Origin of the sequence: Streptomyces sp. 4N509B (assembly GCF_052245655.1) — a bacterium.
Taxonomy (GTDB): Bacteria; Actinomycetota; Actinomycetes; order Streptomycetales; family Streptomycetaceae; genus Streptomyces.
This window is the reverse complement of sequence record NZ_JBQQBZ010000050.1, coordinates 1-47,596: the sequence shown is the minus strand read 5'-3', so window position 1 is coordinate 47,596 and position 47,596 is coordinate 1. Positions and strand designations below refer to the sequence as shown.

Annotated in this window: 40 protein-coding genes and 2 pseudogenes; 13 read left to right on the top strand and 29 right to left on the bottom strand. The window is 71.9% G+C overall.

Features of this window, described 5'->3' with window-relative positions; all coding sequences use genetic code 11:
- Window positions 1-276: 276 nt before the first annotated feature.
- From ACTWP5_RS29520 to ACTWP5_RS29470, 11 genes and pseudogenes are all read left to right on the top strand, one after another.
- Window positions 277-408: pseudogene (locus ACTWP5_RS29520) on the top strand (IS5/IS1182 family transposase); the annotation flags it as partial.
- Between the two features lie 433 nt (window positions 409-841).
- Window positions 842-1,633, top strand: a complete 792-nt coding sequence (locus tag ACTWP5_RS29515) for a hypothetical protein (protein ID WP_443224223.1) — start codon at window positions 842-844, stop codon at window positions 1,631-1,633.
- Between the two features lie 384 nt (window positions 1,634-2,017).
- Window positions 2,018-2,374, top strand: coding sequence for a pilin (locus tag ACTWP5_RS29510; protein WP_443224222.1), 357 nt, complete (start codon window positions 2,018-2,020; stop codon window positions 2,372-2,374).
- Complete coding sequence (locus ACTWP5_RS29505; protein WP_443224221.1) at window positions 2,374-4,356, top strand: hypothetical protein; 1,983 nt, start codon at window positions 2,374-2,376, stop codon at window positions 4,354-4,356. Before ACTWP5_RS29510 ends, ACTWP5_RS29505 begins: the two co-directional genes overlap by 1 nt.
- On the top strand, window positions 4,356-5,279 hold the full coding sequence (locus tag ACTWP5_RS29500) for a PrgI family protein (RefSeq protein WP_443224225.1): 924 nt from the start codon (window positions 4,356-4,358) through the stop codon (window positions 5,277-5,279). Before ACTWP5_RS29505 ends, ACTWP5_RS29500 begins: the two co-directional genes overlap by 1 nt.
- 11 nt (window positions 5,280-5,290) lie before the next feature.
- Window positions 5,291-7,126, top strand: a complete 1,836-nt coding sequence (locus ACTWP5_RS29495) for a VirB4 family type IV secretion system protein (RefSeq protein WP_443224220.1) — start codon at window positions 5,291-5,293, stop codon at window positions 7,124-7,126.
- A complete protein-coding gene (locus ACTWP5_RS29490; protein WP_443224219.1) occupies window positions 7,117-9,555 on the top strand; it encodes a type IV secretory system conjugative DNA transfer family protein in 2,439 nt (812 codons plus the stop codon). Before ACTWP5_RS29495 ends, ACTWP5_RS29490 begins: the two co-directional genes overlap by 10 nt.
- Window positions 9,556-9,613: 58 nt before the next feature.
- Complete coding sequence (locus ACTWP5_RS29485; protein ID WP_443224218.1) at window positions 9,614-10,627, top strand: replication-relaxation family protein; 1,014 nt, start codon at window positions 9,614-9,616, stop codon at window positions 10,625-10,627.
- A gap of 6 nt (window positions 10,628-10,633) precedes the next feature.
- The gene (locus ACTWP5_RS29480) at window positions 10,634-11,590 is read left to right on the top strand and encodes a C40 family peptidase (RefSeq protein ID WP_443224217.1); all 957 of its coding nucleotides are present in this window, start codon (window positions 10,634-10,636) and stop codon (window positions 11,588-11,590) included.
- The gene (locus ACTWP5_RS29475; RefSeq protein WP_443224216.1) at window positions 11,587-12,558 is read left to right on the top strand and encodes an extensin; all 972 of its coding nucleotides are present in this window, start codon (window positions 11,587-11,589) and stop codon (window positions 12,556-12,558) included. The genes ACTWP5_RS29480 and ACTWP5_RS29475 overlap by 4 nt, the downstream gene beginning before the upstream one ends.
- A 171-nt stretch (window positions 12,559-12,729) precedes the next feature.
- The gene (locus tag ACTWP5_RS29470) at window positions 12,730-13,596 is read left to right on the top strand and encodes a hypothetical protein (RefSeq protein WP_443224215.1); all 867 of its coding nucleotides are present in this window, start codon (window positions 12,730-12,732) and stop codon (window positions 13,594-13,596) included.
- A gap of 230 nt (window positions 13,597-13,826) precedes the next feature.
- On the opposite strand, the gene ACTWP5_RS29465 is transcribed toward ACTWP5_RS29470, so the two are convergent.
- From ACTWP5_RS29465 to ACTWP5_RS29380, 18 genes and pseudogenes are all read right to left on the bottom strand, one after another.
- Window positions 13,827-15,899, bottom strand: coding sequence for a BTAD domain-containing putative transcriptional regulator (locus ACTWP5_RS29465; RefSeq protein WP_443224214.1), 2,073 nt, complete (start codon window positions 15,897-15,899; stop codon window positions 13,827-13,829).
- A 33-nt stretch (window positions 15,900-15,932) separates the two neighbouring features.
- A complete protein-coding gene (locus ACTWP5_RS29460) occupies window positions 15,933-16,280 on the bottom strand; it encodes a hypothetical protein (RefSeq protein ID WP_443224213.1) in 348 nt (115 codons plus the stop codon).
- A gap of 491 nt (window positions 16,281-16,771) precedes the next feature.
- Entirely contained in the window at window positions 16,772-18,559 is a 1,788-nt protein-coding gene (locus ACTWP5_RS29455; protein ID WP_443224212.1) for a hypothetical protein, read from the bottom strand.
- A 106-nt stretch (window positions 18,560-18,665) separates the two neighbouring features.
- Window positions 18,666-19,769, bottom strand: coding sequence for an AAA family ATPase (locus tag ACTWP5_RS29450; protein ID WP_443224224.1), 1,104 nt, complete (start codon window positions 19,767-19,769; stop codon window positions 18,666-18,668).
- Window positions 19,770-20,008: 239 nt separating this feature from the next.
- Window positions 20,009-20,338, bottom strand: coding sequence for a hypothetical protein (locus ACTWP5_RS29445; RefSeq protein WP_443224211.1), 330 nt, complete (start codon window positions 20,336-20,338; stop codon window positions 20,009-20,011).
- A gap of 781 nt (window positions 20,339-21,119) precedes the next feature.
- Window positions 21,120-24,029: a BTAD domain-containing putative transcriptional regulator gene (locus tag ACTWP5_RS29440; RefSeq protein WP_443224210.1), complete on the bottom strand. Its 2,910-nt coding sequence runs from the start codon at window positions 24,027-24,029 to the stop codon at window positions 21,120-21,122.
- Window positions 24,026-24,466 (bottom strand): pilus assembly protein TadG-related protein, encoded by a 441-nt coding sequence (locus ACTWP5_RS29435; protein ID WP_443224209.1) that lies wholly within the window; start codon window positions 24,464-24,466, stop codon window positions 24,026-24,028. The genes ACTWP5_RS29440 and ACTWP5_RS29435 overlap by 4 nt, the downstream gene beginning before the upstream one ends.
- The gene (locus ACTWP5_RS29430) at window positions 24,463-24,888 is read right to left on the bottom strand and encodes a TadE/TadG family type IV pilus assembly protein (protein WP_443224208.1); all 426 of its coding nucleotides are present in this window, start codon (window positions 24,886-24,888) and stop codon (window positions 24,463-24,465) included. Before ACTWP5_RS29430 ends, ACTWP5_RS29435 begins: the two co-directional genes overlap by 4 nt.
- Window positions 24,885-25,295, bottom strand: a complete 411-nt coding sequence (locus ACTWP5_RS29425; RefSeq protein WP_443224207.1) for a TadE/TadG family type IV pilus assembly protein — start codon at window positions 25,293-25,295, stop codon at window positions 24,885-24,887. The genes ACTWP5_RS29430 and ACTWP5_RS29425 overlap by 4 nt, the downstream gene beginning before the upstream one ends.
- Complete coding sequence (locus ACTWP5_RS29420; RefSeq protein ID WP_443224206.1) at window positions 25,282-25,500, bottom strand: hypothetical protein; 219 nt, start codon at window positions 25,498-25,500, stop codon at window positions 25,282-25,284. The genes ACTWP5_RS29425 and ACTWP5_RS29420 overlap by 14 nt, the downstream gene beginning before the upstream one ends.
- A 36-nt stretch (window positions 25,501-25,536) precedes the next feature.
- Window positions 25,537-26,439: a type II secretion system F family protein gene (locus ACTWP5_RS29415; RefSeq protein ID WP_443224205.1), complete on the bottom strand. Its 903-nt coding sequence runs from the start codon at window positions 26,437-26,439 to the stop codon at window positions 25,537-25,539.
- The gene (locus tag ACTWP5_RS29410; protein WP_443224204.1) at window positions 26,439-27,362 is read right to left on the bottom strand and encodes a type II secretion system F family protein; all 924 of its coding nucleotides are present in this window, start codon (window positions 27,360-27,362) and stop codon (window positions 26,439-26,441) included. Before ACTWP5_RS29410 ends, ACTWP5_RS29415 begins: the two co-directional genes overlap by 1 nt.
- Window positions 27,359-28,683 (bottom strand): annotated as a pseudogene (locus ACTWP5_RS29405) (CpaF family protein). Before ACTWP5_RS29405 ends, ACTWP5_RS29410 begins: the two are co-directional and overlap by 4 nt.
- 62 nt (window positions 28,684-28,745) lie before the next feature.
- On the bottom strand, window positions 28,746-29,588 hold the full coding sequence (locus tag ACTWP5_RS29400) for a hypothetical protein (RefSeq protein ID WP_443224203.1): 843 nt from the start codon (window positions 29,586-29,588) through the stop codon (window positions 28,746-28,748).
- Between the two features lie 5 nt (window positions 29,589-29,593).
- Window positions 29,594-30,151 carry an SAF domain-containing protein gene (locus ACTWP5_RS29395; RefSeq protein ID WP_443224202.1) on the bottom strand — a complete coding sequence of 186 codons (558 nt, stop codon included), beginning with the start codon at window positions 30,149-30,151 and terminating at the stop codon, window positions 29,594-29,596.
- Window positions 30,152-30,379: 228 nt separating this feature from the next.
- Window positions 30,380-31,261 (bottom strand): hypothetical protein, encoded by an 882-nt coding sequence (locus tag ACTWP5_RS29390; RefSeq protein ID WP_443224201.1) that lies wholly within the window; start codon window positions 31,259-31,261, stop codon window positions 30,380-30,382.
- A complete protein-coding gene (locus ACTWP5_RS29385; RefSeq protein ID WP_443224200.1) occupies window positions 31,255-31,629 on the bottom strand; it encodes a hypothetical protein in 375 nt (124 codons plus the stop codon). The genes ACTWP5_RS29390 and ACTWP5_RS29385 overlap by 7 nt, the downstream gene beginning before the upstream one ends.
- A gap of 396 nt (window positions 31,630-32,025) precedes the next feature.
- On the bottom strand, window positions 32,026-32,463 hold the full coding sequence (locus tag ACTWP5_RS29380; protein ID WP_443224199.1) for an ATP-binding protein: 438 nt from the start codon (window positions 32,461-32,463) through the stop codon (window positions 32,026-32,028).
- A gap of 900 nt (window positions 32,464-33,363) precedes the next feature.
- On the opposite strand from ACTWP5_RS29380, the gene ACTWP5_RS29375 reads away from it, so the two are divergent.
- Window positions 33,364-35,136, top strand: coding sequence for a hypothetical protein (locus ACTWP5_RS29375; RefSeq protein ID WP_443224198.1), 1,773 nt, complete (start codon window positions 33,364-33,366; stop codon window positions 35,134-35,136).
- A gap of 241 nt (window positions 35,137-35,377) precedes the next feature.
- Here ACTWP5_RS29375 and ACTWP5_RS29370 read toward each other — a convergent pair whose 3' ends face one another.
- The 9 genes from ACTWP5_RS29370 to ACTWP5_RS29330 all read right to left on the bottom strand — a co-directional run bounded on the left by ACTWP5_RS29370 (window position 35,378) and on the right by ACTWP5_RS29330 (window position 45,079).
- Entirely contained in the window at window positions 35,378-36,361 is a 984-nt protein-coding gene (locus ACTWP5_RS29370) for a hypothetical protein (RefSeq protein ID WP_443224197.1), read from the bottom strand.
- Between the two features lie 293 nt (window positions 36,362-36,654).
- Window positions 36,655-37,614: an NAD-dependent epimerase/dehydratase family protein gene (locus tag ACTWP5_RS29365; protein WP_443224196.1), complete on the bottom strand. Its 960-nt coding sequence runs from the start codon at window positions 37,612-37,614 to the stop codon at window positions 36,655-36,657.
- A gap of 4 nt (window positions 37,615-37,618) precedes the next feature.
- Window positions 37,619-38,359, bottom strand: a complete 741-nt coding sequence (locus tag ACTWP5_RS29360) for a phosphotransferase (RefSeq protein ID WP_443224195.1) — start codon at window positions 38,357-38,359, stop codon at window positions 37,619-37,621.
- The gene (locus ACTWP5_RS29355; RefSeq protein WP_443224194.1) at window positions 38,356-39,141 is read right to left on the bottom strand and encodes a class I SAM-dependent methyltransferase; all 786 of its coding nucleotides are present in this window, start codon (window positions 39,139-39,141) and stop codon (window positions 38,356-38,358) included. Before ACTWP5_RS29355 ends, ACTWP5_RS29360 begins: the two co-directional genes overlap by 4 nt.
- A 19-nt stretch (window positions 39,142-39,160) precedes the next feature.
- On the bottom strand, window positions 39,161-39,673 hold the full coding sequence (locus ACTWP5_RS29350) for a topology modulation protein (protein WP_443224193.1): 513 nt from the start codon (window positions 39,671-39,673) through the stop codon (window positions 39,161-39,163).
- A gap of 30 nt (window positions 39,674-39,703) precedes the next feature.
- Window positions 39,704-40,744, bottom strand: a complete 1,041-nt coding sequence (locus ACTWP5_RS29345) for a glycosyltransferase family protein (protein ID WP_443224192.1) — start codon at window positions 40,742-40,744, stop codon at window positions 39,704-39,706.
- Entirely contained in the window at window positions 40,741-42,450 is a 1,710-nt protein-coding gene (locus ACTWP5_RS29340; RefSeq protein WP_443224191.1) for a carbamoyltransferase family protein, read from the bottom strand. Before ACTWP5_RS29340 ends, ACTWP5_RS29345 begins: the two co-directional genes overlap by 4 nt.
- Window positions 42,447-43,418, bottom strand: a complete 972-nt coding sequence (locus ACTWP5_RS29335; RefSeq protein ID WP_443224190.1) for a thymidylate synthase — start codon at window positions 43,416-43,418, stop codon at window positions 42,447-42,449. Before ACTWP5_RS29335 ends, ACTWP5_RS29340 begins: the two co-directional genes overlap by 4 nt.
- Window positions 43,415-45,079 (bottom strand): hypothetical protein, encoded by a 1,665-nt coding sequence (locus ACTWP5_RS29330; RefSeq protein WP_443224189.1) that lies wholly within the window; start codon window positions 45,077-45,079, stop codon window positions 43,415-43,417. The genes ACTWP5_RS29335 and ACTWP5_RS29330 overlap by 4 nt, the downstream gene beginning before the upstream one ends.
- A gap of 334 nt (window positions 45,080-45,413) precedes the next feature.
- Here ACTWP5_RS29330 and ACTWP5_RS29325 point away from each other — a divergent pair, with 334 nt between their 5' ends.
- Window positions 45,414-45,911 carry an ATP-binding protein gene (locus tag ACTWP5_RS29325; RefSeq protein WP_443224188.1) on the top strand — a complete coding sequence of 166 codons (498 nt, stop codon included), beginning with the start codon at window positions 45,414-45,416 and terminating at the stop codon, window positions 45,909-45,911.
- Here the strand turns inward: ACTWP5_RS29325 and ACTWP5_RS29320 are convergent.
- Together ACTWP5_RS29320 and ACTWP5_RS29315 are read right to left on the bottom strand one after the other, a co-directional pair.
- Window positions 45,802-46,536 (bottom strand): 2'-5' RNA ligase family protein, encoded by a 735-nt coding sequence (locus ACTWP5_RS29320; protein WP_443224187.1) that lies wholly within the window; start codon window positions 46,534-46,536, stop codon window positions 45,802-45,804. The genes ACTWP5_RS29325 and ACTWP5_RS29320 overlap by 110 nt on opposite strands.
- Window positions 46,537-46,565: 29 nt before the next feature.
- Window positions 46,566-47,596 (bottom strand): hypothetical protein (locus ACTWP5_RS29315; protein WP_443224186.1); only part of this gene is annotated, 1,031 nt, incomplete at its 5' end.

Here is a 47,596-nt window from a genome sequence, read left to right as displayed (position 1 = left end):
CGGTCTGGGCGATCCCGTCGAGATCCAGCAGCTTGAGCGCGACCTCACGGCGGAGCTCGCGATCCCGCGCGGCCCACACCTCGCCCATGCCACCCCGGCCCAGACGGCTGATCAGCTCGTAACGGTCAGCGATCAGCTTTCCCCGCTCCACGGGGCCAGCATAGGAGACGCCTCCACACCCGCGAAGACGGCCGGTGCGGCGGCCGCCACACCGTCTCTCCAACCTCCGCGGCGCACACACGGGTTAGTCCTGGTGACGATGCCGGTGAGACCTCAGCCGACCAGACCGCCCACCGCAGGCGGCGCGGTAGCCGGGGCGGCAGACCACCCGCCTTCGACCGCGAGGCCTACAAGCAGCGCAACACCGTCGAACGATGCATCAACCGCATCAAGCACACCGCCGCCATAATCAGCGCCCCAGCGAGCGCCACACGTCCTGCGCCCCGTGCACCTTCCTCGACGGCCGCACGGGCATCGGTCGTGCGGCCGTACGCCTCGCGCGCCGATGACGACGAACACCAGGTAGTCGATGCTCAGGCCGAACAGCAGGCGTCAGCGTCAGCGCGACGACAGCGCGGGGTCGCCGGCTGCCGCTGATGGGGAGAGCTCCGGTCGGGTGACTTCTTCCGGCGTCTTCCGAGGACAGGCCTCTCGCCCGTGGCGGACGCGTTGTCGCTGGTGGGGGGCGGATTCGTCACGGGGGCGTGGGTGGGTGGCTCGGTGGTGGCGAGGTCGTGGCGGGGGTGTGGCGCGGTGGTTGTCGCGGGGTGGTTCGGGGGTGGCGGGGTGGGTTGGGAGGTGTGGCGGCGTTCGTTGTCGTCGATGCGCCCAAGGAGGCGTCGTGCGTCACACCGCTGCTGTCCGTTGTTCGACCCGCCGGTCTGGGAGCGGGGAGTTCTCGCCGCTCGATGAGTTGGACCGCGCGTTCCTCGCCGTGGCGGCGACCGACCGGCTGTCGCTGCCGGGGGAGCTCGTAGGCGTCGGGGAGGCGGAAGGGCACCGGGGGGATGGGGTGCCGGTGGATCGGGTGCGGGTGGCGTTGGCGCACCCGGGCACGAGGCCGGAGGTCCGCACCCGGATCTGGCGGGAGGTGGTGGTCCGGGCTCAGCGGGAGGGGGAGCCGTGGGGGTTGGTGGCCGCCGGGTTCGGTGTGCCGGTGCTCCGGCGGGTGCTGTCCCGGCTGCCGCGCGGGAACGCGATCGAGGCGGTGGAGGTGGAGCAGGAGGCCCTGGCCACGTTCGTCGTCGCGCTGCACGCGGCCGACCCGGAGGATGCGGCGCTGGACCAGGCGTTGGTCAGGGCGGCTGACCGGGCGGCGCACCGGCACGTTTACGCGGCGTGTCGCCGGGCTCGGCTGGCCGCGCACCGCTCGGGCCGCGATGCCGCCGAGCGTGGCCTGCGGCTGCCGGACGGGGCAGGCCGGTGGGGCGATGAGTATCAGGTGTTGCGGGATGCGGTCCGGGCGGGGGTCATCACCTGTCCGGAGGCGCAGGTCATCGCCCGGTCGCGGCTGGGTGGGGAGTTGATGGCGGCGTTGGCGATGGAGCGTGGGATGAGCCCCAGCCGGGTCTGTCGGTATCGGGCGGCTGCCGAGGCGCGGCTGGCCGCGTTCCTGCGCGACGGGTCGGCGTGAGGCGTCGGCGTGACGAGAGGACCCGCTGAGCTGGGGCGATGACGCCCACGTGCTGATCGTGTGAGGCGTTCGGGTGATTGGTGCCCGCGTCGTGCACGGCGGGGCCTGCCAAATCTCTATAGGCGGTGAGCACCCGCTCTGGGCGACGGCACTCGTGTCGTCTCCGGGAGCAGCGTCGCCGGCCCGCGCGCGGGTTCGGGGCGTGGTGCTCACCCCTGGTCGGTGGTCGGGCCCCTTGTTGTGGCTCGTGCTGACACCCGAGTCCCACTGTTCCGTCTCCCGATGAGGAGGTGAGCGCGCGACAGAGGTTCGGGCCCGGCCACCAGCCAGGGACTCTCCCCCCCCCGTTCTGCCCCCTGCTTGTGCCGTTGGAGGTGCTTGTTGATGGCGTTGCGCATCACGCCGAACCGTGTCCCGGACCGGGGTTGCCGGTGGCGGATCCGGCTGGTCACGGCCGTGGTGTTCACCGTGTGCTGGTTCGGGTCCGGTGTGGCGTGGGCGGCGGAGCGGTCGGTGGATGCGGTGATCGACAACCTGACGCTCTGGATCGTCGGGGTCTCCGGCGGGCTGGCCACCCTGTTCCTGACCGTCGGGGGCCTGCGCTACATGACGGCCGGTGGCGACCCGGGAGAGGTGGAGGCGGCGAAACGGGCGTTGAGGTCCGCCGCGCTCGGATACTCCCTCGTCATCCTGGCCCCGGTGCTCCTGACGGTCCTCAAGGGCATTGTGGGGACCGACTGATGCCAGGACGCGCTCGCCGCCCGGCCATGGCGTCGCTACTCAAGATCGCGACGGCCGTGCTCGTGGTCAACCTGGTGTTCGCCGCGCCGTGTGCCGGGGCGGCGCCGGGCCAGCCCGAGCCACAGCCCGTTCCCGGCCCCAGCCCTGCGGCGCCGCAGGCGGAGTCGGATGGGGGTGAGCCGTCGCCCAGCCCTGGCGTGAGCCCGGACCCCGACGACCCACCAAAGCCAGAGCCGAACGCTGAGGCGGAGGCGGAGCCGGCCTCGCCCGGGCCCTCCCCCCCAGCGCACGAGGTGGAGGAGTGGATCGAAACCGAGCCGGGCGGCGGTGGCCTCTTCGGCTTCTTCGGGGGATTGTTCGACATCCCGGGGGCGATCGCGGACGCGCTCGTCGAGGCCGTCACCGGGTTCCTCGGTTCGCTGATCCAGGCAGCGATGGAGCCGTTCCTGGAACTCCTGGGCCAGACACTGCTGGCCACCCCGCAGGTCACCGACAATCAGACCCTGGTGGAGATGTGGCGCGCCAGCCTGGGGCTGACGATGGCGGCGTACGTGCTGCTGGTCATGGCCGGCGGGCTGACACTGATGGGCTATGAGACGGTCCAAACCCGCTACGCCCTGAAGCAGATCGCCCCCCGCCTCGTGGTGGGGGTGGTCGCCGCCGCTCTCTCGCTCCCGTTGATGGAGCGGGCGATCGACATGGCCAACGCCCTGTCAGCAGCCATCATGGACCAGAAGCTCGACGACACCGGGCGGGGAATCGCCGAGATGCTGCTCGGCGGAGCACTGTCCGACCTCCTACTCAGCGCGGCGCCGCTGGGCGGCATGCTCCACCTGGCGATCCTCACCCTGGTGCTGCTGGTACTGGTCGCCGGCGTCCTCGTCGGCTACCTCGCCCGCGCGGCCATGGTCGCCCTGCTCGCCGTCTCCGCTCCCCTCGCCCTGGCCTGCCACGGGCTGCCGCAGACCGAGGGCGTGGCGAAGCTCTGGTGGCGGGCGCTGGGCGGATGCCTGGCGATCCAGCTCGCGCAGGCGGTCACGCTGGCTGTGGCGGTGCGGCTGTACTTCGCGCCGGGCAACACCATCCTCGGCCACCCCCACCCCGGCCAGTTGGAGACGCTGCTGTCGGGGCTGTGCCTGTTCTGGGTGCTGTGGAAGATCCCGGGCTGGACCGTGCAGGTCATCCTCCGTGGAACCCCCGCTACGCCACCCCACGCCCCGGCGCCGCTCCGCATTCTGCGAAGCGCTGCCATCGCCATGCTGATCCACCGTTACCTCCCGCCCGGACGGGGCGCGGCAGCGGGGCGGCGTGGTGCTCCGCCCGCGCGCTCGGGCCCCACTCCCCCCGGGCCGTCGGCGCCTCCCGCTTCTCCGACACCGTCAGGTTCTCCCGGACCCTCTGGCGCTCCCGGTGGAGCGGGCGCGCGGCGGCCCGCACCTCCCGGTCGAGGGCCACGCGCTCAGAGACCAGACCCGTCGACCCCGAGGGCAGGGCCTGGAACCCCTCCGGTCCGGAGCCAGGCGGCCGGAGGCAGTGGTGACCGATCGTGCAACACCGGCGAGTTGATGTCCCCGTCGCGTCAGACGGGCACCACCGGTCCCCGCGCGCTGCCGGCCGAGGGACACGGCCGGCCGAGGGCGCTGCGGCGTGCACCGCGAGGCAGCGCCCCACGTGCGGGCACGAAGGCTCCAGCCGGCCAGTCAGGCTCCGGCTCCGGCTCCTCACAGCACACCACCCGAGCGGGCTCTGCCCGTGGGCCTGTTGAGTCCCCCGCGTCGTCGGGCCGTTCCTCTGCCTCGGTGCGGCAGGGGCCATCCCTCGCCGCGCCATCGGCGGCCTCGCGCACGCCGGTCACCGCGGCGAGTAGGGCGAGCGGTGGCTGCCGGTTTACCACTGCCCGGCCGATCCATCTGCGGCTGCCGCTGGAAGGGCCCCGGCCCTCGCGGTCCGCGCGGCTGCGAACCCGAGGAGGTAGAAGGTGATGATCGACTCTCCCCTCGACGAAGCTCCCGTTCCGGCGCGGATCCCGGCGGACATCGAGCGCGAGGACCAGGTGCTCGGGCCGTTCACCGCGCGGCAGACGGCGTGGCTGGTAACGGGCGGGCTGCTGCTCTACGGCGCCTACTGGCTGGTGCGGACGTGGATCAGCCCGGTGGCCTATCTCGCCCTCGTCACCCCGGTCGCCGGCGTCCTGATCGGCCTGGCCATGGGCCGGCGCGAGGGCGTCACGATGGATCGCTACGCCGCCGCAGCCCTGGCGCACCATCGCGCCCCCAAGCGGATGGTACACACGTCCGAGGACCTGCCCGAGTTGCCTGCCTTCCTGGACCCCGCCCTGGTCCGGCAGGCCGGGCCCGCGCCCGTCCGGGCCGGGCTGCCCTGTCGGGGTGTCGACGGAGCCGGCCTGCTGGATCTCGGGCGCGAGGGCCGCGCTGCCCTGGCGCGTTGTTCGACGGTGTCGTTCGCGCTGCGCAGCGGAGCAGAGCAGCAGGCGCTGGTCGCGGGGTTCGGGCGATGGCTGGACTCGTTGACCAGCCCAGTTCAGGTCCTCGTCCGCAGCGATTCGATCGACCTGGCGCCCACGGCCCGACGCCTTCACGACGAGGCGGGATCGCTGCCGCACCCGGCCCTGGTGCGGGCGGCCCGCGCCCACGCTGACCATCTCGCGGGTCTTGCGCCTGACCGGGAGTTGTTGGGTCGTCAGGTGCTGGTAGTCGCCCGGGAATCCGGCGGCGCGGTAGCCGGTGTCCGCGCGGGACAACGCGTCGCCGACGCCGTTACGGCGCTCGCGGCGGCTGACGTCGAGGCCCGCCCGCTGACCGCGGCCGAGGCCGTCGAGGCGCTTCACGCGGCGTGTAACCCCGAACCACCCGGCCCACGCGACGACGAGGCGGAAGAAGAGTGAGGAGACGAGGAATGCTGACCGGAGGCGTTCGGCGTTCTCGCCGCAGGCACGACACCAGAACCGGCACCGGCGCGGAGCCGAGGGTTGTCGACGTCCGGCGGGTGCTGGAGCCAGTAGGTCCGGAGGCCGTGGAGGTCCACGCTCGGTGCGTGGCCGTCGGCGGTCACCTGGCAGCGACGCTGGTGGTCACCGGGTATCCGGCGGAGGTGAACCCGGGGTGGCTGGGGCCGTTGCTGTCCTACCCGGGCCGTCTGGATGTCGCGTTGCACGTCGAGCCGGTGCCGTCCGTGGTGGCCGCCGAGCGGCTCCGCAGGCAGCGGGCACGGCTGGAGTCCTCGCGGCGCAGCCGCATGATGCGGGGGCGGCTGGACGAACCGGAAGGTGAGGCGGCGGCCGAGGACGCGGCCGAGTTGGCGTACCGGATCGCCAGGGGCGAGGGGCGTCTGTTCCGCGTGGGTCTGTACCTGACCGTCCACGCCGCTACCGAGGCCGCCCTCGCGGAGGAGGTCGCTGCCGTCCGTGCTGTGGCCTCGTCCCTGCTGGTCACCGTGCAGCCGACCACCTACCGGGCACTCGCCGGATGGCTGGCCACCCTCCCCCTCGGCCTGGACACGCTCAAGGTGCGGCGGACGATGGACACGGCGGCGCTCGCGGCGTGCTTCCCCTTCACCAGCCCCGACCTGCCGACGCCCACCGACGAGACGGGCGCTCCGGGTGGGGTGCTGCTCGGGCTCAACGCGTCCTCCGGGGCACCGGTGTTCTTCGACCGGTTCGCCCAGGACAACTACAACTCGATCGTCCTGGCCCGGTCCGGCGCGGGAAAGTCCTATCTCGCCAAGCTGGAGTTGCTGCGGCTGCTGTTCACCGGCGTCGAGGCGGCCGTCATCGACCCGGAGGACGAGTACGTGTCGCTGGCCGAGGCGACCGGCGGGCAGGTGATCCGGCTCGGCGAGCCCGGCGTGTGCCTGAATCCCTTCGACCTTCCCGCCCGCCCCTGCTCGCAGGAACCGCGGGACGAGTTGACACGCCAGGCGCTGTTCCTGCACACCTTCCTCGCTGTACTGCTCGGGACGGAGCTCGACTCGGGTCAGCGAGCGGTGTTGGACGCGGCGCTGCTGGCCACGTACGCCCGAGCGGGGATCACCGCCGACCCCGCGACGTGGACCCTTCCCCCGCCGGTCCTGGCCGACCTCCACCAGGTGCTGACCGAGGAGGAAGGAGAAGCGGCCGGCGAGCTGGCCGCGCGGCTCGCCCCCTACGTCTCCGGCTCCCACGCCGGACTGTTCAACGGTGCCACCACGACCTCGCACGCTCGCACCCACCTGGTGGTGTTCGCGCTACGGCGTCTGGCGGACGAGGTCCGGGCCCCGGCGATACTGCTCGCGTTGGAGGCGATCTGGCGCCGGGTCACCACCGGCCCCGTCCGGCGTCGGCTGGTCGTCGTGGACGAGGCGTGGACGCTGATGCGGCAGAGCGACGGCGCCAGGTTCCTCTTCCGCATGGCGAAGTCCGGCCGGCGGCACTGGTGCGGGCTCGCCGTTGTCACCCAGGACGCGGACGACGTCCTCGGCTCCCCGTTGGGCCGCGCGGTCGTCGCCAACTCCGCCACCCAGGTGCTGCTCCGGCAGGCACCGCAGGCCATCGACCAGATCGCCGACGCCTTCCACCTCTCACGAGGCGAGCGCGACGTGCTGCTCACCGCCCGCCGCGGCGAGGCCCTCCTCCTGAACGGTCGACGCCACAAGGCCCTGTTGACCGCCGTCGCATCCCCCGAGGAGCACGTCCTGATCACCACCGACCCCACCGAACGACCCGACCAGAACGAAAGGGAGCCAGCGTGGGCGTGACGACGGGCCCTGGCGGGCCCCTGGCCGACTTGCTCACCAGTCCCGGCGAGTTCCTGCCCGGCGTGGCTGGCGGCCTGGAGCGTTTCCTCGCCGCCCACGCCACGCTCCTCGTTCCCGCCCTGGCTTCGGCCGTGGTCGCGGCCGGACTCGGCCGGTGGCGGCTCCTGCGATGGCGCGACGCGCGGTTCGCGAACGGCGCCCGGTGCGTGACGATCATGGCCCCTCCCCAGGTGCCCGAGCGCGGCGGCGAGGTCCTGTGGGCGCAGCTGACCGGGCTGCTGCGCCCGTGGTGGCGCCGGCTGGCGGAGGGGCAGCCGCATGTGGCCTTCGAGTACGCCTGGTCCGCGGACGGCATGGCGATCCGGTTGTGGGTACCGGTCGGGGTGCCACTGGGGTTGGTGCGCAGGGCAGTCGAGGCGGCCTGGCCCGGCGCCCACACCACCGTCACCGACCCGCCGACGCCCGTCCCCTCGGAGGGCCAAGTGGTGACGGCCGGACGTCTGCGGCTGGCGCGCCCCGACACCGCACCCCTGCGCACCGGCCACCCCGCCGACCCGCTCCGCCCGTTGGTACAGGCCGCCACCGGCCTCGGCGACGGCGACACCGGACTGGTGCAGGTACTCGCCCGCCCGGCCACCGGGCTGCGACGCCAGCGGGCCCGCCGCGCCGCCCGTCGTCTCAAGACGGGAGCCGCGAGCTCGGGCCGGCTCCCGGCGGTGGTGGCGGTGATCGCGCACCGACCACAGCAGGGGCTGGAGGCCAAAACCGACGCGGCGCACTCCCTGGCCGTGCGGCAGGCGGCCGAGAAGCTCGCCGGCCCCCTCTGGGCGGTCTCGGTCGCCTACGCCGCCACGACCACCGCCACCGCCACCGCCGACGACGAGGCCGAGGCCGAGGCCCGACAGCTGGCGCGGGGCCGGGCGCACGCGATCGCCTCGGCGTTCGGACTGTTCGCTGGGGCCAACTGGCTCGCCCGCACCCGGCTCCCCCGCCCGCACCGCGTGCTCGCCGAACGGCGCTTCCCCCGCCGCGCGGGCCTGCTGTCGGTGGCGGAGCTGGCCGGACTGGCCCACCTGCCGTTCGACCCGGACACCCCCGGCCTCGCCCGTGCCGGCGCCCGCTCCGTCCTGCCAACCCCGACCGTTCCCATCCCCGGCCCCCGGGCGAAACCACTCGGCTTCGCGGACCTCGGCCCTCGCCGCCCGGTCGGCCTGCACGTCGCCGACGCCCGGCACCACGTGCACCTGATGGGTGCGACCGGCTCCGGCAAGTCGACCCTCATCGCGCGGATGGCCCTCGACGACATCCGAGCCCGGCGCGGCGTGGCGGTGGTCGACCCCAAGGGCGACCTGATCACCGAACTCCTCGACCGGCTCCCCGAGGACTGCGGCGACCGACTGGTGGTCATCGACCCCGACGACCCGCACCGTCCGCCGTGTCTGAACGTCCTCGAAGGCGACGGTGATGACGTCGACATCGTGGTGGACAACATCACCGGCATCTTCCGCCGCATCTTCGCCGCCTTCTGGGGACCGCGCAGCGACGACCTCATGCGCGCCGCCTGCCTGACCCTGCTGCGCCACCACACCACCGCCCACCAACTGGTCACGCTGGCGGACATCCCGCGGCTGCTCACCGAACCCGCCTTCCGGCTACGGATGATCCCCGGACTGAAAGATCCGGTGCTCAAGGGGTTCTGGGCCTGGTACGAGGCGCTGTCCGACCCGGCGCAGGCGGCCGTCAACGGCCCTGTCCTGAACAAGCTGCGGGCGTTCCTCCTGCGCGACTTCGCCCGCCGCGCCATCGCACAGGGCCACTCCACGTTCCACCTCGCCGACGTCCTTGACGGCGGCATCCTGCTGGCCCGCCTGCCGAAGGGAGCGCTGGGCGAGGAGACCGCACGGCTGCTCGGCTCGTTCATCGTCGCCAAGCTCTGGCAGTCCGCCTCCGCCCGCGTCCGCACCCCCGAAGCCGAGCGCATCGACGCCGCGCTCTACCTCGACGAGTGCCACAACTTCCTCACCCTCCCCTACCCCCTGGAGGACATGCTCGCCGAGGCCCGCGGCTACCGCCTCTCCCTCAACCTCGCCCACCAACACCTCGCCCAGCTCACCGCTGACCTACGCGAGGGCATCTCCGCCAACGCCCGAAGCAAGATCTTCTTCACCGTCTCCCCCGACGACGCCCGCACCCTCGAACGCCACACCGCGCCCCTCCTCACCGCACACGACCTGGCCCACCTCGGCCGCTACCAGGCCGCCGCCCGCCTTCTCGTCGGTGGCACCGACACCCCCGCCTTCACCCTCACCACCCGCCCCCTCCCACCAGCGATTCCGGGCCGGGCGAGGCGACTGCGCGCCCAGGCCGCAGCCCGCGTCTCCGCCACCCCCGGTCCGCGCACCCCACTCACCCCACCGACCCGCCGCTGACACCCGACCCGACCTGACCTGACCTGACCTGCAACGACACCACGAGGCTCCTCCACTCATGCCTGACCGCGCCCTGGCCCCCGCCCGCCCCGTCTACGTGCCGCGCGCCGCCACCTGCCGCAGCCGGCCCCCGTTGCCCCGGTACCGCTCCGATATCTCCGCCCTCGCCACCCGCGTCACCGCCCGCGACCTGTGGCTGCTGCGCATGCTCCACGAACACCGGGTGCTGACCACGCACCACATCACCGCCCTGTGGAACGTCAGCCGCCGAGTGGCCAACCGACGCCTCCGCGCGCTGCACCACCTGCACGCCGTCGACGCCTTCCGGCCCCTCGTCCTGCGCGGCTCGGCCCCCGAGCACTACACCCTCGGCGCGACCGGAGTCCACCTGCTGGCCGCCCACCACGCCGTCGAGCCCTCGGCCCTGGCGTGGCGCAAGGACACCTGCGCCCGCACGGCGTTCTCCCCCACCCTGGACCACGACCTCGCCGTGAACAGCCACCTCACCACCCTCGCCGCCTCCCACCACCACGACCGCGACAGCGAGCTGACCGTGTGGATCTCCGCCCGCTCCGCCGCGCGGCTATGGGGTGACTGGGCCCGCCCCGACGCCTACGCCCACCACCGTCACCGCGAGCGCCTGTTGCCGTTCTTCCTCGAACACGACACCGGTACCCAGCCCCTCGCCCGCGTCGAGGGCAAGCTCGCCGGCTACGCCCAACTCGTCGCCACCACCGGCACCGCGACGCCCATCCTTTTCCACACCTCAAGCCCGGCCCGTGAGGCGAGCCTCCGCCGCCGCCTCGCCCCGACAGCCGCGGACCACGGCCTCCTCGTGGCCACCACCCACGCCGACCACCCCGCCGCACCCGGCGGCGGCTGGCTCCCCCTGCACCCTCCCGCCGGCGAACGCCTCCCCCTCGCCGAACTGGCCCAGCACTGGCCCCACAGCGTTCCCGCGCTCACCGAACAACTCCTCGACGGGGCCGCCACGCCCGCCGCCTCCGCGGGTCACAACGCCTTCCCCTGGCAACCGGTGCCGCCCCTCCCACCCGCCTCCGCCCGTTGGTGACCGTCCGTGGGCAAGATCCTGGGCGGCCTTCTCATCGGCCTCGCAGCCCTGTTCCTCATCGCGGCAGCCGGGGCCACCGCCGTCCTCGGCGGACTCTCCAGCAATCCCTCCGCCGTCGGCGCTGCCGGCGCTGCCGGCGCCGGGACGGTGACGGCCAGCCGGGAGGCGCTCACGGACATCCCGCCGCGCATGCTCGCCCTCTACCAGCAGGCCGCCCCCGAATGCCCCGGGCTGTCCTGGACGGTGCTGGCGGCGATCGGCAAGGTCGAAACCGACCACGCCCGGCACCCGACGATGATCTCCTCGGCAGGGGCGGTCGGGCCGATACAGTTCCTGCCCGCCACCTTCGCCGCCTATGACCGGCCCGTTCCGCCGGGCGGATCCGATCCACCCACCCCATGGGACCCCGTCAACGCCGTCCACGCGGCGGCCCGCCTCCTCTGCGAGCACGGCGCCCCTGAGGACGTCGAAGGCGCGCTGTGGCACTACAACCACGACGACGCGTACGTACACCGGGTACTGGAACAGGCCTCCCGCTACACCACCCCACCCGGCCTCACCGTCGCCGCCCCCACGCCGCAGGCCGCCGAGGCGGTGCGCTACGCGCGGCAACACCTCGGCCAGCCGTACCTGTGGGGTGGCGACGGCCCCGCAGAAGGCGGCTTCGACTGCTCCGGTCTCACTCGCGCCGCCTACGAGACAGCCGGCATCCACCTGCCCCGCGTCGCCCAGGACCAGTACCACGCCGGGCCACGCCTCGGCCCGGACGAACCGCTACTCCCCGGCGATCTCGTCTTCTACGGCACGCCCGGCAACATCCACCACGTCGGTCTCCACACCGGTAACGGAACCATGATCCACGCACCACACCCCGGCGCCCGCGTCCGCGAAGACCCCGTCCGTTACCCGGGCGACGACTATCTCGGCGCCACCCGCCTTTCGCTTCTCGGGGAGGACACGTGACCGCGCCCGCGCGGGAGGAGGCGGAGCTGCTCCTCACCCGACTGAGCCGGGCCCTAGCCGCCATCGCCGTCCTGGCGCTGCTGTTCACCGCCGTCAACGTCACCCTGTTCGCCGTCAGTCGGGGCGTACCGTGGCCCATCGCGCTGCTGCTCGACCCCATGGTCGCCCTCGCCCTGGCCACCGTGCTCTACGCCGACGCACGTCTGACCTCCTGGGGCATCCGACCTCCCGCCTGGTCCACCACGCTGCGCTGGTTCACCGGCCTGGCCGCCACCCTGATGAACTGCTGGGATTCGCTCTGGCCAGACGGTGACCCCGGCTGGCCACGCCACGCCGACCCTGCGGCTGTGTTCCTTCACGCCGTGCCCCCGCTGCTGCTCATCCTGCTGACCGAGACCGTCGCGTCCTATCGCCGCCACCTCACCCCCACCGGGCCGGAACCGGACCACTGCCGCACCCGTACCGACCCCTGCGCCGGTACGGGCCACGATCGGCTTTCGTCACCCGGGACACCTCCGCACCTCACCACCCCAGCCGGTCCGCGAACACCCCCGAGATCGGAGCCCGGCGGCCCGCCACACGCCATCACAGGGCCCGCTCCTGCTGACGGCCACAGCGGCCCGTCCCGCCCCGGCCTCGTGGCCGACACCAGTTGGGACGGAAACGGCCCGGTGACACCGACCCGTGAGAGCACCGCATCGTGCGGGCCGAACGCGGACCCGGACGCCGACCTGCTGGCCCGCGCCACCGTCCTGAACAGTGCCGCACACGCCCTCACCGGGCGTCCCGTCAGCATCCGCCGCCTGCGCACCGAACTGGGCATCGGCACCGACCGCGCCCGCCGCATCCACCACCGCCTGTCCACCCGACAACCGACGGGCACGGAACCGCACCCGCACCCGCACCCGCACCCGCACCCGGTACACGATCCACAATCGCACCCAGGCGCACCGCCAAAAGACTCTTGACCTGCCCAAACGCGGACCCAGACCCGTTCGGGTGACCCGCTTGACTTGATGCCGGAGACGGAGCGTCCATGGTCCTACGCCCAGCGGGCACCCACCGCGAATGCGCACGCGGCCCGCCAACGCGCCCCGGCCGGGGACCCCACCAATCCCCACGGACCTGTGAGGTTCCCCATGACCACAACCACGAACACCACCAAGCCCACCACCGCACTGCGGCCCGACCCCACCGTCTCCAGTAGCGCGCCGACCGCGCTTGAGCGCGTTTCCGCCGCTCTGGCGGCCCACCCCGGCGCCACCACCGCCGAACTCACACGCGCTGCCGGAACCGGCTACTCCACTACCGGAAAGGCCCTTGCCACCCTGGAGAAGACCGGACAGGCCCGACGAGAGAAAGGCGGACGCGACCAGAACAACCGCGCCATCCCAGATCGCTGGCACGCCACCCCCCACTCTCACGACGCAGCCCCTGCCATCGACACCAGCACGGACACCACAGCTGCCAAGGAAACGCCCGCCCCCGAGCAACGCCCCGAAACCGACAACACACCCGCCGGCGCCAGCACGCACGACGACGAGTCGACACCGGAGCCTGAGCCTGAGCCGGCCACGCGGGCGGAGCAGGCCCTGGTCACGGACACGGCCACGTCCGAGACGAGTGGCGCGTCGACGCCCGACACCGACATCCAGCCGCCCGCACCACCATCGGACGCCTCCGCCACGCCCCAGGCACCCGCCAGCCGCAGCCAGGCCGACGACGTTCCCACCACGAACGAGACGGCCGCACCACCAGCTCCGACGACGACCAGTGCTGCGGCGCGGCTGGCCCCCGGCGCGCTGCGGCAGCTGGTGGTCGAGCACCTCACCGCCCACCCCGAGGAGGCATTCACCGCGACCGCGATCAGCCGCGTCATCGAGCGCAGTTCGGGCGCCATCGCCAACGCCCTGGCCACGCTGACCAGGCAAGGCATCGCCTGTCAGGTCAGCGACCGCCCTCGCCGCCACCAGCTCACCCGCGCGCCTGCCAGCGACGGACAGTAGACCACACGCCAGCGTCGCTCCCGCTTGCTCCTTGGGTGGGAGCGACGCAGTGTGCTGCCCGTTCGATGGATTGTCCGTGGTCGTGGCTGAACGTGAGTCTTCAACCAAGGGCTGTTACGTGAGTGGAATCTCGCATGCAAGCCCTCAGTAACGGTCTCTTGCGGGCCGAACGTCCCCGGCCTCCGCGTCGCCGCCGTGTCAACGGCCCCGAGGTTCCGGCTGCAGCCAACTCATGCAGGCTGTGCCCCCTCGCCTAGCAGGAGCCGCCGGATCAGCGGATGGCAGCGGTACCGGTTCGGCTGCGGCTCGGTCACCAGGTGGGCTGATTCAAGTACCCGCAGTTGGGCCTGTGCCTCCTGTGGACTCGTTCCGGCCAGCGCGGCGAGCCGGGTCACCGGAGTGTCGGCGGCGGGATGGCGAGCGATCAGTCGTAGCAATCGTGCACTGTCACTTGTCAAAGACGCGAACGAGGCAGCAAGCGCTGCTCCCACCTGAGAACCCGCGGTGGCCAGACGTTCGGCCGCTTGGCTGAGCGTCCAGGAGGGGCGATCACGCAGCCGGGTGGCGATGAGGCTAAGGGCGAGCGGCATCGCACCACATTGCTGGACGATCCTGGCCGCCTGTTCCGGCTCGGCCCGCACCCGTGCTCTGCCCAGCAGGTGTTCGAGCATAGCGACGCCCGCTTCCTGGGTCAACGTGTCAAGCCGCACCAGCAAGGTGTCATGTGTGACGGCCAACTCATCCAGGTGGCGCCGACTGGTGACCACGGTCAGGCTGTCCGTCGATCCGGGCAGCAGTGGCTCGACCTCGGAGGCTGAAGAAGCGCCGTCGAGCAGGACGAGCATTCGCTTGTCCGCCAGCACACTGCGGTACAGGGCCGCCCGCTCAGCCATGGCGTCGGGTATCACATCCTCTCGTACCCCAAGGGCCCGCAGAAAAGCACCCAACACCTCCAGTGGCTCGGTCTGCCGCTCTAGGTTGGCAAAGAGTTGGCCATCCGGAAAATGGCTCGCTCGCCGACGGGCCCATGCCGTGACGAGGGAGGTCTTGCCAGCCCCGGGCAAGCCAGTTACCAGGCACACCGCCGCGTCCGAGTCCATCAGGAGGTCCATCATCCCCAACTCCTGTTCCCGGCCGACCAGCGTCGTGATACTCAATGGCAGCTGCCGGGGCCGAGGAACCGGAGAGGTGACCGCTTGCTCTGCTCGACCGGTCGCGGTGCCTGCGCTTCGAACCGCGTCAGCGCCTTGGCAGGCATTCAGCACCACCATGTTGTGGGAGAGGATGGCTTCTTGGATGCGGCCGAGTTCGGGCCCTGGCTCGAGGCCAAGCTCATCGATCACACGGCGACGGTATCGGTGGTACACGGACAGGGCTTCAGCCGCCCGGCCGCTGCGATATAGCACAGTCATCCACAGCCTGTGCAACTCTTCATCGAAAGGATGTTCCTCCGTGAGGCGGCTGATCTCCGCGATCACCTCACCAAGCCGGCCCAGTTCAGCGACGACCCGCAGATTTTCCTTCGTCGCTGAGAGGCGTGTCTCGGCCAGCCTGGCACGTTCAGCCTCCATGCAGAGGCCGGGAATGTCCATGAGTGCCTCTCCCCGCCACTCGTCGAGCCCACTCCTGTACAGGCGGGCCGCTTCGGCCAGCTCACCGGCCTCCAGGCGGGCTCGGGCGTCGGTGACCCGCTGTGTGAAGCGCATGCTGTCCAGCCGCTCGGGTTCCACGGTGAGGCGGTACGCCGTGCCAACCCGCGCGACTGACGTCGTTCCCAAAGAAGTGCGTAGCCTGGAGACGTAGGCTGGAACGAGGGACATGGCTGAACTGGGCGGCGAGTCCTCCCAGAGAACATCGATCAGTCGTTCGGCCGACACCACGCGATTGGCGTTGATCAGCAAGAACGCTAGAAGCGCGCGAAGCTTGCCAGATCCCAGGCCGATGTCGCGGCCGTCCACGGTCACACGTAGTGGCCCCAACACGCCGAACTCCACATCGGATGTGGTCCGGCCCTGGGTACCTGATGGCGGGCCCTTCCGCGCCGATCGTTCCTCCGCCGCCAGCTCCCAGCGTGCGCGCCACTCCTTCGGGTCGGCACCGCACGCCCTGAGGTACTTCACGACGAAGTTCCACGACGGCACCTCCTGCCCGTTGGTGGCACGGGACACCGCCGCCGGAGAGTAGTGGGTGATACAGGCAATCTGGCGCTGGGACATGCCGACGGCATCGCGTGCGGCCCGCAGTTCCTTGGCCAACTGAGCGACCCCGTCTTCACCCAGGATGCGCGACTCAGGGCGTCCCATGTCGCGAACTCCCACTCTTTGACTGCTTCCCCATCACAGGCTGTGTCCTGACTCGCCACGGGTGACCCGGATCCGGCCAACGCACAGCATGATGCTGCGACCGTGGTAGGCGAGAAGCCCGATGGCCGTCGCGCAACCGGCGGCCGCCACCGTTTGGCCCAAGGTGTGTCCACCCCATACCAGCGCTATCAGCACGAACGCCAGCTCTGCGGCCACGATGAGAGCCAAGGCCAGATCAGCGGACCGGCCTCGCGTGCCTTCGCCCTCGACGGAGGCACGCCGACGCGCTGGCGGCCCTGACGATGTCACACCGTTCACCTTGACGGGCGACGCTGAGTGAGAACGCGCCTGGCCCTCGCCAGGCATCTCGTAGATGCTCATACTGCAGTCCTCGTGATTCTGACCCGGACAGGACATGGTTCTGCTCGATGCGCGAAGTCGCTTGTGTTTGGCGCCACATGACGACCCGCAGTCATCTTGGCCTGATCAACGGGCAACGGCAAGGTCCTGCCGAGGGACATGCAGAGGGGCGGCGTCCCGCGCCAACAGGATCGCCGCCCGTTCCCACCTGCCTGTCCGGGTCAGGAACAACAGCACAGCGGGTTGATGCGAGTTTTCCAGCCCGAGCAGCTCTCGCAACGTGTAAACAACTCAGAAACAACTGGGGGTGGCGGTGCCCGTCGCCGGCGGGGCGAACCTCGGACCTCGCGACCAGAGTGGCGTCGTAGGCCCGGCACCCGAGCTCGTCTGCCATCAGGGGCAGGACGGAGCCCAACACGGATACGGCCGCGCTGCCAGTTTTCGCTGTGACGGGGTGGTGGGGGGTGGGCCGTCGCCCCCTGGGTTCCTGGCTGGGGGCGGCCCGTCGGGGGTCAGGTGTGGTTGGTGGCCAGGGCTTTGGTGGCGGCGTTGGCGATGGCGGCTGGTGCTTGGGTGGGGTCTGACAGTTCGAGGAGGGTGGTGCCGGGGAGGGGGTGGGGGTGGGGTGCGAAGGCGAGCCAGAGGACTGCGCATCCGGCGTTGCGTGCGGCGGTGATGCGTTGGGTGGCGTGGGTGGCTTCGTTGGGGCTGTAGAGGCCGTCGGAGGCGATGACCAGGAGGCGGCCGGCGCCGGGCTGGGTGAGTCCGATGCCGGAGGTGAGGGCGTCGATGGCCTCGGCGAGGCGGTGGCCCTTTCCCTGGGCGGCGAACTCGGTGACGGCTCGGGGGGCGCGGGCGGGTGTGGTGATCGCGGTGAGGGTGCGGTCGTAGGCGATGGTGGCGCTGCGGGAGTCGGGGTCGGTCAGTGTGACGGCGTGGGCGAGGATCCAGGCGGCGGAGGCGATGGGGCGGGTGGCGGCGTGCATCGAGCCGGAGACGTCGACCGCGATTCCCACGCGCAGCGGCGGGGTGGGGCCGGTGCGGTGGGTGGTGCGGGTCCACGGGGTGGCGGTTGGTGTGGCGCCGGCGGCCCGTTGCGCGTCCCTGGCGAGGGCGCCGCGCATGTTCAGCCGTCCGGGCGGGGCCTGGGAGTGGGTGATGGTGGTGGTGCGTTCCCGGTAGGCGGCGGCGCGCAGCGCGCGGGCCAGTTGTCCGGCGGCGGCCTTCTCGGCCCGGGTGGGGGCGCGGGTGCCGGTGACGGGTGAGGGGTCGATGCCGGTGGCGTCCAGACGGGGCAGGTAGGGCAGACGGGCAGGGGTGAAGACCTTCTTCGCCAGCTCGGCGGCCCGCCGGGCCTGAGCCGCCTGGTCGGCCTTCGCCTGCTGCCGGGCGGCGCGGGCCGCAGCCACGCGTGCCTGGGCCCGTGCCTGTTCCTGGGCTGGGCCGGTGGCCTTGCCGACCGCCTCGCGCAGCTCGCCGGCCGGTGCCGTGGTGTCGGGGGCTGGTGGCGGGCTGTCGGGGTCGGTGTTCAGGGCCTTGCACCATGCGGTGGCGTGTGCCCGCATCGCCTCGTGGTCCTCGTCGGCCGTGGCGTGGGCCGCGTTCCAGATCCCGGCGAGGGTGTCCAGGACCTCGGCGCCGAGGATGCCGGTCACCGTGTCCTGGAGGGCTTGGGTTTCGTCTGGGTCGAAGATTCCGGCGTCGCGGCGGGCGAGGATGAGGCCGGCTGCGCAGGCGGCGTGCCATGGGTCGCTGGGGGTGGTGTGGTCGATGTCGCGTTTGACGAGGGTGTCGATGGCGGCGCGTACGACGTCGCGGTCGGTGGGGCGGCGGGCGAGGTGGGCGCGTTCGGCGCGGGATTCCTCCAGCAGGTCCGCCGCCGACAGTAGGGCCGTTCCTGGCGCGCCGAAGCGGATCTTCCACCGGGTGTGGGCGGCGTGGGCTGCCTCGTGCAGGAACGCGCCCCAGGCGATCGGGTAGCGCACCTCGTCGCCGGCCCGGCGGGGGATGATGCTGGCCGGGTCCAAGGGGGCGAACAGCCGGTTGTCCAGATCCAGCTCCGCCCGCAGCAGGTCGAAGCAGGCTGGTGCCCCGCTTCGGGTCCCCTTGGGGCACAGGACGAGCACGTCCTCGCGGCCGCACAGCTCGGGCAGACGGCGGGACAGCTCGGCGGCGATCCGCCGCCATTCCGCGTCCTCGGGCCGGTCGGGGGCGGCGGGTCCCCCGTCGTCCGCCCAGCGCGCGAGATCGAGGTCGGCCTGTGTCACGGGGGTGAGGTGGATGTGGGCGGTTGCAGCCATGGCGAATTGCTGTCCCTTCGGTCGGAATGGGGTGGGTGGTGGTGGGCCGGAGGGCCCCGGGGCCCCGGCGCGGGGGCCGGGGTGTGTGCCCGGGCCCCGGGGGTGGTCAGAGTTGGACGCCGAGGGCGAGGGCGGTCACGGTGTGGCCGGTGGCCTTGGTGACGACCTCGGCGACCGTGTCGCGGTCCTCCAGCGGCGCGACGCCGACGAGGTTGGCGAAGGTAGCCTCGGCGCCGAGGACGTCGGCGATCTTCTGGAAGGCGATCAGTTCGCGGAGTTGGGGCGCCCAGCCGACCTCGCCTGCCTGCTGGCGGGTGGCCAGGTGGCGCGCGATCCGCACCGCCGCTTTGTTGATCTTCAGCGCGGTGGCGAGGTCGTAGTCGGTGCCGACCTGGATCTGTACGGAGAACCGGGACGCGAGGGCCTCGGTGAGGATCGCGCCGTGGACGCCGGGGTTGTGACCGGCGATCACGTAGAAGCCGTCGGCGGCGGTGATGGTCTCACCTTTGTGGGCCTTGACCTGGATCTGTCGGCGGCCGTCCATCGCCGGATACAGCGCCGCGAGCACCTTGGGCGAGATGAGCGTGGCGTCGTCCAGCAACAACGCCCGCCCCTCCTGCATGGCCGCGACGAGGGGCCCGTAGACGAACCGGTAACCGCCGCCCTCGTCCTGGGTGTACTCCCCGACGAGGTCACCGACGGTCGTGTCGCCATCTCCGGCCACCGTGATCAGGTCGGGGAAGGCAGCCTCGATCACACTGGTCTTGCCGGTGCCCGGCGGCCCGTACAGCAACGCCGGGATACCCGCATCGCGCAGCCTGCGCAGCGCCTCGACATCCGGCAGACTCGCCAGGGCACGCGGATGGTAGAGCAGGCCGTTGGGCCGGGTGATCGGCAACGGACGCCCGCCGCGTGTCGGCACGGCCGGAGGCGTTGCCTTCGCGTTGGGTGTGGGCGCGGCCGGTGGAGGCGACGCTGACGCCGGGGCGGACCCACCGGCGGCGGGTGGCGGAACCGAGCCTTTCGCGGCGGCGGCCGTGGCGGAGTTCGCGGTGTAGGTGCGGGGCCTGTGGGAGACGCGGTCCGCCTGCCCGCTGCTGACCAGCCGTTCGCAGGCGTTGCCGATCGCCCCGCCCGAGTGCCCCAGGATCTTGACCAGCTCTGTCACGGTGAACGTCCGCGAAGGGTTCCCCGCCAGGGTCTGGGCGATCAGGGCTCGCAACTCGCCTGGCCGCGCCTTCCCTCCCCCACCGGGCGGCGGCGCGGCGGACGCGGGTGCGGCGGATGGCGAGGAGGCGGCGGGCGGGGCGGCGGCGGTCATCAGGCAAATCCCTTTCTGGTCAGTGGGGGTGGTTCTCCACCGGCGGCGTTCGCGACGGAGACGAGGACTGGGCGGCGGGGCGGGGTACCGGGCCGGTGCCGCGCGGCGGGCACCGGCCCGGCGTGGCGTCACGGCTCGTGGTGGCGGGGGCCCGGAAGTCGGGGGATGACCGGCCCGTCCGTACCGTCGGGCGCGTCCGGGTGTTCGGCGTGGCGCTGGGCGCGCACCGCCGGGTGACGGCATTCGGCCCAGTCGGCCGGAAGCGCGCCGCCACGTGAGAGCCAGCGGTCCAGCTGGTCGAAGGTCTCCAGCACATCGGCCAGCCGCGCGCCCCACGTGGACCGGCGGGCCTCTACGGCGTCCAGCCGGTCCACCGCCGCCCGCAGCTGAAGCAGAACAATCTCGTAATTCACGACGCGGAATTCCTCCTCTTTCAGGGCGCACTTCTCCCGCAGCACGAATTTGCAGGGAAAACGCTCGCCGATTTCTTCGGGTCCCCTTTTTGGGGACACAATGAATATAGCTCGACGCGGCGCAGGACACCTAGTCGGAACAGGGCTTGGAATTCCTGGAATTCTCGTGAATTGACGACGCATTCGGTCGTGCCGAATTCGCCTCACGACGGGAAGCGTCGTGGACTGCCTGATCTACGACCGAACGGCAGGCGGGGCGGGGCAGGCGTCACTCAGACGGAGCAATCCGCGCGGCCCGCCGTGGCGGCGGTCCGCCGGGCGGTCATCCCTGCGGGTCCGCATGCCCGGGTGAGCCGGGCGGGCGGGTTCGTTACGCAGGAGGGCGCCCGGGGCGCGGCGCGTGGCGTGGCACCCTCGCGGGGGACGCGCCGTGCGGCGCGGTGAGCGCACCGGGGTGGCAGCGCCGACAGCGCAGGAGCGAAGCCGATGGTGATCAGATCATCCGCCGACATGGCGTCATGCCTCGCCTCGCCCGCCTCGGCGTGTACGGGAGGCGGGTCCTGGAAGGATGAGGCGACCGTCACGGAGGAGGGCGGTATGCGAGATCAGAGATGACGGGCTGTCAGGTGGGGGCGGGCAGGGGATGGGCCTGGGGGCCGGGCGCGCTGTGGGGGTGGATCGGGTTAGCTACGTCGATACCGAAATACAGTCGGTGTCCGCTCGGCTTGGCGAACAGCACCCTGTCCTGCGCCTTTCTCACGCGCTGGGTGGTCGGGTCCATGCCGGACCCCGGATCGCGTCACGCCGAAGCGGACCAACGATGGGATCACCGATGCGCCAACGAGCCACGAGGCTGCCGTTGCCTGTATGTCCGCAGGTCAGACGGGGTACTGGGGGTTCTCTGGGCGAGAAGAGCGCGGGTGGCCTCGGTGGGAGTGGCGTCGATCTCGGCCAGGTGCCTGGCGAGGCGTTGGTAGGCGTGGTGGGCGGCCTGCGGGTGCCCGAGCTGGTGATGGACGCCCATCAGCCGCTGGCAGACCGGCTCACTGGTCGGCTCCCAGGCGGCGGCGCGTTCCAGCAGGGCAAGGGCACGCTCGGGGTCGGCGGGCAGAACATGGTCGGCCACGTGAACGGCGGCATCGACGGCCTTGTGGTGGAGGTACTCGCGCAGCTCATCCGCCCACGGGTAGTCCGCTCCCTCGCACATTCGCCCCCGGTACTCCTCCAGCGCGTCGCCCAGCGCGCGGGCCCGTTCGTCCGCGTCGGCGGTGTGGGTCGCGCGGTCCAGGGCCCTGGTGAAGGTGGCGACGTCGCTGGTGACCAGTTGGGGGTCGAGCCGGTGGCGGTCGCCGGTATGCAGGACGACGGTCGCACTGGTGGCTCCGGTGACCTGCCGCACGGTGCGGCGAACCGCGCGACGCAGGTTGACCAGATCCTTGGTGGCGCGGTCCGGATCGGGAGACAGCCGCAAAGAGTCCACCGCCACCTCGGAGCGGATTCCATCGGGATAGGCCGCGAGAATCGCGAGGAATTCTTGGGCTGCGCCTTTCATCGAGAGCGGCACTTCTTCCTCGTCAACGTGGAGAGACAGTCCACCGAAAAGCCGGATCGTGACGAGCGCGCCCCGCACGCCGGGGCCGTTATCGCGCGGTTCCTCGCGTGTGGGGATGGCCTGGACGTTGAGGGCGGGGCTGCCCAGGGGGCCGGGCTGTTCGGCGGCCGGCGGGGTAGGCGGGGTGGGTGGGCTGGGTAGGGCCGGTGGCCCGGCCGGAGGAGGGGGGACCACCGGCGCCTCGCCACCCCGCTCGCCGACGGTCTCGCCTGGGGGATCCGGTTGCGCGGCGGCGGTCAAGGAGGCAAGGAGTTCGCCGGCCGGTCCGGGGGCGAGGGTGAAGAACCCAGCACCGTCAAGCGACGTGGCGTGGGCGTGGGGCCCGGTGGTCTGCTCGACAGTGCCGTCAGCGGCCAGGACGGCGGTGGAGGCCAACAGCTGGGCGTGCAGGGCGAGGACGGCCAGCTCGCCGGGCGCCGCATGTTGGGACAGCGCCACCGCCTCGGGCGAGGCTGCGGCGTCGAGGAGGAGGACATCCATGGGGTGCGTCGGCATCCCGCCGGAGGGCGGGGCATGGTCGGGGGCGGCGTCGTGGTGGACGCGTGCGCGGTCGAGGGCGGCGACCTGGGCCAGGCGCACCGCCTCGGCGGCGTCGGCCGCCCGCGTCCAGCCGGGAAGGGCCGGATCCAGGTTCGGCAGCAACTCCTCGGCGAGCGCAGCCGGGATGATCAGACGTACGCGCGGTGGACGGGGTGCGATGCGTCGTGCGGCGGACAGGGCGGCGATGGTAAGTGCTCGGGCTGACGGGTGGGCGCCGGGCCCGGTGAGGTTCCAGCCACCTTCGGTGGCCAACGCCTCCACGGTCACCTCGGCGTCCTCGCGCTGAGCAACTGTCACTGTGCCCGGCGGCGCCGGTTCAGCGGGGGCGGGGCGGCGCAGGACGTCGGGTTCCTCGGCGTCGGCGCCGTCAGCGTGTCGGGCGGCAAGGGTCGCCCGGTTGGCGGCGCGCACCGCCGAGGACAGGCTCGGCGGTGCGGTTGCGAGGTCGGGGCTACGGCGGCGTCGGGCGCGGGCGCGCACCAACGCGACGGCGGCTGCGATGCCCGCGGCCGTGGTCACCCCGATCACCGACGCTGCCCCGACAGAGACCTGCACCGGACGCGAGGGCAAGGCGGTGTCCTGCACCGTGGACTGCGGGGCGGCTCGTTCGGCCTCCGCGTCAGAGGCGTGGCCGCCGGGGGACGCGGGCGCCTGATCGGCTCGGTCGTCAGCGGAGTGTCCCCTCTCGGACGGCGGGGCGAGGCCGCGCGCGCCAGGGTCGACCGGGCCGGAGTCGCTCCGGCGGGAGTCGCTCGGGCCGGGACGGGGGATGTCCGCGTCAGGGGTTGTGTTCTCCGGCGCCGTCTCGCGATCCGTTTGCCCGGGCCTGGACTCGGGGATCGGATGAGGCGGTGTGGGGTGGTGGGCGTCGGCAGGAAGGTGGAGGCGCCAGCCGGGGCGGAGGAGGTCGGGGTCGGTGAGGCGTTGGCCGTCGGGCTGGGTGAGGTGGCGGGAGAGGGCGTAGATCTCGGGCCAGCGAACGCCGTCCCCGAGGTGCTCGCGGGCGATGCCCCACAGGGTGTCGCCGGGCAGCACGGCGTAGGGGACGAACGCTGGCGCCGGCCGCGAGCCGGCGTCGGCGACGGAAACGGATGACGGCGCCAGAAGCGGAGGAGAGGTGGGCGCCTCCGCGACGGCGGTGGGATACGCGGCCCGCGCCTCCTGAGCGGTTGCCGGGAGGGGCCGGGCCAAGGTCAGGAGGGTCAGGAAGAGGCCGCCGACGCAGGCGGCAACGAGCAGTCGGGGCGCTGAGAGGCCGTCGAGGTGGGTGGCGTGGAGGGCTCGATCGCGCCGTAGCTGCGGCAGGCGGGTGGCGTACCAGGCCGTCTCCCGCAGCACGGTCGCGGCGAACATCGCCCAGCAGGCCCAGCCGATCAGTGCCAGGAGCTGCACGGCCAGCGGGTCTCCCATCGGCTGGGACAGCCGAACCGCCAGGTCGTGGAGGGACGTGACCTGGTCCGGCCACGGCGTTCCGGTCAGCGACCACAGCGTGAAGGGGACGCCGGCCAGCATGACCACCACGGCCACTGCACCCGCCGCCGTGACCAGCGCCTGCCGCCACACCCAGGGGACGCGTCGTGTCACCGCGCTCCTCCTCCTTCGTTCTGTGCATGCTGGGCCGTTCCGGTGCGGGCGTGGGCCGTGCCGGTGGCCGCGACGGTGATCTCGTTCAGTCCGGCGAGTTGGAGAATCTGGGTGCGCACGTGGTGGGTGACGTGCACGGTCACGGTGTCGCCGTCCACGGTGACGCGGGCGGTGTTGCCGGTGGCGGCGACGTGGGAACGGGCTGCTGATGTGGCCCGCTGGGTGTCGAGGCGGTAGGTCTGGTGCTCGCGCAGCGCGTCGATGTCGAGCTGTTGGGCGCCGGTGCGGGCGGCCTCCTGCGCGGTGTCCATCGCCCGTACCTTCGCCGCGAGCGCGAGACCGCCGTCCACGACGAGTCCAGTGAACAGCCACAGGCCCAGGAGCACCCCCACCACGAAGGCGGTGACCTGGCCACGATCGCCTTTGATGTCGATCACGGCCGGCTCCGGTAGACGTCCACGGAGGATACGGAGACGGCGTCGAGCGTGAGGGCGCCGGGCAGCCCCGTGGCCGACAGGGTCTGGAGACTCGCCTGGCAGGTCACGTGGGCGGTGACCGTGCTGCCCGGCGTGAGACCGTCGTGGTCCAAGCGCACCGTGTGCCGGGCACAGCCTGCTCCAGAGGCGTCCAACGCGGCGGCAGCGGCCTGCCGTGCGGCGGTCTCGGCTTCGCTGGGGGTGGTGGCCAGGGTCGCGGCGCGGGCGGCGTCGTGGGCGGCGTCCTCCACCCGGATCCGCGCGTCCGCCAGGCGGCCGAAGGCCACCGCGACGAGCACCAGCAGCACCAGCAGCGGGGTCACCAGCACCAACTCCATCGTCGCCGAGCCCGTGTCCCCGCTCCGGGCGCGTGGCCTGGTCATTTCACGGCCCCGCCCTGGGTGACGAAGCGCTCGACCGGGCCTGCCGCGTGCCCGGTGACGCGCAGCCCCAGGCCCGGAACGACAGGGATCACGGAGCCTTCGACCCGGGCCGTGGCGGTGGTGTCGGTGCGCGTCACCCGAACCGAAGGAGTCCGCAGGACGCCGCCCGCGGTCTCGCGCACGGTCGCCCGAGCGGCCTCTTCCCCGTCGGCCCGGGTGCCGTCCGCCGCACGGGCGGCGGCGAGTCCCTGGGAGGCGGCGGTCTGGGCGAGGTGCTGAGCGTGCCAGGCCAGCGCGAACTGGGCCGCCAGCAGCATCAACAGCAAGACGACGGGGACGGCCAGAACCAGCTGGGTACTGGCCGCGCCCCGGTCCGCCTCCGATGCTCGCGGGTCAGCGGCCGTCATACCCGGCCTCAAGATCGATGCCGTTCGCTCGGTCGACGACCTTCATGGTGAGGATCCCTGCGGCCGTGATCCCGAGGATGGCCAGCAGTGCGGTGATGACCACCGTCTCGGTGGTGTAACCGCCGTCCGAGGCGAGCTGACGGCGCAGCTCCTTCCAGCGGCGTTCCATCGCGGCCAGCACACGCACAAGCAACAGGGTGAGCATCGTGGGGTTCTCCAGGTGGGGGTTGGAGCTGGTGGGTCAGAGGCCGGCGAGGACGTGCGCGAGGGCGGGGGTGCCGATGAAGACCAGGAAGCCGAGGAACTGCACGATCACCGGGAGCGCCATCCGTTCGGTGGCGGACTGCGCGGCGGCTTCGGCGTCGGTCAGCTGACGGCGCCGCATCGCGACCGCCTTGGCCTCCAGCGAGGCGCGGATCCGCGCGCCCTCCGTTCCCGCCAGCGACACCACCGCCGCCAGCTCGGTCAGCTCGACCACGTCCATCCGGTGGCCAAGCTCGCCGAGGCGCTGCCAGGGGCTGGTGCGGGTGGCCTGTGCCGCCGCCAACGCGCGACGCAGCTGGCCGGCGGCCCAGCCCTGGGGCGCGGTGGTGGCGTCGTGGAGTGCCTGCTGGGTCCCGGCTCCGCCCGCCAGGGCGATCACCGCGAGGTCCAGTACGACCGCGAGGGTGTGCCGCAGCTCCTCCCTCCGCTGCCGCGCCAGTTGCCGCACTTCCCCATCGGGGAGGAAGAACAGCGCCGCGGCGAGGACCAGGCTCGCGGAGCTGGGAATCCACCAGCCGGGCGTGCCGCCCGTGGCCAGGGTCACCAGGCCGGAGGCGGCCCACGGGAGCAGTAGGCCGACCGCCGCGCAGGCGGCCTTGGCCGCCAGGAAGGCGTCCACCGACCGTTCGGCGACGGCGAGGTCGGCGCGCAGCGAGGTGGTCGGCAGGCCCACCGCGCGCAGGGCGGGCGTCAGCGGGCTGCCCAGCCGGGCCAGCGTGCTGGGCCGTTCGTCCTGGGAATGGGTGACGGCGGTGCTCTGAGGTGCGGTGGGCTGGCCGAGCGCGGTCAGCACCGCGACGAGGGAACGGCGCGGGGGACGCAGTCCGTAGGTGAGGGCGACCAGGCCGCTGCCGAACGCGGCCCCGAGGAGAATGACCATCACCGTGCTCCCGCCCCCTCCCGAACGGCGCCCGGTGGGTCGAGGGCGAGGAGCCGGGGTGGGGCAGGGATACGGGCCATCGAGCCCAGCCACGCGAAGGACGCGGCGAAGAGCCCGCCCGCCGCCGCCAGCGCCAGCTGTCCGGCCGCGCTGTCGAAGGGCTGGAGGTAGGGGCGGTTGAACACCACCAGCGCAGCCGCGAGGGCGAGGGTGGTGGCGCAGCACACCCGCACCGAGGTCCGCGTGCTGGCCCGGGACGCGGCGATCCTCTGCCGCATCGCCACCTGCTCCCGCACCGCGCCCGCCAACGAGCCCAGCAGCGGGCCGAGGCGAGCGGCCTGCCGGCGCGACGCCATCACCAGCACCGTCACCACCGTGTCGGCCGCCGGATCGTCCACGTCCCGGCCGAAGCCCTCCAAGGCCGACGGCAACGGCTCGCCGGCCTTCAACCGTCCGGCGAGGGTCCGCACCTCGTCGCGCAGCGGAGGAGGTGTGAGGGGGGCCGTGGCGAGGATGGCCTGTTCGAGTCCGGCGGCGGCGGAGAGGGTGTCGCGCAGCATCTCCGTCCATGTCGCCACGGCCTCCATCCGCGCCAGTCCTGCCGCCGCCTGCCGGTCCGGGCCCAGCAGCTCCGGGAGCGTGAGCACGCCGACCGCCGCGAGGAATCCGCCCACCGGCCAGCCGGTCAGCATCCCGACGACAACACCCGACACCCCGGCAGTCGCCAGCCGGGGCCCGCGCCAGCTCTTCGGCAGACGGTGCACGAACCCGAACCCGAACCCGCGCCTCTGCTGGTTCGGTGGCCGGGTCGGGCGGGCCCGGGTTCCGGCAGCCAGCAGCAGCACGCCGACGGCGGTGGCCGCGCCGAGCACGCAGCCAAGCGGCACCGCCACCGCCCCCACCAGCTGGGTGATGCCGCTCATGACGCACCCCACCACTGGGCCTGGAACGTCTCGACGTCCAGTCCATGGGCCGCCAGCTCCTGCACCACCGCCGACTCCAGCGGCGTCCCCGGGACCGCGCGCCCGCCCGGGCCGGGGCGGTAGATCTCGTTGGACAGCACCTGGCTCCCGTCGGTGCCCACCACCTGGCGCACCGAGTCGACGACGCGCCTGCGCTCGGCGTCCCAGTCGAGGTGGACGACGAAGTGCACGGCGCTGCCGACGAGGAGGTTGGTGGCCTCCATGGTGAGCCGTTCGGGGGCCTGGGCGGCGTAGGCGGCGAGCTTGGCGAACACTCCGGCCGAGGTCGAGGCGTGGATGGTGGAGAGCGAGCCGTCGTTGCCCTGGGACATGGCGTTGCACATCAGCACCACCTCGGCGCCGCGGATCTCTCCGACGATCACGCGCGAGGCGCCCATCCCCATCCGTAGGGCGCCCACTTGACCAGCTCGGCTTGGTCCACGGCGCCCTGGCCCTCGATGTTGGCCTCCCTCGCCTGCATCGACACGACGTCCGGGTGCGCCTGCGGGTCGGCGTCGAGATTCAGTTCGAGGGTGTCCTCGATGGTGATGAGCCGGTCGGTCGGGGGGATCTCGCTGGCCAGGGCGCGCAGCAGGGTGGTCTTGCCGACGTTGGTTCCGCCGGCGACGACGATGTTCTTCCGCGCCCGTACCAGGGCTGCGAGGAAGCCCGCGAGGACGGGGTCGCACACGCCCAGGCGCACGAGTTCGTCGAGGGTGACGCGGGTGTAGCGGTGTTTGCGGATCGACAGGCACACCCGCTCGGTGACCGCCATCACCGCGAAGAGCCGGGATCCGTCCGGCAGCTGGAGGTTCAGGCTGGGGGATCCCCGGTCGAACCGCCGTTCCTCCAGACCCGAGCGGGCGCCCAGCAGCCGCACCAGCTCGATGAGGTCCTCATCCGACGAGGCAACGGCCGGGCCCCGCCGTTTCGACCCGTTGGCGTAGGTCACCCACACCTGGTCACAGCCGTTGACCGCGATGTTCTCGACCTCCGGGTCGGCGAGCAGCCGCTCCAGCGCGCCCGCGCCGAGCAACGTGTCCAACACGGTCTGCACGGCGTGCTCCTCGACCGCCCGATCCGGTGTCGGACGCCCGGACGCCAACTCCGCGCGCGCGAACTCTTCCAGTTCCTCGGCGGCCAGCTGCTGGATCGTCTCCCGCCGGCAAGCGGTGTCCTCGGCCGGGAGCCCCGCGGCCGCCCGCGCCTGGGCGTACCGCGCCAGGCGTTCCGCCACGCGCGGGCTGATCACGGCGGCGACGTTCGTGCTCGTGCGTGGCATCTGCACCGGCACGACCGCCGGACCTGCGAGCTGCCGAAGATCCTGGCCTGTGTCCCTGTCCGTCACGCCGACGCCACCTCCGTCGCCAGCACGCTCGCATGCTCGTTGGCGGCGGACGCCGCGCTGCTGGCTGGCTCCGCCTCGTTCGCCGCGCGGGCCGGAGCATCCGGCGCCTGCCTGGGCGATGGCGCTGCGTGGAGGAGGTGGCCGGCCAGCCGCTCGGCCGCTGCCAGCAGAGGCGAACGCCGCCACCCCGAGGCGCGCAGCCGCTTGGCGGAGGTGCCGCACAAGACCGCCGCCGAGGCAGGTGTCCACGGCACCCTAACCACCTGGTGTGCCCCGGACACAGCCGCGATCTCGGCAGGGCCGTAGGCGCAGGGCCCGACGACCGCGACCACGACGCGGCGGGTCAGGGCGGCCAGCTCTCGGTGGGGGAACAGGTGCGCCAGGGCATCGACCCCACCCCGGGTGACCAGCACCAGTCCGTCCGCCACCCCGGCCAGTCCCTGGTCGAGCGTCTCGACGCGGCCGACGTCCACGAGCACCGTGCCGACGTCGTCCGGGCCTCCACGCAACACCCGACCGGCATCCGCCCCAAGCAGCCGCACCGCCTCGCGGCACTGTCCCGCCCCGGCGGGTGCGAGCACTGCCCGCACCCCGAACGGCAGTTCCTGGGCGGCGCCCAGCACCGACCCGGGTCGGGGACGCCGAGCAGCAGCGGCGACGTCCAGGAGCCCTGGCACGTGCGCCAATCCCAGCCGTGCCGCCAGATCGCCCCCCGCCGTGTCCGCCTCGACGACCACCGGGCGCACCCCACCGTCAGCGTCGGCAGGCCAGGAGGCCGCCAGAGCCATCACCGTCGTGGTGACGCCGGGCGAACCCTTGACCGACGCGACCGCGAACACCCGCCTCACCGCGACCCTCCCCCGTCCTGGGAGAGCACCACGACGCGCGGGTGTCGCACTCCGGCCGCCCGTTGCGCGGCTGCCGACTCCACCATCACGGTCACGACCACCGGACCACCGCCACCCACGGCGGCCTCGTCCTCGGCGACCCCGGTGACGGTGCCGACCACGGGCGTGACCCCGTCGTCGTCCTTGACTACCGGCGCCGCTTCCGTGGCGGCGTCGAAGACGGCGAGCCGTTGGCCGCGTTCCAGTGGTGGAGCGTCACCGGCCTCGACCGAGAAGGCCACCTCCGAATGTCCCTGAGGAGGAAACTCCGCCGCGTCGCTGACCTGCCCTGGGGCCAGCAGCGATCCGCCCGCCAGCGGCACGGCGGAGACCTGGCCCACCACCGACCCCACTTGGTCGGCGGGCACCACACCCGCGTCGGCGGCGACCTGCACCTCCCGCAGATCTCCTGCCGCGATCTCGTGTCCTGCGGGCAGGTCACGCGCCACCGCCAACACCGCCTCCCGCTCCCCCAGCGACGAGGCGACCACCGCGAACGCCACAGCCGATGTCACGACCAGCGACGCGCCACCCCACACCCACCCCGGCCTCCGCCGCGCCACCCCCACAACTCCCGTGGGCTGACCCGGCGGCCTCGGCGGGCGGGACTCGGCGGTCCGCGCAGGCGGCGGCACAGAAGACACAGACGTACCCAACACTCCACTCCGAACAGGTGACAGAAGACGAGCAGACGACGACGGCCCGAGGGTTCGGCGGAAGCGCGGACCAACGAGCCAGGCGATCTATTGGTTGACCACCAGGGCCTGTATCTCGTCCACCACAACCTCGACCTCGTCCACCGTCACCAGTCCTGGCACCCGCCCCGAGGAACCCCCGCCCTCCCAGACCACGTCCCACTCCAACGCGGCCGACACCCGGAACCGCCCTCCTGACTCGGCGAGCGACGAGCGTGTGTAGGTGTAGCCGCAGTCCGGCGACGGACTCGCCGCACCGAACGCCGACGACCACGGGGTGCCCGGGCCCTCACACACCACCCGCCCGCCATCCCCCATCAGCCAGACCACCCGCACCGGCCGGGCCGTCGCTGTCACCGTCAGCCCTGGCACGTGAGCCGACTCCACCACGGGCTGCCACATCCCCGAGTCCACCCACAACCACGACGGCACCCCGACCACCTGGAAGGCGTCCTCCGCCGGGCTCATCCGAATCTCGGGCGCCGGCAGCCTCAACTTCTCGACGGCGACCAGACCCACCTCGTGAACGGGCGGCACCGCCCCGCCCTTTACGACGGACGGCGCGGCATCCCCGCAGGAGATGTCCTTGATGCCGGACTCCGCCAGCCGCACACGGCAGTCATCCGTCCGGTAGACGGTGCCTTTCTCCAGCACGCCCGAGAACACCGCCGCGGCGACCAAATCAACGGCTCGACCGGCTGCCGACCGATCGACCACAGGGTCCATCGCCGTCGACTCCGGCTTGACGAGCCCTCGGCTGTCGTGGGGTGTCTCCACCTCGGTCACCCCGGCAGTGACCTCGCACTCCTCCTCCGAACACTCCGTTCCACCCCAGACGTCGGCTGACGCTTCCTCCACAAGCCCCAGCGGCGTCCACAGGAGGGACGTCGTCAGGGCGGTGAGGACGCTGGTGCGTCTCGGTGTCAGCATGTGGCCGCCGCGTGCAGGAGCAGGTCCGTGACCATCCAGTCGCCGGCTTGACGCTCCACCGTCGCCTCCACCACACGGTGTGACCCGGGCACGTTGTCCACCGGCTCGCCGTTCTCCTCGTACATCAGCCAGTCGGTCTGGTCCATGCAGTCACGCAGTTCGCGACGGTCAGCCGCCGACTCGACGACGGCGACGTCGTGCTTCGGTCCACCCCGTGCGACGTGGCCGTCCCTCGCGTCTTGCTCCATGATCGACTTCAGCAGGTCGAGCGCCTCGCCCGTGGCGTGGTCGTCCAGTTGGGGGTGATCAGCGTCCGAGGTGTGGGAGGCCACGGCGGTGTCCTCCCACATGGCCAGATACGTCTCCACCGCCGGATCCGGGGATGACGAGGAGGTCGAGGCGTCCTCAGGTGACTCGCCACCCTGTTCGTCCCTGGGCGGTTCACCTGACGGGGTCCCGCCGCACCCAGCCGTCACCGCCACGGCCACCGCCATCGCGAACGCCACCCACATCGCCTTGCATGCCGACACCCCACCCACCCCACTCAGAGTCATTACTGGGGGTGCTCGATTATGCACTACGTGCGATGCTCTACGGAAATCCGCATTCCCCCATCAGTGGACCGTCGCAATAGGCCCGGCGCCCTGCGGTGCTAACCGGTCGGCCACCAACAGGAGAGAGAACAAGAGATGGGCGTCGGATGGTCTGATCACCACCCGACGCCTGACACGATGACATCTCTGTGCACCGTGAAGACCGTCTGCCTATTCGACCGCGATGGCACACCACGCGATCTTCACACGTCCATGGGTTCGCATCCCCCAAACACCGCAGGAGAGTTCGTGCACCATGAGCAGACCGCGCCCTCGCTCCTCGACATCGTCAAGGGAGCAGACCTCCGGTTCGGGTACCCCTTCGATCGGAGACAGTTGGGGGATGGCGGGATCATGGTCCACGACCTGGCAGATGAGCACTCGCGCCTGTCGCCGGACGTGTAGCTCGTATGGCCCGCGCGCGTGCTCGACGGCGTTTGCCATAAGTTCGGCGGCGGCGGACACCGCGTCTCTTGTCGCCTGGGCCGTCAGGCCGTAGCGCTCGGCCGCCCTACGCAGTGCAGCGCGCGCCTGGAACAGGGCGTCGGGAGCGTGATCGGTCCAGCGGTAGAGGGGAACGGCATCTCCGAGGGCAGAGGAAAGACTCATCGGGCCGCCCCGCACGCGTCATCCCGTTCGGTACCGAGCCGGCGGCTCCGCGCTCTCGGGGGCGGTTCGAGAGGTCCAGTGGCTGACGGGAACAGCGCCATCGCATACCTCCTTGCGGTCAAAATTTCGACGCGACCAGCACACTGGCCCGTACCCGAAGAGCGGAACCCTGATATCGGAAGTATTTGAAGTTGGCCCAACTCAGTTGCATTGTGACCATTCTGAACGACAGCTCTGGAAATCACTTCCAGCAAGACCAGATGGCTCGCCATTTTCCACACGAAGATGATGAATGAAGCAAAGGTGGATCTCGACGCTGTCAGTGACAGGAAGACCCCAGCGCACCTCTGACCGTTGGAACGGACACCTGGACGGCGTTCCTGGGCCATGCAGGTGTGACCCGCTATGACTCCGAGTGCTGTCAGGGTGCTCGGGGTCATCATGTGGCGGGCAGCCGCAGGAGCGGATTGCTGCTGGGCCTCGACGCTGGGGCATGGCAATGGACCTGTCGGAGTTGCCCAGCGCGCTCACAATGCGGATGTCGGCGGCATTCACGGTGCCGACGCGGCGTGACGCCGACACCCCGGCGACGGAGTTCGCCCCATTCAGCGGGTCGCGCAGCAACTCGCTCCTGTCCGCGTCCCGGGCGTTGGACAACAACACCCGTACCAGCGTCGTGAGGACAGGACCTGGGAGGCCGGCACCAGCCGCTCGGCCCACTGCGCTCCTTGACACAACAGCGGACTGCGACAAGTAGGAATATGCCGATTCCTGGGACGATTTAGGCGTGCTGGGTGGACAATTGCAGCACAGCCTCGGTGGGAGACCTGTGGGGGTGCATGGGTGGTGTGGGACGCACGACGAGTGCAGACGGCGGTGGTCGGACACCGGGACTCCGAAGTGCCCGTGGTGCTTCCGCCGCAGACAGCCGCGGCCGAGGCCTTCCGCCGGTCACACCGGGAGAACACCTTCTGGTGCGGGACTCTTCTGGGCGGCTGCGGAGGGAAGCTGACGACGAGGGTCCCGGCAGGGCGGGTCGCGCACTTCGCGCACTACCCCCAGCCCGACGGACAGTCTCCGGACTGCCGACGCCGGGCGATCAACGCGGCCAGCGCCGACCACCTCTATATCAAGGCCGGCCTCACCGACTGGCTCACCGTCCAGAGCCGGCCCGCCACCACCGCTTTCCCTGTCACCGAGCAGGCTCCGGTCGGGTCCGTGGTCGAGATACGCCTCACTTCCGGCACCTTGATCCGCATCCACCTCGACGACCGCGTCCCCCCAGCATGGACACCCGACGTCATCACGATCCTCAGCGCAGACGTCCCTGTCCCACCCACCCTGATCAAGGGCTGCCGCTACATCCACCGCATCCGCTGCGACACCGACGGCACCGCCCGCCGCGTGCGACTGGGCACCGAGCTGCCCTGGCGGGGAACCCGCTGGTTCGACCTCTCCTCCTGTCATCTCACCTCCCAGGAAGATCTCGTCACCCCCGCCACCGTCCAAGAGGACGAACGCCTCCGCGCCACAGCTTCCCCGCCAGCCCGCGCGCCCCGCGCTCCGGCACCGCCCGTCCGGGTGCGGTCCGTCGCCGATCCCCGTGCCGCCGCCATTGACCCTCAGCGCAACAAGGCAGCCCGCAAGGCCGCCGCCGAGCTCGACGCCGCACGCGCTGCCAGGGACGTCGACCGCCTGCGCGCCCTGCTCGACGCCGCCCAGCGGACCTCCACCGCTTGTGACAGCGAGCCGTTGGCGAATCTGCTGCGCGCAATGGATGAGGCCCGCTGCTGGCTGGCCTCCAAGGAACAGAACTTCGCCGCCAGCCGCAGCAGGCGCGCCGCCCACGATCGCCGCAAGGCCGCCGAGCGCGCCGCCGCCTTCCGTCGTCTACGCGCCGCCATCGCGGGCCACGATCGTTTCGAGCTCGCCGCCGCGCATCACGCCGCGATCCGAGCGGCTACCTCTTCCCTCACCACAGCCGAACACACCGCCATCCAGACATCCGCCGCCCGCCTCCGCGCCAGCTCGTCCACCCCCCAGAGAACCCCTCCCGCCGCGTCCTCCCCGTTACGACGACCGACGCCACGCACGAATCAGGCGAAGAACAACACACCACCACAGAAGCCTTCACCCCGCCGCATGGTCGACCGGCCACCGCCTCCTCCACCCGTCCCCGGGCAACAGCCGCTCGCACCCGACTTCGTCGCCCCAGATAACCCGCCGCACCGCGATGGCCGCGCTGCGCCTCCCACGCCCACCCCCGTTCCCCCACCTACAGCGACTGCCCTTGCCCAGGCCCTCCGCGACACCCAAGCCCGCGGCGACCTGACGGCCCTCGCCGCCCTGTGCGACCAAGCCGCCGCCTACCACGGCCCGGACCGCAGAAAGCTGCACGCGGCCTTGGCCGCGGCCCGCACCCGCCTACAGCACCCCGACAAGCAAGCCGCCGCAGCCCAGGTACACGAGGCTTTGGCCGAGCTCTCCCTCCACGGCCACAGGCTCACCCCCACCGACCTCGCTGCCACCCTCGCACACCTGGAACAACACGCGGCCAGCGCCGGCAGCCTGCTGCCCGCCTACGACCGCGCCGCCCTCAACGCCTGGCGCACCCATCTGATCCGCGAGACCGCAGCGAGGCCCGCCCCCACCGCCGACGCTGACACGAGCTGACGTCCTGGCGACAGTACGTGTACCTCCGTTGCCGCTGCACCCGGAGTGATGCACGCGGAACCCGTCGTGCTGGCCGTCGATGAGTATCCAGTGGGTCCGCCAGGACGTGTGGTCACTCGCTCCGGTGTCAGGAAGTGCGGTGGCGCGGCGGCGCTGTCCGTCCTCGGCGGAATCCCCGCTCCCGGGCCGTCGTCGGCTCCGAAGCGGGGGTCACCCCCTCGCACTCGCAAGGGGCTGGAGGTCAGGTCCCGGCGTCCTCCTCGGCGCTGGCCAGGATCGCCCGAGCGAGCTCGACGAACTTCGCCGGGCGTGTGTCGCCGTCCAGGAACGGCACGACGACGCCGAGGAACCGCACGTGGAACGCGGGCGCCTCGTGCCAGGCGTTGAACAGCAGCATCCGGACCTCCCACTCCGACTCGGGCGTGGTCCGCACGTGTTCCCGGCACGGCCCGCACAGCGGGTAGGCGCCCAGCCGGTCCTCCAACGTCATCTCGTGGGTTCCGGCGGCGGGTTCGTGCAGGGGGTTGAACAGGCACAGCGCGCGGTCCTCGGGCACGGGCCGGCCGTGCTCCAGCGCGTCGCGGGCCGTCCGGCACAACACGGCCGCCACGACCGCGTCGACCGCCCCCCTGGCGAACAACACCTCCCACTCCGGATCCGTACGGCGACCGGGCGCCCGCTCGGCTGAACCCGCGTGGAGCCGACGCGCCAGCTCCAGGTACTCCCCCGCACGCTGCCGCCCCGGCGCCTGCGTCCCCGCGTGCTCCAGTGCCTCGCCCAGAGCGGTGAGTTCGTGCTCGGCCCGGCGCCGCGCCTGCCGCGGGTCCATCCGCACGAGCTGGCCGTAGGGGGTGGCGCGCCGGACGGCCATGACCGCCGCCCGCACAGCCATCAACGCGACCACGACCCCGCCCGCGAGGACCAGTCCGGCGGCCGCGCCCTGCACGACCGCCAGAAGGAACCTCCCGCCCAGCACCAGCTCCCCCTCGGCCAGCGCCAGATACCCACCCCACACGGCCGCCACCACGAGAGCCACGACCAGCGCCGCGACGCCACTCCGGCGACGCCACGCCCTGGCCCGTTCCTCAAACCCCGGCCGGTAGGTGGTACGGAACCCGCGCTGCCAGTGCGGGAGATACCAGCCGACCAGCCCCACCAGGACCGCCGCCAGGCCCACGCACACGCCCGCTACCGCCTGTAACGTCTCCAGATCCTGCCCGTCCACGTCCCCACCCCTTCAAGGTCACGGATGGCCCGATCGTGGCACCCCACAACCCCGCACCACCAGACCGCCCTGCAACGCCCCGGATGCCTCGGTGGGGTGAGGTGCTGCTGCTTCCGGGCCGAACGGCGCCGCTGCCTCGGCGGCACGCACGGCGAGCGACGGCCACCCAGCTCTGAGGGTGCATCAGGCGGAACGTTCGCTTCTCATGACGCCCGTTCCGGGCCCTCCATCTGGGGTGCTGGTTCCCCAAGCGGCACCGGCGCCGCCCCGGCCCTCGCCTGCGCCCTGAGGGGTCACCTGCTGGCACGGCTTCCTCGATCGATCGGGCGGAGTGCGGTGAGGTGGCGCCACTGGTGCGCGATGCCGGTGTGGAGCGGCGTGGTCGGAGTCCAGTCGAGGAGGTCGCGGGCTCGTGTGACGTCGGCGTGGGTGGTGGGGGTGTCGCCGGGGTGTGGGTGTGTGGAGGTGGCCGGGAGGTGGTGGCCCGTCAGCTGGCTGACGGTGTCGAGCACGTCCCTGATCGTTGTGGGGGTGCCGCTGCCGACGTTGATGATCGTGTTGGTGGCTGGGGCGTCGGCGGCGGCCAGGGTGGCGCGGACGACGTCGTCGACATAGGTGAAGTCGCGTCGCTGGGAGCCGTCGCCGTAGACCTGGAGAGGGCTGCCGGTGAGGACGGCGGCCAGCGCGCGCTGGATGAGCATGTCGGGGCGTTGGCCGGGGCCGTAGACGGTGAAGTAGCGCAGGGCGACGACCGAGGTGGGGTAACGAGGACGCGTGGAGTGGGCGAGGCAGAGGTGTTCGGCGGCGAGTTTGGTGACGGCGTAGGGGGAGGCGGGCCTGGGTGGGTTGCTCTCGCTGCTGGGGGTGCCGTCGGTGTGGCCGTAGACGCTGGAGGAGGAGGCGAGGACGAGGCGGGGGACGCCTGTGTGTGCGGCGGCGGTCATGAGGCGATGGGTGGTGTGCAGGTTCGCGGCGAGGTAGGCCTGGAAGTCGGGGCCCCAGGAGGGGCGTACGCCGGGGATGGCGGCGAGGTGGAAGATCACGTCGGCGTCGAGGAGGAGTGGTTCGAGGGGGCAGACGTTCAGGTCGGCCGCGACGGGGACCAGGTTGGGGGCGGGAGGCATCGGGGGCATGGGGTGCCGGTCAACGGCGATGACGCGGGTGCCGCTCGCGAGGAGGGCACGCGTGAGGTGGGTGCCGATGAATCCCGCGGCTCCGGTGACGACGGCACGGCGAGGCGCGGTGGTGGGCATGGGTTCAGCTCCGAACGGTGTGCCAGGGCCAGCGGTAGCCGCCGCGGCCCAGGTAGGGGGCGGTGAGGATGCCATGGAGTTCGGCGTAGGCCGCGAGGTCGCGGCGTGTGACGCCGAGGGTGGGGTGGTGGGTCGAGGCCGTGTGGTTGTAGGCGCTGTGTGCCTGGGTGATCAGGCCGGTGGGGAGAGTGCCGTGTGTCATGGCGAGGGTGACGACGAGCTTGGCGAGGTCGTAGCCGAAGGGGGCCAGCGTCAGGTCGTCGACGTCGATGGTCACGGGGTCGCCGGACGGGGTGATGAGGGTGTTGCGGGGGTTGCTGTCCTTGTAGAAGGCGGCGGGGAGGCGGGTCACCTGGGAGATCCGCTGCCTCAGCCGGCGGGCCTCGGAGGGGTGTGCGTGTCCGTCGCGGACGCGCCGTGCGAGCGCCTCCAGTCGGGAGGTGGGGAAGTCGGGCAGGTCATGACCGTCCGGCGTCTGGTGCGGCGATGCGAGCACGGCGGTATGGAGGGTGCGGGCCCAGGCGGTGCCGTGGGCGTCGCCGAGGTGCGCGGCGAGGGAGGGCAGGTCGTCGGGCTCGGCGTGTCTGCCGACGACGTGTTCGAAGGTGAGGAGGGTCGGCTCGGTGTGGAGGATGGGCGGAAGGCGCAGGGGGCTGGCGTGGGCGGTCAGCCAGGCGTGGTTGCGTTCGGCGGTGGCCCGCGCCTCCGGGGAGCCGTAGTGCTTGGTGAAGCCGGCGGCGTTCATCGGATGCCGCCGACGAGGTAGGTGACCACCGAGGTGGCGGTCACGGGCTGGTTCGGGAGGCTGGCGGCGATGTCCCGACCGGGCGTGATGTGGTACTTGGGGGTGGTGGCCAGGTAGGCGGCGAGGTGGTTCGCGTCGTGGAAACGGAAGCGGTGCTCCTCGTGTTCGAGGTGGCGGACCTCAAGGGCGGCGGCTGCCACCTCGGAGAGGTTTCCGCTGTGCGCGGCGGCGTACAGGCTGGGGCGCGCGGTGGCGTGGGGATCGAGCCCGGTGGAGGCCACGACCTCGTCGAGTTCGCGGTAGCTGTTTGCTGACTTGGTGACGAGGATCGCGAGCCCGCCGGGTGCGAGGCAGCGGGCGATCTCGTGGATGACCCGTTCCGGGTGGGGTGAGTGGTACAGGCAGAACGCGGCCACGACCAGTGAGCAGGTGCCGGACCGTATCGGGAGCGCGTGGAAGTCGGCTCGGACCCAGGCCGCGTCGGTGGTGGTGCGCCGGGCTTCGGCGAGGAGGGCGTGGGAGGCGTCGATGCCGACCACCTGGGCTGCGCGGTGGTGGCGCGCGAGGGCGTGGGTCGTGGTTCCACGGCCACAGCCGAGGTCCGCGATGGTTCCTTCCGGCATCCGTTCGCTGTGGATGGTCGCGAGGCCGACGATGACGTCGGCGACGGCGCGGCCCTCGATCTTGGCGCGATGGAGCGCTCCGGTACGGCTGCCGAGACGTTCGGCGGACCCGTAGAGGGTGCGCTGGGCGTCGGGCGCCAGGAAGGGGTTGGTGGTCACCGGGACCACCTCGTCTGGGTCAGGGGTGCGCGGCGAGGGCGGTCAGCCAGCGGCGTGCCTGGCGGCGGCTGGTGAGGGTGACGAGGGTGGCGTGGTCCGGAGTGAGGTCGTGGATCTTGCGCAGTACACGGGGGCGCATCGTGCGGCGGTAGGACAGGACGTAGCGGATGACGCCCCAGTGGATGCGGTTGTAGATGCCGGTGGCCTGGTGCTGGCCGCTGCCGTGTCGGAGCTGTCGGAAGAGGATGCCCCGCAGGCAGGTGCGGGTGGGCAGGTCGAGGAGGACGACGGTGTCGCAGGCTTCCAGCCGCACGTGGAGGGTGGAGTTGTAGTTGCCGTCGATGACCCAGCTCGGCGCCGCGACGAGGTCGCGCTGCGCGGCCTCGAACTTCTCCATGGGCAGGGAGTTCCACTCGTCGTCGAAGTAGACGGCGTCCAGGTGCGTGACGGGAGCGTCGAGCAGGCGCCCCAGTTCGCGCGCCACGTACGACTTGCCGCTGCCTCCGCAGCCGATGACGGTGACCTTCTTCATGGTGCCGCAGCCTAGTGAGGGAACGGGTGATCATTCCGGGATTCCTGCGCTGTCGAGGGTGATGAGGTGGAGAAGGGCGTCGAGGGCTTCGACGTTCGTGCTGAGGCGGAAGGGCTCCAGTCGCCTCAGGCACTCGGCGAGGAGTTGGATGTGTGTCTCGGTGCCGGCCAGAGCAGCGAGCCACCGCAGCTTCTGGTCCGCCTCCGCCGCGCTGCCGACGACGAGCGAGGACGGCACGAAGCGTTCGGCGTGGCGCACCTCCGCCGGGCAGAGGGGAACGCAACCGGCGAGCACCGCCTCGAAGATCCGCTGTGTCATCTGTCCGGCCTCGGCGTACCGCTGCGGCAGAAGCAGCAGGGTCGCCAGCGCGGCGCCGTAGAGTTCCATGGCTCGGGGGAAGCCGAGGCGGCCCAGGAACGACACGTGGGGCCAGCGGACGGTGGTGGTCCACTTGCCGGCGACAGCGTGCCGGTGGCGGACGGCGACCGGGGCGAAGTAGCGGTCGAAGGCGTCGTCGCGGTCGTACTGGTTGCCGACGTAGACGAGGGTCAGCGGACGGGGCCTGGCGGCGAGGGAGAGTGGGTCGGCGTGGTCGAGACGGGCGTCGTCGGCGGGGAAGAGAAGCCGGGCGGCCCCCGGGGTCGGGGTAAGGGCCGCTTCGCACACCGCGACGTTCGGGTGCCGGCGCCAGGCGTCGCCGGCGGGAAGCCGTCGGTCCTTGTCCCAGATGACCGTGGGGAGCCGGCGCCGGACGGTGTAGTGCTCCAGCAACGCGGTCTGCCGATGCAGGTCGCAGGTGTGGCCGGGGCTGCCGCACGGGGTGGTGTTCCGTCCGGGGATGGCCCAGCGCCACTCCAGGAGGAGCGCGTCGATCTCGGGAAAACCCGGGTCGAAGGTGTAGTCGAGCCGGTCGCCGGCTTCCGCCTGGTCGCGGTCGGCCTGGAGGAAGAGGAGCTGGTGGCCGCGCCCGCGCAGGGCGTCGACGAGAGGGCGGCGGTGGCTGCGCCCGCCGTCTGGCGTGTCCACGATGCCGGGGCCGAGGAATCCCCAGAAGCTGTAGCCGATCCTCATCGGGTGACCCACCAGCCCTCAAGGAACAGGGCGTCGAGGCCGGAGGAGGCGAGGCAGTCCAGCGCCATCTCCGGCGTCCCGCAGATCGGCTTCCCCTTGGTGTTGAGGGATGTGTTGATCAGGATCGGGACGCCCGTGCGCTGGCCGAACTCGTGGAGGACGGCGTGTAGCAGGGGGTTGTGGTCGGCGGTGACGGTCTGAACCCTGGCGGTTCCGTTGGCGTGGACGATCGCCGGGACCAGCCGGCGCCCCTGGTCGGTGACGCCGGACGCGATGGACATGAACGGCGATTCCTGGGTGAGAGCGAAGTACTCGGACGCGCGGTCAGCGGGAACCACCGGCGCGAAGGGCCGAAACGGCTCCCGGAACTTGACCCTGCCGTTGAGGCGGTCCACGACGCCGTCACTCAGGGGCGACGCCAGGATGGAGCGGTTCCCCAACGCACGCGGCCCGGCCTCGACCCGCCCGTGGAAGACGCCGACGACGTGTCCACGGGTCAGGTGGTCGGCAAGGTACGGGGCCGGGTCCGTCTCCAGGCGGCGGGCCCGGAGCTCCGGCCAGCGCGCCAGGTCGAGCTGCGAGAGGTTCCAGCGCGGACCGAGGTAACAGGCTCCCGCCACGCCACTCAACGGCTCTGCTCCGGCAGCCAGGTGGACGGCTGTCGCGGCACCGATCGCGGTTCCCGCGTCTCCTGGAGCCGGAGGAACGAAGACCTGGTCGAACACTCCCGCGTCCAGGAGTCGGCCAACGGCGACGCAGTTGGCCGCCACGCCGCCGCCGAGGCACAGCCGCCTGCATCCCGTGAGGCGGCGCGCCACGCGCCCGAGGTGGAGCACGACCTGCTCGGTGCGTTCCTGAAGCGCGGCAGCCAGGTCCCGGTGGATCTGCTCCACCGGGGCGTCCGGCTGGCGGGACGGACAGCTGGCAGCAACGAACGCGGGTGTCAGCCGCGTGGCGCCTGACTGGAGTGTGCGAGGTGGGAGCAGTCCCGGATGAACGGCGAAGCCGTCGCGCGTCACGCGAATCGCCCGACGGAGAAGGCCCCGGAACCTCGACGGGTCGCCGAGGGCGGCGAGCGCCATGACCGTGCCTTCCTCGTCACCACGTCGCCAGCCCAGGTGTTGGGTGACCGCGCCGTAGACGTAACCGAGGGACGCCGGGTCATGGATCGCCCTCAGCTGGCGCAGGGACGGACGGCCACGGTCGTCGACACGTCCGTGAGCGATCGTCGTGGTCTGGGTCTCGCCCAGGCTGTCGACGATCAGCACCGCCGCCTCGGGGTATCCGGACGCGGCGAAGGCATACGTCTGGTGGGATCGATGGTGGACGACCGGCCGGAAGGCGGCGTCGGGGAAGCGGGCCGCGAGCCGCCGTCCTCGGCGCCGGGTCCTAGCGGCGACGGTGGCGAAGCCGTGCGAGCGTGGCAGGGCTCGGCCCCGGGTGTCGGCGGAGAGGAGGAGCCCGGCCGTGCCTGGCAGAGCGCGCAGGTAGTGGGGGGCGGAGAAGTTGTACGCGACGGTCTCGATCCCGTCCGGGCCGAGGCCGGCCTCCGTCAGCAGCCAGTCCACGGCCCGGCCCGGGTAGGCGCGGGTGTGTTTCACACCGGACAGGCGTTCCTCCTCGACGAATCCGGCGAGGCGCCCGTCGATCAGGAGTGCCGCGGCCGAGTCGTGGGTGTGGGCGCAGAGGCCGAGGACCACGCTCATCGATGTCCTCCCGTGCGTTCGGCACGCGCCGCACGACGGGCCCGCAGGTGGGTGTACCAGTCGAGGAGGGCGGCGCGGAGAGGGTCGGCGATGGCGCCGGCCAGCAGCTCCGCCTGGTCGGCATCTCCGGCCTTCCAGCAGCGGTAGCTCCGCATGGTGGCGGCCATCGTCGCCCAGCCCGGGTGTTCCGGAGCCCGGCCGTCACGAACCTGCGAGAGCAGCTCGTCGAAGCTGCGCCAGTCGGTGGTGAGCGGTGGCATCTCGGCGACCGGGAAGGCAGCGCCGGAGTGAACGGGCGTCAGCTCGGATGCCGCCGCGAGGTCGGACTCGTAGAGGTGGAGTGAGTCCACGTGGTGCCCGTACACACCCAGCTCGGCGCCGAGCCAGCCGGCCAACAGCTCGTGCAGGACCGTGGCGAAGAAGACGTCGTACGGGAAGCCGAGCCACACGTCCTGGCTGCGCATCGTGGTCGCCATGTGGAGCTGGCCGCCGCGCAGGTGGAAACGGAAACCCAGCGTGCAGGGCACGTCCCGGTGCCCGGCGGCGTCCCGGGACGGGTCGTAGAGCTGGATGACGGCGCGGCGCGACTGCGGATCCCGCCTGAGCGTCGCGAGGACCTGGGCGAGCTGGTCCAGCTCGCCGCCCCAGCGGCGCATCCGCGGACCGTAGGCGCCGCGGAGAACGCCGTCGTCGGCGTACCGGCGCAGCGTGCCGTTGTAGTCGAAGATCCACGGCGCGTCGGAACCCAGCAGGTGCCAGACCGCCTCGGCCACGGCGAAGGCCGGGTTGAGGATCCGGGTGGGTGGGAGATGGAGGAGGCGGGCCCGCGGCCGGGTGAGGGTGAGGTGCACGTCGAGCAACTCACGCGTCGGCAGACCTCGCGGGCTCGTTCGCTGACCCATGTCGGCGGCGGTGCGCGCCGCCTGGGTGAAGAGAGCGGCGACGCTGTCGCCCTGGAACGTGATCATGGTTGGGGAGGTGTCCTTGTCTGGAGTGGGGGAACGGTCGCCGGCGCCCCGTCCGCGAGCGCCCTGCTGACGAGATCGGCCACGGCCGCCGCGCTGCGGCCGTCCCATCGACAGATCGCCGCCTTGGCGGGGGCCGGGACCCGCACGGTGGCTGGGAACCTGTCGACGCGGGCGAGGGCGATGGTGATCTCCGCCGCGGACGTGCACCGCCTAGCCGCGCCGTGCTCGGCCAGGCGCAGGGTGTGCGCCCCAGGGAACGCCAGTTCCAGGACCGGGACGTCCAGGAGCAGCGCCTCGATCCCGCAGGTGGAGGAGGCTGTGAGCAGGGCGTCGGCTCCGGCGAGGCAGCCGCGGGCGCCCACTTCTGGGTCGGCGACGGCCACGGCGACGCAGTCGAGGCCGCGCCTGAGGTCGGCGGGGAAGGCCGAGGAGGGTTGGGCGGGATGGGGTGCGACCACCAATCCCCAGCGGCGGCCGGTGTGACGCACTCCGTCGAGGACCGCTCGCAGCTGAGCGAGGTGGCGCTGCTCGCTCAGTGGCTGACACGCCCACACCGCGATCCGGTGGGGCGCGGCACCGGCCTGGTGGGAGAGGAGCTGTTCCAGGTAGGCGCGGTGGCGGGGGCGATCGGTCGCGGAGAGGCCGTCGAAGCGCGGTTGCCCCGTGACGTGGAGGTGGGCGTCGGGCCGGCGTCTCCATGGCTGACACGTCTGGACGTCGCGCCAACCCATCACCGCGATGTGGCGGCAGTGCTGCGCGCGCCAGGCAATCTCCTCCTCCACCCACGCGCCGTGCTGGACGTACACCGTGTCCGCACCCGCGCGCTCGGCGGCCCGCACCGCGAGGTGGCCCAGAGGGCTGGTGTCGTTGCAGCACACCAGCACTCCGGGGCCGATCCGGGCGAGAGCCTGGTCGAGCCAGGCCTCGGCCTGGACGGCGGCTGACCAGGACGGTTGGGTGCTGTCGGTCGTCACGACCGCCGTCTGGGCCGCGAGTCGCGCGAGCCGGGGAATCCAGAGACGGTGGTGCCCGACCGCCACACGTCGGCCGGGCCGGGCCGGCCGAAGTGCCCTGTCCGGCAGGCCGCCTCCCTGCCCCAGCAGCCAGGCCGGCGGGCGGACCACGGCGATGGCGGAACGCTCGACAGCCGGGAAGCGCTGTGCTGAGTCGGTGGACAGGTCGAGGACAACGCTCCCGACGCCACGGTTCGCCGCCGCGGACAGGACCGGGAGCAGCGTGTGGACGTGCCGGGACGACCAGGAGACAGCGCACACCGGAGCGCTGGCCGTCCCAGACGGCCACGGCCTCGGAGGAAGGTGTCCCCCCGGTGGCCCGCAGCGAACGACGTCGTCGTCGCGCAACCCGAGAAGGTACGCCAGGCCCGCCTGGGAGATGTCGTAACTGACATAGCCGGACGCGGCGCTGCGGCGTGTGACGACGAAGTCCCGATGGTCCTGTCCGGACGCCCGGCTGAGCTGAGAGGGCTGGGTGGCCAGCAGCCGTAGGACGATGCGGCGCAGCAGGCGGCGAATCGGGACCTGGTGGACGTGCAACCAGCTGACCCCACCCGGGGTGACGGCTACGGCCCCGTGCTCCCCCTCCAGCGCGAGCATCAGCGCGTCGACGTGGGCGTCGGGAGCCGCGCTCCGGGCACGGACCACGAAATCCTCCAAGGGATCGGCGTCGCGGAATGGTGGTGGGGTCCATCCCCGGCACGGCTGGCTGTGAGCAACGGGCCGGGGACGACCCAGCACCACGGTGGCTGAGGCACCACGGACGTCGGTACGCCGTTCTCCCGCCGTCTGCCCGCCGTTACCGACGCGGGAAGGCGGCGGACGAACGGCGTGTGTGAGGCGTGGCGCCGCCGCCCCACCCCGCCGAGGCTTGGGGAACGGCCACGTGGACTGACAGGCGGTCCAGAGAGAACCGAAAGGGGCTGAGATGTCCCGGCCTCATGCGTACGACTTCACGGGTGGCCTGATCCACCACCGCTGGGTGAAGCTCCAGCACGTCAGACATCCCGAGGCACTCGCCCGCGAGCAGGTACGGCAGACGCTTCGCGGCCACACCGCCCCGGCCGTGATCGACGACGCCGTGACCATCGTGAGTGAGCTGGTGGGCAACGCCGTCACGCACACCAGCAGTGGACCGCTGGGCATGTTCGTCGACCTCTACGAGGACGCAGCGGTGATATGGGTCCACGACGGCGACGAGAATCCCGACGCTGTCCGGGCTCGCGCCCCACATCTCGACGTCGACGAGGAGATCCCGGAGCACGGCCGCGGCCTGAACCTCGTGGATCTCCTGGCGACGATGTGGTTCGTCTGGCCGGCCAAGGACGGGAAGGCCGTGGCCGCGGCGATCGACCTGAAGCCGGACGGCGTCAGTCGACTCGGTGAGCTCCGGATCCCCGGGCGAGAGGCAGGCTGTGGAGAACCTGCCAGTGGTACTGCCTGCCCTGGCGCGACAGTTCCACCAGCTGTACCCCGCTGACTCCCACGTCGAGCGGAGCCAACGAACGCAGCGACGCGACCGCCTCGATGACGGGCGCGGCCGAGCGAGGCGCGTTGTGGTAGGCGATGCTCAGATGCGGTCGGAAGGCGGCTGTGGGCTTCGATGCGGAGCAGCCCGCCTTCCGGCCGGCCTCGGCGAGCGTGGCGTGGAGGCGTACGAGCGGTTCCCAGGGCGCGACGGAGAACCGCACCGCGCCGCGTGATCCCGTCATGGGAATCACCCGCAGGTCGAAGGCCGACGGCAGGATCGATCCGGCCGCGCTCACGACGTCATCCAGCTGTCGCGACGTCACGTCCTTGGGGCTTCCGACGCGCCGGACGGTGACGTGAAGGCCCTGGTCAGCGGGCACGTCGTCGAGTCCGAGGCTGGCGATCTCCTTCTGGCAACGCCGAGCGAGGGCGCTCAGCTCCAGCGCGTGGGGGAAGGTCAGCATCCAGTAGTAGGCCCGGGCACCATCCGGCCACTGGGGGCGAGCCCAGTGGTTGGTCACCGCCTCCAGCGCGCGGAACGCCTCCCAGTCGTTCTCGGCGATCGCCCGAGCGTCCCGGAGATCCGCGGGAGGCCTGGCGGGAAACGCTTCCGCGTCCGGTCTGAGCAGGGACACCAGACCTCCATTCCTGCCTCGGCACCTGGCTAGGACACGGCCTGGACGGCCGGCCTGGCACTCCACGACCGCAGGCGCTCGTCATACTCCCGCACGGCCGGGTCACCTCGCCATCGTTGGGCCCCCTCGCGCAGCTCGTGTGAGCGCTGCCACACCGATCGGATGGGCGCGCCGGCGCACAGCTCCAACGCCTGCACGCCCAGGTTCAGCGCGCGCTCCAGGGCCGGTGAGGGCTGGTCGAGCAGCGCCGTCGCGACGTCGAGCCGCACCAGCGCTCGACTCCACGAGGAGTCGGAGGTTTCGACCAGGTCGTCGATCTCGTCCGCGTACCGGAGGACGCGTTCGACGTTGCCCAGGGCGACGTGAACTGTGACCGCGTTGGCCAGCGTCCTGGCGTGTCCGTAGACCCCGAAGGAGATGCACGGGGTGATGCCGGCGGGCACGTCGTGGCGCGAGGCCACCTCCAGGGCCTGGCCGATCGCCCGCTCGGCGTCCCGTCGCTCTCCGAGCTTGCCCAGGGCGCGAGCGCGGCCGTTGACCAGCAGCCGAATCGTCTGTGCGGCCTGGGGAGACCTTTCGACGGCTGCGAGCGCGCACGCGTCGGCGTCCCGGTAACGCCCGTCGTAGTACAGACACAGCGACCGCGTGCCCGTCGCCCACAACTCGGTCTCGAGATCCCCGATCGCCCGGCTCAGCTCCTCCGCCTCCGTGCAGTACGCCTGAGCGAGGAGAAAGTCACCGGTGTTGACCGCCATGTATCCCAGCAGCCCTGACGCCCGTGCCGCGAGGCGGAAGAGCTCATGACGGGCACGTGGCGGCTGCCGGCCGTCGAGCAGCACGTGCAGTAACCGACGCAGCGAACGTGTCTCCTCCCGCAGGCCCTGCGGACCGTCGCGCTCGTACCGGTCCACCACACTCTCCAGCGACGCGTCGAGGAATCCGAACAGAGCTTCGTCAGCATTGCCCGAGGTCAACTGCCGTGCCCTCGCCACGATCTGGAACGGGCTGTCGTCGCGGGTGGCCGACGCGGACGACAGCGATGCGTCCGCCTCGGGCATCC

What these genes read in the sequence shown, in the direction of transcription:
- ACTWP5_RS29360 (WP_443224195.1), bottom strand. Translation starts at nt 38,359, where the DNA reads ATGAACGCCGCCGGCTTCACCAAGCACTACGGCTCCCCGGAGGCGCGG.
- ACTWP5_RS29425 (WP_443224207.1), bottom strand. Translation starts at nt 25,295, where the DNA reads ATGACGGCCGCTGACCCGCGAGCATCGGAGGCGGACCGGGGCGCGGCC.
- ACTWP5_RS29345 (WP_443224192.1), bottom strand. Translation starts at nt 40,744, where the DNA reads ATGAGGATCGGCTACAGCTTCTGGGGATTCCTCGGCCCCGGCATCGTG.
- ACTWP5_RS29380 (WP_443224199.1), bottom strand. Translation starts at nt 32,463, where the DNA reads ATGAGTCTTTCCTCTGCCCTCGGAGATGCCGTTCCCCTCTACCGCTGG.
- ACTWP5_RS29420 (WP_443224206.1), bottom strand. Translation starts at nt 25,500, where the DNA reads ATGCTCACCCTGTTGCTTGTGCGTGTGCTGGCCGCGATGGAACGCCGC.
- ACTWP5_RS29335 (WP_443224190.1), bottom strand. Translation starts at nt 43,418, where the DNA reads ATGATCACGTTCCAGGGCGACAGCGTCGCCGCTCTCTTCACCCAGGCG.
- ACTWP5_RS29455 (WP_443224212.1), bottom strand. Translation starts at nt 18,559, where the DNA reads ATGGCTGCAACCGCCCACATCCACCTCACCCCCGTGACACAGGCCGAC.
- ACTWP5_RS29510 (WP_443224222.1), top strand. Translation starts at nt 2,018, where the DNA reads ATGGCGTTGCGCATCACGCCGAACCGTGTCCCGGACCGGGGTTGCCGG.
- ACTWP5_RS29500 (WP_443224225.1), top strand. Translation starts at nt 4,356, where the DNA reads ATGATCGACTCTCCCCTCGACGAAGCTCCCGTTCCGGCGCGGATCCCG.
- ACTWP5_RS29415 (WP_443224205.1), bottom strand. Translation starts at nt 26,439, where the DNA reads ATGGTCATTCTCCTCGGGGCCGCGTTCGGCAGCGGCCTGGTCGCCCTC.
- ACTWP5_RS29430 (WP_443224208.1), bottom strand. Translation starts at nt 24,888, where the DNA reads ATGACCAGGCCACGCGCCCGGAGCGGGGACACGGGCTCGGCGACGATG.
- ACTWP5_RS29495 (WP_443224220.1), top strand. Translation starts at nt 5,291, where the DNA reads ATGCTGACCGGAGGCGTTCGGCGTTCTCGCCGCAGGCACGACACCAGA.
- ACTWP5_RS29340 (WP_443224191.1), bottom strand. Translation starts at nt 42,450, where the DNA reads ATGAGCGTGGTCCTCGGCCTCTGCGCCCACACCCACGACTCGGCCGCG.
- ACTWP5_RS29470 (WP_443224215.1), top strand. Translation starts at nt 12,730, where the DNA reads ATGACCACAACCACGAACACCACCAAGCCCACCACCGCACTGCGGCCC.
- ACTWP5_RS29460 (WP_443224213.1), bottom strand. Translation starts at nt 16,280, where the DNA reads ATGAGCATCTACGAGATGCCTGGCGAGGGCCAGGCGCGTTCTCACTCA.
- ACTWP5_RS29350 (WP_443224193.1), bottom strand. Translation starts at nt 39,673, where the DNA reads ATGAAGAAGGTCACCGTCATCGGCTGCGGAGGCAGCGGCAAGTCGTAC.
- ACTWP5_RS29410 (WP_443224204.1), bottom strand. Translation starts at nt 27,362, where the DNA reads ATGAGCGGCATCACCCAGCTGGTGGGGGCGGTGGCGGTGCCGCTTGGC.
- ACTWP5_RS29465 (WP_443224214.1), bottom strand. Translation starts at nt 15,899, where the DNA reads ATGGGACGCCCTGAGTCGCGCATCCTGGGTGAAGACGGGGTCGCTCAG.
- ACTWP5_RS29485 (WP_443224218.1), top strand. Translation starts at nt 9,614, where the DNA reads ATGCCTGACCGCGCCCTGGCCCCCGCCCGCCCCGTCTACGTGCCGCGC.
- ACTWP5_RS29365 (WP_443224196.1), bottom strand. Translation starts at nt 37,614, where the DNA reads ATGCCCACCACCGCGCCTCGCCGTGCCGTCGTCACCGGAGCCGCGGGA.
- ACTWP5_RS29390 (WP_443224201.1), bottom strand. Translation starts at nt 31,261, where the DNA reads ATGCTGACACCGAGACGCACCAGCGTCCTCACCGCCCTGACGACGTCC.
- ACTWP5_RS29505 (WP_443224221.1), top strand. Translation starts at nt 2,374, where the DNA reads ATGCCAGGACGCGCTCGCCGCCCGGCCATGGCGTCGCTACTCAAGATC.